Origin of the sequence: Nocardia salmonicida NBRC 13393 (assembly GCF_001613085.1) — a bacterium.
GTDB lineage: Bacteria > Actinomycetota > Actinomycetes > Mycobacteriales > Mycobacteriaceae > Nocardia > Nocardia salmonicida.
This window is the reverse complement of record NZ_BDBR01000016.1, coordinates 54,340-110,897: the sequence shown is the minus strand read 5'-3', so window position 1 is coordinate 110,897 and position 56,558 is coordinate 54,340. Positions and strand designations below refer to the sequence as shown.

The 56,558-nt window shown below is 67.6% G+C and carries 57 protein-coding genes (2 of these 57 only partly in view); 33 read left to right on the top strand and 24 right to left on the bottom strand.

Going from position 1 to position 56,558, the window contains the following annotated elements:
• Together NS1_RS18435 and NS1_RS18430 are read left to right on the top strand one after the other, a co-directional pair.
• On the top strand, window positions 1-265 hold the 3' end of the coding sequence (locus tag NS1_RS18435) for a carboxymuconolactone decarboxylase family protein (RefSeq protein ID WP_056814711.1). The gene continues 281 nt to the left of window position 1, outside the view; 265 of the gene's 546 nt are visible here — the last part of the coding sequence; its start codon lies beyond the left edge, outside the window; it ends in the stop codon at window positions 263-265.
• Window positions 266-357: 92 nt separating this feature from the next.
• On the top strand, window positions 358-735 hold the full coding sequence (locus NS1_RS18430; RefSeq protein ID WP_062986273.1) for a VOC family protein: 378 nt from the start codon (window positions 358-360) through the stop codon (window positions 733-735).
• Here NS1_RS18430 and NS1_RS18425 read toward each other — a convergent pair whose 3' ends face one another.
• The gene (locus NS1_RS18425) at window positions 736-1,119 is read right to left on the bottom strand and encodes a DoxX-related protein (protein ID WP_062986271.1); all 384 of its coding nucleotides are present in this window, start codon (window positions 1,117-1,119) and stop codon (window positions 736-738) included.
• A 139-nt stretch (window positions 1,120-1,258) separates the two neighbouring features.
• Window positions 1,259-2,098 (bottom strand): NmrA family NAD(P)-binding protein, encoded by an 840-nt coding sequence (locus NS1_RS18420; protein ID WP_062986270.1) that lies wholly within the window; start codon window positions 2,096-2,098, stop codon window positions 1,259-1,261.
• An 85-nt stretch (window positions 2,099-2,183) separates the two neighbouring features.
• On the opposite strand from NS1_RS18420, the gene NS1_RS18415 reads away from it, so the two are divergent.
• Window positions 2,184-2,600, top strand: coding sequence for a winged helix-turn-helix transcriptional regulator (locus NS1_RS18415; RefSeq protein WP_062986268.1), 417 nt, complete (start codon window positions 2,184-2,186; stop codon window positions 2,598-2,600).
• Here the strand turns inward: NS1_RS18415 and NS1_RS18410 are convergent.
• The 3 genes from NS1_RS18410 to lpdA all read right to left on the bottom strand — a co-directional run bounded on the left by NS1_RS18410 (window position 2,590) and on the right by lpdA (window position 5,529).
• Window positions 2,590-3,285: a polysaccharide deacetylase family protein gene (locus NS1_RS18410; RefSeq protein WP_062986266.1), complete on the bottom strand. Its 696-nt coding sequence runs from the start codon at window positions 3,283-3,285 to the stop codon at window positions 2,590-2,592. The genes NS1_RS18415 and NS1_RS18410 overlap by 11 nt on opposite strands.
• 52 nt (window positions 3,286-3,337) lie before the next feature.
• Complete coding sequence (locus NS1_RS18405) at window positions 3,338-3,838, bottom strand: L,D-transpeptidase (RefSeq protein ID WP_062986264.1); 501 nt, start codon at window positions 3,836-3,838, stop codon at window positions 3,338-3,340.
• 287 nt (window positions 3,839-4,125) lie between these two features.
• A complete protein-coding gene (gene lpdA / locus NS1_RS18400; protein WP_062986262.1) occupies window positions 4,126-5,529 on the bottom strand; it encodes a dihydrolipoyl dehydrogenase in 1,404 nt (467 codons plus the stop codon).
• Window positions 5,530-5,638: 109 nt separating this feature from the next.
• Between lpdA and NS1_RS18395 the strand changes: the two genes are divergently transcribed.
• Together NS1_RS18395 and NS1_RS18390 are read left to right on the top strand one after the other, a co-directional pair.
• Window positions 5,639-6,676, top strand: coding sequence for an AraC family transcriptional regulator (locus NS1_RS18395; RefSeq protein ID WP_062986260.1), 1,038 nt, complete (start codon window positions 5,639-5,641; stop codon window positions 6,674-6,676).
• 126 nt (window positions 6,677-6,802) lie between these two features.
• Window positions 6,803-7,831 carry an NADP-dependent oxidoreductase gene (locus tag NS1_RS18390; RefSeq protein WP_062986258.1) on the top strand — a complete coding sequence of 343 codons (1,029 nt, stop codon included), beginning with the start codon at window positions 6,803-6,805 and terminating at the stop codon, window positions 7,829-7,831.
• Between the two features lie 50 nt (window positions 7,832-7,881).
• Here NS1_RS18390 and NS1_RS18385 read toward each other — a convergent pair whose 3' ends face one another.
• Window positions 7,882-8,856: a dipeptidase gene (locus NS1_RS18385; protein ID WP_062986256.1), complete on the bottom strand. Its 975-nt coding sequence runs from the start codon at window positions 8,854-8,856 to the stop codon at window positions 7,882-7,884.
• 141 nt (window positions 8,857-8,997) lie between these two features.
• Here NS1_RS18385 and NS1_RS18380 point away from each other — a divergent pair, with 141 nt between their 5' ends.
• Complete coding sequence (locus NS1_RS18380; protein ID WP_062986254.1) at window positions 8,998-9,528, top strand: AMIN-like domain-containing (lipo)protein; 531 nt, start codon at window positions 8,998-9,000, stop codon at window positions 9,526-9,528.
• A gap of 45 nt (window positions 9,529-9,573) precedes the next feature.
• Window positions 9,574-11,634 carry a prolyl oligopeptidase family serine peptidase gene (locus NS1_RS18375; protein ID WP_062986252.1) on the top strand — a complete coding sequence of 687 codons (2,061 nt, stop codon included), beginning with the start codon at window positions 9,574-9,576 and terminating at the stop codon, window positions 11,632-11,634.
• A gap of 3 nt (window positions 11,635-11,637) precedes the next feature.
• Here the strand turns inward: NS1_RS18375 and NS1_RS18370 are convergent, their stop codons facing one another.
• Window positions 11,638-12,507 (bottom strand): alpha/beta hydrolase family protein, encoded by an 870-nt coding sequence (locus NS1_RS18370; protein WP_056814750.1) that lies wholly within the window; start codon window positions 12,505-12,507, stop codon window positions 11,638-11,640.
• The gene (locus NS1_RS18365) at window positions 12,507-13,139 is read right to left on the bottom strand and encodes a TetR/AcrR family transcriptional regulator (RefSeq protein ID WP_255284587.1); all 633 of its coding nucleotides are present in this window, start codon (window positions 13,137-13,139) and stop codon (window positions 12,507-12,509) included. The genes NS1_RS18370 and NS1_RS18365 overlap by 1 nt, the downstream gene beginning before the upstream one ends.
• A gap of 656 nt (window positions 13,140-13,795) precedes the next feature.
• On the opposite strand from NS1_RS18365, the gene NS1_RS40105 reads away from it, so the two are divergent.
• Window positions 13,796-13,963, top strand: a complete 168-nt coding sequence (locus NS1_RS40105) for an NADPH-dependent FMN reductase family protein (RefSeq protein ID WP_157125293.1) — start codon at window positions 13,796-13,798, stop codon at window positions 13,961-13,963.
• A gap of 175 nt (window positions 13,964-14,138) precedes the next feature.
• Here the strand turns inward: NS1_RS40105 and NS1_RS18360 are convergent, their stop codons facing one another.
• Window positions 14,139-14,489 carry a hypothetical protein gene (locus tag NS1_RS18360; RefSeq protein WP_062986248.1) on the bottom strand — a complete coding sequence of 117 codons (351 nt, stop codon included), beginning with the start codon at window positions 14,487-14,489 and terminating at the stop codon, window positions 14,139-14,141.
• Between the two features lie 252 nt (window positions 14,490-14,741).
• Between NS1_RS18360 and NS1_RS18355 the strand changes: the two genes are divergently transcribed.
• A complete protein-coding gene (locus NS1_RS18355) occupies window positions 14,742-15,194 on the top strand; it encodes an SRPBCC family protein (RefSeq protein ID WP_062986246.1) in 453 nt (150 codons plus the stop codon).
• A 47-nt stretch (window positions 15,195-15,241) separates the two neighbouring features.
• On the opposite strand, the gene NS1_RS18350 is transcribed toward NS1_RS18355, so the two are convergent.
• Window positions 15,242-15,691, bottom strand: a complete 450-nt coding sequence (locus NS1_RS18350; RefSeq protein WP_255284586.1) for a MarR family winged helix-turn-helix transcriptional regulator — start codon at window positions 15,689-15,691, stop codon at window positions 15,242-15,244.
• Between the two features lie 115 nt (window positions 15,692-15,806).
• Here NS1_RS18350 and NS1_RS18345 point away from each other — a divergent pair, with 115 nt between their 5' ends.
• Complete coding sequence (locus NS1_RS18345) at window positions 15,807-16,751, top strand: SMP-30/gluconolactonase/LRE family protein (protein WP_062986244.1); 945 nt, start codon at window positions 15,807-15,809, stop codon at window positions 16,749-16,751.
• On the opposite strand, the gene NS1_RS18340 is transcribed toward NS1_RS18345, so the two are convergent.
• A complete protein-coding gene (locus NS1_RS18340; RefSeq protein ID WP_169812796.1) occupies window positions 16,738-17,652 on the bottom strand; it encodes an alpha/beta fold hydrolase in 915 nt (304 codons plus the stop codon). The two genes, NS1_RS18345 and NS1_RS18340, sit on opposite strands and share 14 nt — an antisense overlap.
• Before the next feature lie 113 nt (window positions 17,653-17,765).
• On the opposite strand from NS1_RS18340, the gene NS1_RS18335 reads away from it, so the two are divergent.
• Window positions 17,766-18,566 carry a DUF6585 family protein gene (locus NS1_RS18335; protein WP_255284585.1) on the top strand — a complete coding sequence of 267 codons (801 nt, stop codon included), beginning with the start codon at window positions 17,766-17,768 and terminating at the stop codon, window positions 18,564-18,566.
• 305 nt (window positions 18,567-18,871) lie between these two features.
• Here the strand turns inward: NS1_RS18335 and groL are convergent, their stop codons facing one another.
• Both groL and NS1_RS18325 read right to left on the bottom strand, forming a co-directional pair.
• Complete coding sequence (groL, locus tag NS1_RS18330; protein ID WP_056816261.1) at window positions 18,872-20,500, bottom strand: chaperonin GroEL; 1,629 nt, start codon at window positions 20,498-20,500, stop codon at window positions 18,872-18,874.
• Between the two features lie 239 nt (window positions 20,501-20,739).
• Window positions 20,740-21,471, bottom strand: a complete 732-nt coding sequence (locus tag NS1_RS18325) for a Clp protease N-terminal domain-containing protein (RefSeq protein WP_062986241.1) — start codon at window positions 21,469-21,471, stop codon at window positions 20,740-20,742.
• Between the two features lie 72 nt (window positions 21,472-21,543).
• Between NS1_RS18325 and NS1_RS18320 the strand changes: the two genes are divergently transcribed.
• Window positions 21,544-22,803 (top strand): hypothetical protein, encoded by a 1,260-nt coding sequence (locus tag NS1_RS18320; protein ID WP_063816186.1) that lies wholly within the window; start codon window positions 21,544-21,546, stop codon window positions 22,801-22,803.
• Here the strand turns inward: NS1_RS18320 and NS1_RS18315 are convergent.
• The 5 genes from NS1_RS18315 to NS1_RS18295 all read right to left on the bottom strand — a co-directional run bounded on the left by NS1_RS18315 (window position 22,784) and on the right by NS1_RS18295 (window position 26,774).
• Window positions 22,784-23,866: an NAD(P)/FAD-dependent oxidoreductase gene (locus tag NS1_RS18315; RefSeq protein WP_062986237.1), complete on the bottom strand. Its 1,083-nt coding sequence runs from the start codon at window positions 23,864-23,866 to the stop codon at window positions 22,784-22,786. The genes NS1_RS18320 and NS1_RS18315 overlap by 20 nt on opposite strands.
• Before the next feature lie 84 nt (window positions 23,867-23,950).
• Window positions 23,951-24,826 (bottom strand): RNA polymerase sigma-70 factor, encoded by an 876-nt coding sequence (locus NS1_RS18310; RefSeq protein ID WP_062986235.1) that lies wholly within the window; start codon window positions 24,824-24,826, stop codon window positions 23,951-23,953.
• A 25-nt stretch (window positions 24,827-24,851) separates the two neighbouring features.
• Window positions 24,852-25,721: a CDP-alcohol phosphatidyltransferase family protein gene (locus NS1_RS18305; protein ID WP_056814803.1), complete on the bottom strand. Its 870-nt coding sequence runs from the start codon at window positions 25,719-25,721 to the stop codon at window positions 24,852-24,854.
• The gene (locus NS1_RS18300) at window positions 25,718-26,431 is read right to left on the bottom strand and encodes a phosphatidylserine decarboxylase (protein WP_062986233.1); all 714 of its coding nucleotides are present in this window, start codon (window positions 26,429-26,431) and stop codon (window positions 25,718-25,720) included. Before NS1_RS18300 ends, NS1_RS18305 begins: the two co-directional genes overlap by 4 nt.
• 70 nt (window positions 26,432-26,501) lie before the next feature.
• Window positions 26,502-26,774 (bottom strand): GlsB/YeaQ/YmgE family stress response membrane protein, encoded by a 273-nt coding sequence (locus tag NS1_RS18295; RefSeq protein ID WP_056814809.1) that lies wholly within the window; start codon window positions 26,772-26,774, stop codon window positions 26,502-26,504.
• Between the two features lie 237 nt (window positions 26,775-27,011).
• Here NS1_RS18295 and NS1_RS18290 point away from each other — a divergent pair, with 237 nt between their 5' ends.
• The 5 genes from NS1_RS18290 (at window position 27,012) to NS1_RS18270 (ending at window position 32,059) form a co-directional block, all read left to right on the top strand.
• Window positions 27,012-28,037, top strand: coding sequence for a beta-ketoacyl-ACP synthase III (locus tag NS1_RS18290; RefSeq protein ID WP_056814812.1), 1,026 nt, complete (start codon window positions 27,012-27,014; stop codon window positions 28,035-28,037).
• 191 nt (window positions 28,038-28,228) lie between these two features.
• The gene (locus tag NS1_RS18285) at window positions 28,229-28,420 is read left to right on the top strand and encodes a hypothetical protein (protein WP_062986232.1); all 192 of its coding nucleotides are present in this window, start codon (window positions 28,229-28,231) and stop codon (window positions 28,418-28,420) included.
• Between the two features lie 161 nt (window positions 28,421-28,581).
• The gene (locus tag NS1_RS18280; RefSeq protein WP_062986231.1) at window positions 28,582-30,249 is read left to right on the top strand and encodes an NAD(P)/FAD-dependent oxidoreductase; all 1,668 of its coding nucleotides are present in this window, start codon (window positions 28,582-28,584) and stop codon (window positions 30,247-30,249) included.
• 3 nt (window positions 30,250-30,252) lie between these two features.
• The gene (locus NS1_RS18275; protein WP_062986230.1) at window positions 30,253-31,719 is read left to right on the top strand and encodes an ATP-binding protein; all 1,467 of its coding nucleotides are present in this window, start codon (window positions 30,253-30,255) and stop codon (window positions 31,717-31,719) included.
• Window positions 31,712-32,059: a UBP-type zinc finger domain-containing protein gene (locus tag NS1_RS18270; protein WP_062986229.1), complete on the top strand. Its 348-nt coding sequence runs from the start codon at window positions 31,712-31,714 to the stop codon at window positions 32,057-32,059. The genes NS1_RS18275 and NS1_RS18270 overlap by 8 nt, the downstream gene beginning before the upstream one ends.
• A gap of 16 nt (window positions 32,060-32,075) precedes the next feature.
• On the opposite strand, the gene NS1_RS18265 is transcribed toward NS1_RS18270, so the two are convergent.
• Entirely contained in the window at window positions 32,076-32,537 is a 462-nt protein-coding gene (locus tag NS1_RS18265; protein ID WP_255284584.1) for a hypothetical protein, read from the bottom strand.
• Between the two features lie 77 nt (window positions 32,538-32,614).
• On the opposite strand from NS1_RS18265, the gene NS1_RS18260 reads away from it, so the two are divergent.
• The 8 genes from NS1_RS18260 to mnhG all read left to right on the top strand — a co-directional run bounded on the left by NS1_RS18260 (window position 32,615) and on the right by mnhG (window position 42,207).
• Window positions 32,615-34,870: an AAA family ATPase gene (locus NS1_RS18260; protein WP_062986228.1), complete on the top strand. Its 2,256-nt coding sequence runs from the start codon at window positions 32,615-32,617 to the stop codon at window positions 34,868-34,870.
• A 76-nt stretch (window positions 34,871-34,946) separates the two neighbouring features.
• Window positions 34,947-36,224 (top strand): hypothetical protein, encoded by a 1,278-nt coding sequence (locus NS1_RS18255; RefSeq protein ID WP_157125292.1) that lies wholly within the window; start codon window positions 34,947-34,949, stop codon window positions 36,222-36,224.
• Window positions 36,225-36,338: 114 nt separating this feature from the next.
• Entirely contained in the window at window positions 36,339-39,128 is a 2,790-nt protein-coding gene (locus NS1_RS18250) for a Na+/H+ antiporter subunit A (RefSeq protein ID WP_062986224.1), read from the top strand.
• Window positions 39,125-39,508 carry a Na(+)/H(+) antiporter subunit C gene (locus NS1_RS18245; protein ID WP_056814834.1) on the top strand — a complete coding sequence of 128 codons (384 nt, stop codon included), beginning with the start codon at window positions 39,125-39,127 and terminating at the stop codon, window positions 39,506-39,508. Before NS1_RS18250 ends, NS1_RS18245 begins: the two co-directional genes overlap by 4 nt.
• Window positions 39,505-41,100 (top strand): Na+/H+ antiporter subunit D, encoded by a 1,596-nt coding sequence (locus tag NS1_RS18240; protein ID WP_062986222.1) that lies wholly within the window; start codon window positions 39,505-39,507, stop codon window positions 41,098-41,100. The genes NS1_RS18245 and NS1_RS18240 overlap by 4 nt, the downstream gene beginning before the upstream one ends.
• The gene (locus NS1_RS18235) at window positions 41,097-41,645 is read left to right on the top strand and encodes a Na+/H+ antiporter subunit E (protein WP_255284583.1); all 549 of its coding nucleotides are present in this window, start codon (window positions 41,097-41,099) and stop codon (window positions 41,643-41,645) included. Before NS1_RS18240 ends, NS1_RS18235 begins: the two co-directional genes overlap by 4 nt.
• 2 nt (window positions 41,646-41,647) lie before the next feature.
• On the top strand, window positions 41,648-41,908 hold the full coding sequence (locus NS1_RS18230; protein WP_062986213.1) for a monovalent cation/H+ antiporter complex subunit F: 261 nt from the start codon (window positions 41,648-41,650) through the stop codon (window positions 41,906-41,908).
• Window positions 41,905-42,207, top strand: coding sequence for a monovalent cation/H(+) antiporter subunit G (gene mnhG / locus NS1_RS18225; protein WP_056814841.1), 303 nt, complete (start codon window positions 41,905-41,907; stop codon window positions 42,205-42,207). Before NS1_RS18230 ends, mnhG begins: the two co-directional genes overlap by 4 nt.
• On the opposite strand, the gene NS1_RS18220 is transcribed toward mnhG, so the two are convergent.
• The 5 genes from NS1_RS18220 to napA all read right to left on the bottom strand — a co-directional run bounded on the left by NS1_RS18220 (window position 42,204) and on the right by napA (window position 46,482).
• On the bottom strand, window positions 42,204-43,556 hold the full coding sequence (locus NS1_RS18220) for a phosphatase PAP2 family protein (RefSeq protein WP_084503813.1): 1,353 nt from the start codon (window positions 43,554-43,556) through the stop codon (window positions 42,204-42,206). The two genes, mnhG and NS1_RS18220, sit on opposite strands and share 4 nt — an antisense overlap.
• 50 nt (window positions 43,557-43,606) lie before the next feature.
• Entirely contained in the window at window positions 43,607-44,749 is a 1,143-nt protein-coding gene (locus NS1_RS18215; protein ID WP_062986211.1) for a glutamate--cysteine ligase, read from the bottom strand.
• Between the two features lie 12 nt (window positions 44,750-44,761).
• Window positions 44,762-45,457: a superoxide dismutase[Cu-Zn] gene (sodC, locus tag NS1_RS18210; RefSeq protein WP_062986209.1), complete on the bottom strand. Its 696-nt coding sequence runs from the start codon at window positions 45,455-45,457 to the stop codon at window positions 44,762-44,764.
• Between the two features lie 89 nt (window positions 45,458-45,546).
• On the bottom strand, window positions 45,547-46,104 hold the full coding sequence (locus NS1_RS18205; protein WP_062986207.1) for a LytR C-terminal domain-containing protein: 558 nt from the start codon (window positions 46,102-46,104) through the stop codon (window positions 45,547-45,549).
• A 42-nt stretch (window positions 46,105-46,146) separates the two neighbouring features.
• Window positions 46,147-46,482, bottom strand: coding sequence for a nucleoid-associated protein NapA (gene napA / locus NS1_RS18200; protein ID WP_062986205.1), 336 nt, complete (start codon window positions 46,480-46,482; stop codon window positions 46,147-46,149).
• A 172-nt stretch (window positions 46,483-46,654) separates the two neighbouring features.
• On the opposite strand from napA, the gene NS1_RS18195 reads away from it, so the two are divergent.
• From NS1_RS18195 to NS1_RS18160, 8 genes are all read left to right on the top strand, one after another.
• Window positions 46,655-47,245: a peptide deformylase gene (locus NS1_RS18195; protein WP_062986427.1), complete on the top strand. Its 591-nt coding sequence runs from the start codon at window positions 46,655-46,657 to the stop codon at window positions 47,243-47,245.
• Window positions 47,235-48,194, top strand: a complete 960-nt coding sequence (locus NS1_RS18190; protein WP_056814854.1) for an N-acetylglutamate synthase, CG3035 family — start codon at window positions 47,235-47,237, stop codon at window positions 48,192-48,194. Before NS1_RS18195 ends, NS1_RS18190 begins: the two co-directional genes overlap by 11 nt.
• Window positions 48,195-48,216: 22 nt before the next feature.
• A complete protein-coding gene (locus NS1_RS18185) occupies window positions 48,217-49,026 on the top strand; it encodes an exodeoxyribonuclease III (protein ID WP_062986203.1) in 810 nt (269 codons plus the stop codon).
• Window positions 49,027-49,099: 73 nt separating this feature from the next.
• Window positions 49,100-50,302 (top strand): homogentisate 1,2-dioxygenase, encoded by a 1,203-nt coding sequence (locus tag NS1_RS18180; RefSeq protein ID WP_062986201.1) that lies wholly within the window; start codon window positions 49,100-49,102, stop codon window positions 50,300-50,302.
• A complete protein-coding gene (gene fahA, locus NS1_RS18175; protein ID WP_062986425.1) occupies window positions 50,299-51,477 on the top strand; it encodes a fumarylacetoacetase in 1,179 nt (392 codons plus the stop codon). Before NS1_RS18180 ends, fahA begins: the two co-directional genes overlap by 4 nt.
• A 136-nt stretch (window positions 51,478-51,613) precedes the next feature.
• Complete coding sequence (locus tag NS1_RS18170; RefSeq protein ID WP_062986199.1) at window positions 51,614-53,869, top strand: MMPL family transporter; 2,256 nt, start codon at window positions 51,614-51,616, stop codon at window positions 53,867-53,869.
• Between the two features lie 192 nt (window positions 53,870-54,061).
• Window positions 54,062-55,711, top strand: a complete 1,650-nt coding sequence (thiC, locus tag NS1_RS18165) for a phosphomethylpyrimidine synthase ThiC (RefSeq protein WP_056814870.1) — start codon at window positions 54,062-54,064, stop codon at window positions 55,709-55,711.
• Between the two features lie 111 nt (window positions 55,712-55,822).
• Window positions 55,823-56,558, top strand: the 5' portion of a protein-coding gene (locus NS1_RS18160; RefSeq protein WP_062986195.1) for a thioesterase family protein. The gene runs 56 nt beyond the window's last position; 736 of the gene's 792 nt are visible here — the first part of the coding sequence; the start codon lies at window positions 55,823-55,825; its stop codon lies off the right edge, out of view.

The window sequence follows — 56,558 nt, the reverse complement described above, 5'->3', positions numbered from 1 at the left end:
GGGGCGAAAGGCAGGGCTGTCCGCCGTCGAGATCGAGCGCGTTGCCGCAGGCCCGGAAGCCGAGGGCTGGACACCTCGGCAGCGGGCATTGCTGACTGCCGTCGATCAGCTGGTGTCCACCCGGAATGTGGACGACGCGGCGTGGGCCGCGCTGGCCGAGCACTACGACGAGCGGGTACTGATCGAGATCGTGCTACTGATCAATCAGTACGAAGGTCTGGCGTCGACGATCACGACCCTGCGGATCGAGCGCGACACGTTCTGACACTGTGACCCAGGTCATATAGCGAGCTCGCGCGGGGTCTCCCACAGTAAAGACGTACAACGTACGGAGTTCATCGTCATCGAGGAGAACCCATGCAGATCACCGCTTCCGCCCTCTCGCTCAACGTCGCCGACCCGCAGTCCTCTGCCCAGTTCCTGATCGACCACCTCGGCTTCACCGAGAAGATGGCCGCCGACGGATTCGTCAACGTGGAGCGGGCCGACGCGGGCCTGGACGTGATCTACCTGCGTACCGGCCTCGGCTCGTTCAAGCCCGCCCGCATCGCGGGCAACGCGGGCGAGGGGCTGCTGGTGGTGTTCGTCGTCGACGATATCGACCGCGAATACGACCGTGTGCGGGCCGAGGGCGTCCCGATCGAGACGCCCATCGAAACCGAGGAGTGGGGCGAGCGCTACTTCCAGATGACCGACCCCAACGGCATCGTCATCCAGCTCGTGCAGTGGGTCTGATCAGCGGCGCGCGACCCGCAGCGCCGCGACGATCATCGGGATCTGCAACGGCAACCGCGCCAGCACGCCTGCCTTGAAGACCTTGGGCGCTTTCGGGTTACCGAGTACATCCGCGGTCATCTGGATATTGGCGGGGAACACGCCGACGAACAGCGCCGCGGCGAGCCACCCACCGAGCCGCCGCGTGCGCGGCACCGCCAGCGCGGTCGCCACGCCCAGCTCGGCAACCCCGGACCCATACGTGTAGGTCCGCGGGTTGCCGGGCAGCTGCGGCGGCACGATCTTGTCGAACGGCTTCGGTGCGACGAAGTGCAGGATGCCCATGAAGAACAGCAGTCCACTCAACCAGGAGTGCGCTCGTCGACGGGGAGTTTGATCAGCCACACCGCCGACGGTACCGCCTCCCCGCGACTTCGAGCCAGATCCAGGCGCGCAGGACGATCCATCGGCGGCCGACGGTAAGCAAGGACCGCTGGCCCGTGCCCGGCGAGTTACCCATGTGCTGTCGCCACGAGGGCGCCGACTACCGCGCGAAGACCGTGGACGCGGAGGTCGCCGGGCGGCCGAGAAGTTTGGTCAGGTCGCCGGTGTTCACCTCGAGCATGCCCTCGCCGATACGGGCGTCGGCGTCGGCGAGGGCGGCGGCGATCTGGCCGTCGAGGCCGGCCGCGCGCAGCGCCGCCACATAGTCGGCCTCGGCGAGGTCTGCGTAGCGGACCGTGGAGCCCTTTGCCTCGGCGACCGCAGCCGCCAGGTCAGCACCGGTCAGCGCCTCGTCACCGCCGAGTTCGTAGACGCGGCCCTCGTGCCCGGCGCCGGTGAGCACGCGCGCGGCGGCCTCGGCGTAATCGGCCCGTGCGGCGCCGGAGACGCGACCGGTGGCCATCGCGCCGTGCAGGACGCCCGACTCCGCCGCGTTCGCGACGGCGCCCTCGTAGTTCTCCCAGTACCAGCTGTTGCGCAGCAGCACCGTCGGCACGGTGGCGGTGGCCAGCACCTCTTCGGTGCCTCGGTGCTCGGCCGCCAGCAGCATCGGATTGCTGTCGGCGCGGGGGATGCTGGTGTAGGCCAGCAGTTCGACGCCGGCGCGCTCGGCGGCGCGAATGACATTGGTGTGCTGGGCAATTCGGGAGCCGAATTCGTTGCCCGAGATCAGCAGCACCCGATTTACACCCACCAGGGCGGCATCGAGGGCCGCCGGGTCGTCGTAGGACGCCTGCCGCACGTCGGCGCCTCGCTCGGCCAGGTCGGCCACCTTCTGCGGATCGCGCACGATCGCGACGGGCCGCTCCCCTGCGGCGAGCAGGGCCTCCACGACCAACCGGCCGAGCTTTCCGCCTGCTGCTGTCACTGCCACGGTCATTGCTACCTCCAGCGCTACAAGTACTAACTATTAGTAAGCACTATGCCTTTAGCGGGCACTTGCGTCAAGTGGGTAGAATGAAGTCATGTCAGAGACGCCCGCAGACCACGACCCCACGCTGGAAGCCGACGTCTTCGCGCGTAACTGCACCTCTCGTCCCGTCCTGCAGAACATCGCCGGACGGTGGGGTGTGCTGGCCCTGGTCGCGCTGCGCGACGGTCCCGTCCGCTTCAGCGCCCTGCGCCGCCGCGTAGACGGCGTGAGCGAACGCATGCTCTCGCAGACCCTGCAGGCGCTGGAACGCGACGGCATGGTTCATCGCGAAGTGCTGGAAGCGATCCCGCCCCGCGTCGAATACACCCTCACAGAGCTGGGCGCGCAGGTCGCCGACCATCTGCGGTCGCTGATCGTCGTGCTGGAATCCAATATGGACACCGTCCGCGCGGCACAGGACAGCTACCACCGTGCCGGGGCCATCGGCCAAGACCAGCTCAACGCGTGAGCAACTCCGAGACAGTGACGAATCGGTAGCCCTGCGCACGCAATCCGTCGACGATCTCGGGGACCGAGGCAAGGGATTCTGCGCCGTGCATGACATGGAGCAAGATGATCGAGCCCGGCCTGGTCTCGGCGAGGGTATCGGCGACGATGGCCGCGCGTGACGCGCCACCCGCGGAATCGGGCTCGACGTCCCAGGTCACGGTGGTGCGATCGTGGTCGGCGAGGTAGCGCGGCAGCGTCCACAGCTTCTTGCCGTAGGGCGGGCGGAAAGTGATCGGTCCGGGATACCCGGCGCGGCGGATCTCGTCGTCGGTGCGTTCGATCTCGTCACGCACGGTGTCACCGGAGACCAGCACCATGCGCCGGTGCGAATAGGAGTGGTTTCCGATCTCGTGGCCCGCTGCCACGATCGCCGCACCGTATTCGGGATGAGCGGCCAGGTTGTCGCCGACCAGATAGAAGGTCGCGCGAACCTGCGATTCCCCCAGTATTCGCAGCACTTCCGGGGTTCGCGCGGTCGGGCCGTCATCGAAGGTCAACGCGACAACCTTCTCGTCGGTCTCGACCCGATCGACCAGCCGCCCCGCCACCTGATAGGTCCGCGAATTCATCACCACGTACAGGCCGACCGCCACCACCGAAACCACCACGAGGCCGAGGACCCCACCCACCAGCCAACGACGCATGGACAGACGGTAACTCACCGGGTCTGCTCGGCCCGGTGAGTTACCGGCGCAGCTACGCGATAACTTGGGTGATGTCGCCCGGCTTCAGGTAGTCGAAGAAACGGTGGGCGCCGTCTTCGGTCATCCGGACACAGCCGTGCGATTTCGAATCGACCGGTCCCACGTGGAATGCCATGTCGCCGTTGAAGAAGGTTGCCCATCGCATCGGCGCATTGTGCATCGTGCTCCAGTGGAATTCCCGCTTGAAGGAAATCTTGGTCACCGCGGGCGGCGTTTCGTATCCGGCCATACCGTGCGAAATCGGCGTCGGTCCGAAGATCACCCGGCCGTTGTCGACCAGCCACGCCTCGTTCGTCGACAGCCGCAGGCATGCCCTTGCTTCGACGACCGGGCACGGCGATGCGGTGGGAACAATGGCGGGAACACCGGGAACGTCCGGTCCACCGGGGAAAAGAGGTTCCGCGACGGCCGGTGTCACCATGCCGAATCCGGCCACAGCGACGGCGGCTGTTGCCGCGATCCGTGCTGTCCAACCGAGAATGCTCTTGCTCATCAGTCGTAGCCTCTCTGTCCGCCTCTCCGCGCCTTTTGCCGGTCGTTAGGTACGACGGCAGCGCGGTGCCGGGCTGGCGGTCGCGATGGAGTCAGCTTGTGGGCGTGCCCGGCGAGTTACCCATGTACTCACAAGATCAGGTGTTGCGACTAACAAGCGAACGAAAGAACTAAAGAGATCATCGGTTACAGGCTTCGATTCACCAAATCAACACCCGGAAAAAGACCGAATAGAAACCAAAGGGCCGGATACGCGATTCGCGCACCCGGCCCCGGTCGGCTGATACCTCAGAAGTTGATCATGTGCCCCGCGAGGCCGTGGATCGCTTCCTGCACCGCTTCGCTCAGCGTCGGGTGGGTGTGCACATTGCGGGCCACCTCGTTGACCGTGAGGTCCCACTTCTGGGCGAGGGTGAGTTCCGGCAGCAGCTCGGAGACGTCGGGGCCGATCAGGTGCCCGCCGAGGAGTTCGCCGTGCGTGCCGTCGGCGATCAGCTTCACGAAGCCGGTCGGATCGCCGAGTCCGTGCGCCTTGCCGTTGGCCTGGAACGGGAAGTTCGCGACCTTCACGTCGTAGCCCTCGTCGCGGGCCTGCTGCTCGGTGAGACCGAAGCTGGCGACCTGCGGCTGACAGAAGGTGGCGCGCGGCATCATCCGGTAGTCACCCAGGGACATCGTCTCGGCGCCGCCGATGGTCTCGGCCGCGACCACGCCCTGCGCCTCCGCCACGTGGGCGAGCTGCAGCTTGGCGGTGACGTCACCGATCGCGTAGATGTGCGCCACGTTGGTGCGCATGTAGTCGTCGATCTCGATGGCGCCACGGTCGGTGAGCGCGACACCGGTGGTCTCCAGGCCGTAGCCCTCCACCCGCGGTGCGAAGCCGACGGCCTGCAGCACCTTGTCGACGGTGACGGTCTCGATCGCGCCGGACTTGTTGTCCTTGATCTGGACGGTGACCTTGGAGCCCTCGTCGTCGATCGACTGCACGGCCGCACCGGTGGAGATGGTGATGCCGAGCTTCTTGTACTGCTTGGTGATCTCCTTGGAGACGTCGGCGTCCTCATTGGGCAGCGCGCGGTCGAGGAACTCCACAATCCGCACGTCGACGCCGTAGTTCTTGAGGACGTAGGCGAACTCCATGCCGATGGCGCCGGCGCCGACGATCAGGATCGAGCCCGGTAGGTCACGGGTGAGGATCTGCTCCTCGTAGGTGACCACGTTCTCGGAGAGCTGGGTGCCCGGCAGCAGCTTGGTGGTGGTGCCGGTGGCGATGATGGCATTGTCGAACGTGATCGTCTCGGCGCCGCCCTTGGTGAGCGCGACGTCGATCGAGTTCGGGCCGGTGAAGGTACCGAGACCGTCGAACTCGTCGATCTTGTTCTTCTTCATCAGGAAGTGCACGCCCTTGACCCGACCGTCGGCCACCTTGCGGCTGCGATCGAAGGCGGCGCCGAAGTCGAAGCTGACCTCACCGGAGATGCCGAAGGTCTTGGCCTCCTTGTGGAAGATATGGGCCAGCTCGGCGTTGCGCAGCAGTGCCTTGGACGGGATGCAGCCCACGTTCAGGCACACGCCACCCCAGTATTTCTGCTCGACAATCGCTGTTCGCAGGCCGAGTTGAGCGGCACGGATCGCGGCGACATATCCGCCGGGACCAGCGCCGAGAACGACGACATCGTAGTGGGAAGTCACGTCACCGAGCCTAACTCTGTTTCGGGGAGTTCACCCACCCGTCCCCCCTATAGGTGAGATGTGCCCTCGACCGACCGCTGGTCGCTGTGGCGCCAGTAATGTCGAGAGGGTGAGCGGTGCTGGATCGGCGGGCGGAATCGGCAGCCGACTCGACGGCACGGCATCGACCCATCTCGTCCGGTTGCTCGTGCAAGCGGCCAGGCAGGCGGGTGCGGCCGAGGACCAGCTGGCCCGGGTGGCCGGAACCGACGAGGTGGTTCTGCGTGGTGAGCTCAACCGGATCCCGATGAGTTCGCTGCTCCGGTTGTGGGAGTTGATCGCGCAGGCGCGACCCGGTGCGGGGTCGGGGGCCGCGATCGCCGCGGCGGCTCCGCTCGGCTCTCTCAACACCTGGGACTATCTGGTGACAACCGGCGAGACACTGGCGGATTCGCTGCGCGCGGCCCAGCCGTATCACCGCTTGGTGACCGCGGCGACCGAGGGTTTCGACCTGTCCGGCGACGGGGATCTCACCATCGGCTACCGGACCTCGGCCGATGATCCGGCAGTGGCCTCGGTGGTCAACGAGTACGTGCTCGCCTACTACCTGCGCCGTGCGCGCGAAGCGATCGGTCGCCCGCTCGTGCCCACCCGGGTGAGCTTCGGCCACGCCGCCCCGGCCGACCACGCCGGACTGGTCGCCGTATTCGGTACCGCCGACATCGAATTCGAGGCCGAGGCGGATTCGATCACCTTCCATGCCGACGACGCCAACGCACCACTGACCCGCGCCGATCCGATGCTGGCCGACTTGATGCGCAGCCACGCCGACCTGGTCCTCGCCTCCGCCCGCCCGATCGCCGACCCCCTCGATGCCTTTCGCATCGCCCTCGGCGCGGCACTGGACGCGGGCGACCCAGCCCTACCCCGCGTCGCGAGAAGTCTTGCCATGAGCCAGCGCACCCTGCAACGTCATCTCGCCGAACACGGCACGTCCTGGCGCGACGAGCTCGACCTGCTCCGCCACGAACGCGCGAGAATCCTGCTCGACCGAGGCCACAGCACCGCCACCATCGCCCAGCGCCTCGCCTTCACCGACGACCGCGCCCTGCGCAAGGCCTTCCACCGATGGACCGGCACCACACCGACCGCCTCGCGCGCGGGGTGAGCGCGCCCACCATGGCGTGAACGGACCGGGTGGTGGCGTCCGCGGACCTGGGAGCGGGGTCCCGGCCGCCATAACGTAGTCATCACCGGCGAGAAACACCGGCTGACCTCGAAAGAAGGCTCGATCATGTCGAACACGGCCACCCGCGCACTGCCCACCTCCACCCGCGAGATCCACCTCGCCGCCCGCCCGAACGGCGCACCGGTCGCCGGCGATTTCGCCCTGGTGGAGCGGGAGCTGCCGGAACTCGCCGAGGGGCAGATCCTGGTCCGCAACACCTGGATGTCAGTCGATCCGTATATGCGCGGCCGGATGGACGACAAGGCGTCCTACATCCCGCCCTTCGAACTCGGTGCGGCCCTGGACGGTTCGGCGATCGGCGAGGTGATCGCTTCCCGCTCAGCCGATATCGCGGTCGGCGCCACGGTCACGCACTTCGCCGGATGGCGCGAACACGCCATCGTCGACGCCGCGCCGGCCACCCCCGTCGACCCCGAACTCGCCGCACCGCAGCACTTCCTGAGCGTGCTCGGCACCACGGGACTCACCGCCTACGCCGCGCTCACCGACATCGCCCGGGTAGAGCCCGGCGACACCGTGTTCATCTCGGCGGCAGCGGGAGCGGTCGGCAGCGTGGCGGGCCAGCTCGCCAAGGCGCTCGGCGCGAAGCGGGTGATCGGCTCGGCCGGTGGTCCCGTCAAGACCCGAAAGCTGCTCGAGGAGTTCGGTTTCGACGCGGCGATCGACTACCGGGCCGGCGATCTCGATGGTCAGCTCGCGGCGGCCGCACCCGATGGCATCGATGTCTACCTCGACAGTGTCGGCGGCGAACACTTGAAGGTCGCCATCGAGGCGCTCAACCAGCACGGCCGGATCGCCCTGGTCGGCGCGATCAGCGGCTACAACGGCGCCACCACCGGGCAGACACCTGATCTCTACCTCGCGGCGACGAAGGAGATCACCCTGCGCGGCATGCTGGTCACCAGCTACTTCCCGATCTTCGGCGAGTACATCGCCAAGGCCGCGGGCTGGCTCGCCGACGGCGCCCTGCACACCGCCGAAACCGTCTACGACGGACTCGACCAGGCGCCCGCCGCGTTCCTCGGTGTTCTCACCGGCGCCAACACCGGAAAGATGCTCGTTCACCTCGCCTGAACCCGAACGCCCCGCCGCGCACCGAGTTTTTCGGTCCGGCGGGGCGAAGGTCACTCACGCCAGACGTGGCTCGCGGCCCTGGCGAAGTTGCCGCCGAAGATCGCCTCTCGCTCGGCAGGGGTGAAACCACGGGCCGCGAGGAGCTCGTCCAGCCCGGGCACATCGGATTCGCCGAGCAGGTCCTCGGGCGGAGTCCATTGCAGCGGGCCCCATTTCGTGTACGAGTCGGAGAACGCACCCGGGTTGTCGCGGATCTCGTCGTTGAACTCTTGACCGTCGAACGAATAGTCCGACCCGATCCCGATGTGGTCGATCCCGACCAGGTCGACGCCGTATCGAATGTGGTCGGCTGTCGCCGCGACCCGCTCGGCGCGCGCGGCGGGCTCGTTGCGGCCGAGGAAGATTCCGACGCCGTTGATGCCGATCACCCCACCGGTGGCGGCGCACGCGCGTGCCTGCTCGTCGGTGATATTGCGCGGGTGGTCCCACAGCGCGGCGAAATTGGAGTGGCTGTAGATCATCGGAACCGAGGTGTGGGTGGCGATGTCGAGGCCGGTGCGGCGCGAGCAGTGCGAGCCGTCGGCGAACATGCCGACCTCGTTGAGCTTGCGCACCAAGTCCTTTCCGTATCCGGTCAGCCCGGTGTCGTCGCTGTCGAGGCAACCGCAGCCCGCCGCGTTCGCGTGGTTGTAGGTGGGCAGCAGCGAGCGAACGCCGAGCTCGTAGAACAGTTCCACATTGTCGAGATCACCGTCGATTGGCCCGGAATCCTCGAGGTCGAAGGCCAACGAGATCACCCCGGGCGCACCGATATCGCCCACTCGGTCGACCAACCGGAACCGCGAATCCGCCGCTGCCTCGTCCCGGAACTGCCGCAGCAAGGCCAGCGAATCACCCTTGGTCTGCGCCGAGTACCCGACGTTGACCGACAGATACGACCCCGCCGGGTACCGAGCCAGCTCCGCGACCCTGGCCGTGGGCCGCAACGGCAGACAACAGTGCTGCTCCCACAGGAACACATCCACCTCCGGTTGATTCGTGACCTGTGATCGTACGTTTCGCGGCGCATCCGACGCCGAACCGACGTTAACGCGATGTCTGATTCGTCGATAAGTCAGTACTGCGTCCCCGACCCATTGCCCCCGTGATCCAAAAGGCGGTGCGACATGCGTCGCGTCCTCGTCCTCCTCGCCTCCCTCGCGACCTGCCTCGGGCTGTCGACTCTGCCCGCGTCCGCCACCCCCTCCTACTGCGGTCTCGCCTGGAGCTCACAGGACCAATCGACATCGAACTACTCGGGCGCCACCGTCGCCGACGTCCGCGCGGGCCGCCACGAGTGCTTCGACCGCCTGGTCATCGATCTGTCCGGGCCCACCGCCGGTTACCGCGTCGGTTACGTCGGCACGGTCACCCAGGACGGCTCCGGCGCCGCTGTCCCCCTCCGCGGTGGCGCGTTCTTGCAGATCGCCGTCCTGGCCCCCGCCTACGACAACGCGGGCAACAGCACCTACAACCCGCCGAGCCGCACCGAGCTCGTCGGCGTGAACGGCTACCCGACCTTCCGCCAAGCCGCGTTCGCCGGCTCCTTCGAAGGCCAGACCACCTTCGGCCTGGGTGTCCGCGCCCGCCTGCCCTTCCGCGTGAGCACCCTCGACGGCCCGGCCCGCGTAGTCGTGGACGTCGCCCACCACTGGTGACGGCTCGCGCGACATGCGAATCCTCACATCGGCAACAATGTGGGGATGAGCGGCGTTGAGCAGAACGTGACCGATCCCTATCTTTGGCTCGAGGACGTGACCGACGAGGGCGCGCTGGACTGGGCGCGCGCCCGCAACGAGGTGGTGGGGCGGCGGTTCGCGGCCACCGACCGATTCGCCGATATGGAGCGTCGCGTTCTGGCGATGCTCGACGACGACACCAAGATCGCCTACCCCGGCCGACGGGGGCCGTGGCTGTACAACTTCTGGCGTGACGCGCAGCATCAGCGCGGGCTGTGGCGGCGCACGACATTCGAGTCCTACGCCACCGACGAGCCCGAGTGGGACGTGCTGATCGACGTCGACGCGCTGGCCGAGGCGGACGGCGAGAACTGGGTGTGGGCGGGCGCGGCCGTGCTGCGTCCGTCGCAGGAACGCGCCATCATCCATCTGTCCCGCGGCGGCGCCGACGCCACCGTCGAACGCGAATTCGACCTGACCACCAGGCAATTCATCGCCCCCGAGGACGGCGGGTTCTACCTACCGGAGGCCAAGTCGCGAATCGGCTGGATCGACGCCGACACCGTCTACCTCGGCACCGATTTCGGACCCGGATCGCTCACCGACTCCGGCTACCCGCGCATCGCCAAGCGCTGGCGACGCGGCACCGCGTTGTCCACCGCCGAAACGGTGTACGAGGGCAAGCCGAGCGATGTCTCGATCGGCGCGGGCTACGACCGCCACCCCGGCTACGAGCGGCACTACCTGCATCGGTCGACGGACTTCTTCAACAGTGAGGTGTCGCTGCTGGAGGACGGCGCGTGGCGTCTGATCGAAACCCCCACCGACGCCGATGTCGATTGGTACCGCGACTGGCTGCTGGTGCGCTTGAAGACCGAGTGGACTCCGGCCCAGACCACCTATGCGCCCGGCAGTCTGCTGGTCACCGACCTGAACGACTTCCTCGCCGGTGGCAGAGAATTCGACGTCCTCTTCACACCGGATCCGCACACCTCACTGGAATCGTGGGGATGGACCGAGAACCACCTGATCCTGACCACCTTGCAGGACGTGCAGACCGGATTCCGCGTGCTCACCCCCGGCCCGGACGGCTGGGCCGCCAGTGCGCTCACCGATTCCCCCGCCATGTCGTCCACCTCGGTGGCCAACCTGGACCCGCTGGAGGGTGGCGACGAATTCATGCTCACCACCACCGGTTTCACCACCCCGACCACCCTGCTCAGCAGCGCGATCGGTGAAACCGCGGTGACCTTGAAGCAGGCGCCCGGCTACTTCGATGCCACCGGCATCGAGACCGAACAGTTCTTCGCCACCTCCGACGACGGAACCGCGGTGCCCTACTTCGTGATCCGCCATCGCGACCGGCGCGGGACACCGGGACCGACGATCATGAACGGGTACGGCGGCTTCGAAATCTCCAAGACCCCCGCCTATCTCGGCTCGGCGGGCATGAACTGGCTCGAACGTGGCGGCACCTACGTGATGACCAACATTCGCGGTGGCGGCGAGTACGGCCCCGAATGGCACACTGCGGCACTGAAAGAGCACCGCCACCGCGCGTTCGAGGACTTCGCCTCGGTCGCCCGCGACCTCGTGGCCCGCGGCATCACCACCCCCGACCGGCTCGGCGCGATCGGCGGCAGCAACGGCGGGTTGCTGATGGGCGTGATGCTCGCCCGCTACCCGGAACTGTTCGGCGCCATCGTCTGCCAGGTCCCGCTGCTGGACATGAAGCGCTATCACCTGCTGCTGGCCGGTGCGTCGTGGGTCGCCGAATACGGTGACCCGGACAAGCCGGAGGAATGGGCCTACCTCAGCGAGTACTCGCCGTATCAGAACACCGACCCCGGCAAGCAGTACCCACCGATCCTGCTCGCCACCTCCACTCGCGACGACCGGGTCCATCCCGGTCATGCGCGAAAGATGGCCGCGCTCCTGGAGTCGCAGGATCGCACCGTCTGGTACTACGAGAACATCGAGGGCGGTCACGGCGGCGCCGCCGACAACAAGCAGTCGGCCTACCTGTCCGCGCTGGTCTACGAGTTCTTCATCCAGATGCTGATCGAGGGCCGCCGCTCGGCCTGAGGGTCAGCGGTCGCGCAGCCACTTCTCCACCGTGTCGACGGTGGAGTCCGGATTGGTGATCCAGCCGTTGTGCCCCAGGGCCTCCGGCTGGAACCACCGGGTCACCTGCGTGCCGGGCAGCTTGCCGAGCAGGTGGTCGGCGGAGGTCTGCGGGGCCAGATCGTCACCGGCGATGGTGATCGACAGGACCGGAAACTTCAGCCGCGACATCCGCTCGTCGTAGTCGATATCGGCGCCGACGGGCACGAAGCGCCCGGTGCGGGCCAGCCTGGCCCAATCCGACATGAGAACTTTGGACTGTCTGCCGTACGCGCGCTTGCCGAGCAGGTCCCCCGGCCAGAACCCTGCCAGGTTCGACGCGACCGCCACCGCCGCGGTGCCCACCAGCACGCCCGGCCCGAAGACACCGCGATACCCACGGAAATACGGCGTCCCGGAAGCGACCAGGATCAAGCCGCCCAGCCTGCCGCGCACCCTGGCCGCGTACATCGACGCGAGCTGGCCGCCCATGCTGTGGCCGAGCAGGTACGGCGTGCTGGCCGGGAACCGGTTGCGCACCGCGGCCAGCATCGCCGGAAAGTCCACCGAGACCAGTTCGTGGTAGCCGTAGGTGCTTTCGGCGTCGGGACGACGCGTGCTCTCACTCTGACCACGCAGTTCGCCGATGGCGACATCGAATCCGCGGGCGGCCAGCCGGTGTCCGAAGTACTCGTAGAACTCCCCCGGCACCGCTAGGCCGGGCACGATCACCACGACCGCGCGTGGTGCGTCCGGGGTGACCGGATGCCGGTGGGCGCCGGTGGCCGGAATGAGCCGCACCGGCAGGGTGCTGCCGTCGGGTACCTGGATCTCGACGATCTCGACCCGGGCCATCAAGCCCCGACCGCGCCAAGGATCACCCGGCTCAGCACCTTGATCACCTCGTCGAGTGGAGGCCGCGGGTCGCTGCCGCTCCAGCCGTCGACGACATAGTTCACCGCGCCGATGACCGCGAGAACCCGCAGTTCGTAGTCGCCGGGCGGGATTTCGCCGTGCATGGCCGCGTCTTCGGCGGCACTGGCCAGCAGTGACCCCCACACGCGACGCAGTTCGAGACGGAACTTCTCGACCTTGGGGCCTGCCCCGACCACTTCGACCAGCGCCACCCGCGCCTTGCGGGGATCGGTGCCGATCGACTCGACGTAGGCCCGCACGGCCGCGTCGATCTGCTCGAGCACGGTCGCCTCGGCCTTGTCCTCGAGGGCGGAAGCCACCGCCTCGCGCGAATGTCGGTCGATCTGCTCGTACAGCTCCAGCAGCAGAGATTCGCGGCCGGTGAACTCCTCGTAGAACTGCCGAGACGATAGTCCCGCGTCCTTACAGATGGCGCCGACCGAACTGTTTGCGTACCCGTCGCGCGCGAAGACCGTAAGGCCTGACTCCAGAAAACGCGCACGCCGCTGGCGTTGCCGGTCCTCTACGGGTTGCCCGGCATACATTCGTCCCGTATTCGCATCCTGTGACATTGTCGCTGACAATACCGAAGGGCCTGATCCCCTCGTCATGGATCAGGCCCTTCGGCTGCCCAATCGGCCAACCGCGCGTTAGCCGAAAGTTGGCTACAGACGGCTCAGTTGCCCGAGCCCTGCACCGAACCGGTGCTCAGCGAGCTGGTGAGCAGGCCGAGCAGCAGGGTCAGGATGTTGCCGTCGCTGCTGTCATCCGTGATGTTGTAAAGCATGTGTCACTCCAAGTCGATGTTTTGTGACTTCGTTGTCACTGGCCATTTGCCATCTCGGACGATACCCAGACACAATGTGAAGCGAGGGTGTTTTAAAGGAATTTTCTAGAATTTTTTGTCACGGGGCACAAGACCAAGGAACTCGGGGCGCGCCCGGACCGGGCATGAGCCGATTCGCGAACGAGGCGTCGGCAGCACGAGACCGTGAATATCGGCATCGCCGAATCCGAGTGCGCGCAACCGTTCCCGTTCCGCGCGCGTCGATCCGTACCGTCGTTCCCTCGTCCAGCAGCCGCTGCTCGTCGTCGACGCGCCAGGGCAACCGCGATGTGAAACGTGAGTGTACCGATGCGTCGTTCTCGCATCCGTCGAACCGGGAAGTAACCGTCAGGGTGCGACAAATCATTGTCGGCAGCCGCTGGGCTCGGTACTCCTGTCCCCATGACGACTCTGCTACACCTCGATGCTTGCTCACGGGGCGAACTCAGCCGATCCCGCTCTACCGCAAACACTTTCATCGAAACCCTCGCGACGGAGGACACCGGATCGCGGGTCGACACGTTCGATCTGTTCGAGCCGGGCTTGCCCGACTTCGGCGCCGACTACTGAAGTGATGGAAACGGAGGTGGGCGCCGACGGGAAGAACAGTCGCAACAATCTGTGCCGGAGGGATTCTCGTCGCCAGGAAGCCCTACGTGACGCTGCCGATACTCGGCGACCCGGCCGCGGCGTGGGGTACCTGCCGGGACGCGGCGATCTGGACAACAACTGCTTTCGAGCTCGCCTACGGCGCAGGGTTTCTGATCACCGGCCCACTGTCGCACCGCAGGGGACGACGCCCGGTGACCGTCGGGGGCCTGGCAGTGACGGCCTTGTCCGCCCCTGTGGTGATATCGGCGCCGAGTCCGGGCGCGAGGATCGGCATACGGGCGACCTGGCGGTCGACGGCTTCGATATCGGACCTGGCGTTCCTCGGCGTGGGGGTGATCGCGCAGCTTGTCGAGGGCGCTTCCGGCCGGCAGGCCGTGTTCGTGGTGGACGCGGCGGGCTCGGCCTTCACCGCGTTCGTCGCGCTGCCGCGCGGCCCACGGTTGACGCCGCTCCACGTCAGCGGTCTTCCCGCGCTCGGGTCCATCGTCGGGATCTACACCGGCGTACTGCTCGCGCCGCCCGGCGGCGTCGTCGGCCGGAGCGCCCCGCGGTCGACGGGCGGGTTGCTGCCCGGTAAGCCGGGCCACGTGACTTCTGTCGAAACATATTCGGGCGCAATCATTTTGACCAGCGTTCGGCGCAGCCTGCAAGAAATCCGACCATGGGCGGAGGTCGACCGAGGTCACGGTGCCTATGCTGAGCGTGACAGCCCGTCACGCATACCCCGGAGGCACCGTTGCCGAACACTCTCGAAGCCAGCATCGACATCGCCGCATCGCCGGAAAAGGTCTGGTCGGTGCTCGCGGACCTGCGCCGCATGCCCGAACTCAGCCCCACGACGCTGAAGATGGTCGCGGTCGGTGGCGTTCGCGACGGCGCGTTCACCGTCAACATCAACAAGGTCGGCTGGAAGGTCTACCCGACCACCTCGCGCATCGTGCGCTTCGAACCCAACAAGGCGCTGGCGTTCCGGATGAACGAGAACCGCACGGTCTGGGCCTACGAGCTCGAGCCGACCGCCACCGGCACCCGCGTCGTCGAGACGCGCACCGTCGACGCCAAGGGTCTGCCCGGCTGGTTGCGGGGAACGATCAAGGTCGCCATGGGCGGCGAGGAGAAGTTCGAGGCCGATCTGGTCTCGGGTATGCGGGAGACGCTGAGCAAGGTGAAGGTCGCCGCCGAGCGCTGACCTCGAATATCGCGTGAGCCCGCCGGAATCATCCGGCGGGCTCTTTTTTATGCCAGGTTGTCGCGGATCTCGTCGAGCGCCTGCGCGCCGCGGGTGAGCAGCTCCTGCACCGCGGCCAGTTCGGTCGCGGTGAATCGCTCGGCCAAGGCGCGCTCCACCGCGATCGCGCGGACGTCGGCGTCGTTCATCACCGCCCGCCCCTCCTCGGTGAGGCGGGTTTCCAGCACGTTCTTGTGCCACTCGTGCGGGGTCCGGTCCACCAGGCCGCGCTCCTGGAGGTTGGTCAGGACAGTGTTCATGGTCGGTGGGGTGACGCCGGCCAGCCGGGCAAGGGCCGCGGCCGAGATACCAGGGTTCTCCGCGAGGTGCAGTAGCGCGCTGTACTGCGCGACGGTCAGCCCGGCGGGTTTGAGCGCGGCCGTCTTCGTCGCGATCAGGGCTTGCTCGGCGCGCTTGATATACGTGCCGAGCCTCTCGGCGGCGGACATGGACGTCATGCGTTGCATGGTATCCGCCCATCACTTCGTAAATCTCTTGACGATCATAACGACCTTAATCTAAGTTACTGCCTATCGCTTGATGCTTGGCGTTACATCACTGAGAGGCTTCATCATGTTGAGAACTGTCGCCGCCGCCGCCGCTTGCCTGACTCTGGCCGCCTGCGGGACCTCGCCCGACACACCCACGCTGAGCACCGCTTACGAACTGCCCGGCAATGCCGTGTACCCGGAGGGCATCGGCGTGGACGCGCGCAACGGTGACACCTACGTCGGGTCGTTCGCCGACGGCGCGGTGTATCGGGCTGCCGCCGACGCTGCGCGCGCCGAGGTGTTCCTGCCCGCGGGCGCCGACGGCAGGAAGACGGCGAACGGCGTGAAGGTCGATCGAAGCGGTCGACTGTGGGTGATCGATTCGGGTGTGGGCGTGAGTGTGTACGACACCGGATCACGAGCGCTGCTCGCGCGCTTCGCAGTGCCCGGTGACGCACCGCGTTTCGTCAACGACCTGGATTTCGGCGCGGACGGGTCGGCCTATCTGACCGACAGCATGCGAAATGTGGTCTACAAGGCGGTAATCGGCGGCGGGGGTGAACTGACAGTCGCCTACGACCTGACCACCGCGCTCGGGCCGCGCGACCCGAAGGTGTTCGAGCTCAACGGCATTGTCGCCGACCCGGCCGGCAAGTTTCTGATCGTCGTCGCCATGTCAGCGGCCGAGCTGTACCGCATCGACCTCACCGGCGGCGCGGATCCGATCCGAAAGGTAGCGCTGACCGGTGGCGACGCACGCCACGGCGACGGGCTGGACCTGCGCGACAACACGCTGTGGATAGTCCACAATCTCGACAACACCATCAGCCGCTGGGCCCTCGCCGACAACGGCGCCACCGCTACCCGCACCGGCGAATTCCACGATCCCGCGCTGAATGTTCCTACGACGATGGTGCATTCGGGCGAGCGGGCACTGATCGTGTCGTCGCAGTTCGACAAGGGCGGGCCGCTGGGTCAGACGGGCACGCCGGGGACATTCGTGGTTTCGGCGGTCAACGGGTTCTAGCGATGAATTCACCGAGGACGGAGACGAATTCGTCCGGTTGCTCGACTTGCGGGGAGTGGCCCGCGTGTTCGACGAGGTGGGTGTCGGCGCCCGCGGCGGCGAAGCGGGCGAGGGTTTCGGCGCTGTCGTAGAGGTGGTCGTGGCGGCCGTGGATGGCGAGGACGGGCTGGTCGAGCGCCCGCACGCGGGTATCGAGGGGTTTCTCGGCGAAGTCGTCGGCTCGGGCACCCACCGCGTAGGCGAGGCCAGTGGGGAGGGTGGCGCGGAAGTCGCGCACCAGCGCCTCGGCCAGCCCGGGCGCCGAGTCGTAGCGGAAGCGGGGAGCGAAGGCCGACCGGCTCGCCAGGCGGATCACCGGCCCCGGTGTCCACCGCTGCGCCAGGCGCACAGCCCACGGGCGGACAACCCATTTCGCGGCCGTCGGGATCCTGGCGGCCTGGTAGTCAGGGGCCTGGCCGACGACCACCACGCGGGCAACGCGGTGGGAGACGGCGGCGAGTTCCAAGGCGATCTCGGCGCCGAACGAATGGCCGACCGCTGTCACGTCGGTGAGGCCCAGATCGTCCATGAGGGTGATGAGTGGAGCCACGCGGGCCGCGGCGCTGAAGTCGCCGTCGGCGCCGAGCTCGTGCATATCGACTCGGATCACGCGAAAGGCGGCGGTCATCCGCTCGGCGGCGGCAGCGAACCAGTCGACCGAGCCCGGGATGCCGTGGATGAACACGATCGCCGGCGCGGTGGGTTCGCCCTCGTCCAGAAACAACACGTCAACCACCCTAATCGGCACAGTCACGGAGCGTTCCCAGCATTTCGGGCGCGTGGCGGTGACGTTGCCGGGCAACGGTTTCGCGGATTCGGTATCGAGGACAACCGCGGCGGGGTTCTTCGTCGCTTTCGCCATCGGGTGAGCCATTCCGCCCGGTCGTGGCCAGAATTTCCGATCCATACCGGTGGCAATATTCCGCCCGGTCGCATACGCTTCGCCGCGGATGAAAACGCCTCTTGGAGGGACGAGTGATCACTCCGAACAGGCCGGAGGACGTAGCCGATACTCGGCATGCGGTGCCGTTGACCCAACTGATACACCTGATGGCGGAGTATCAGCACCTGGGCGCGCACCGTGACACCTTTCTCGCCACCCCCGCCGACGACACCTTCGTGCGCGGCTGCGGCATCGTGGCGGGCTGCATCGCCACCATCGGCGTCATCGTCGCGGCCGTCGGCGGATGGCAAGGTGGTGTCTCCCTGCTCGTGATCGCCGCCGCGCCCGTGCTGCTCGCGCTGCGCCGCGGCGTGATCAACCGGCAGAACCGCGCCGCCCGCATCGATCTGTTCGACCACGGCGTCACCGTCTACCGCTCTGGTCAACGCGTGGCCGGATTCCGGTGGGACAGCACCGAAGTGCGTCAGCAGGCCATCCCCTTCCACGACACCACCCCCGTCACCTACCTGCTGGAACTGTCGGGCCCCGGCGGCGTCGAAGCCACCATCGACGAAGAGGGTTTCGCCCGCGCCCGCGAATGGGCCCGCGCCATCCAATCCGCCGTCACCGCAACCCAACTCCCCGCCGCGGTAGCCGCCATCGACAACGGCGAAACCGTCCCCTTCGGCGAACTCTCCCTCTCCCTGGATGCCCTCACCTTCCGCGAAGAAGCCCTGTCCTGGGAAGACATCCAACTCATCGACGCCCGCAGCGGCCACATCCGCATCAAACTCTCCGGCATATGGATGTCCCTGGCCCCCGTCAGCACCATCCCCAACTTCTACATCTTCAACGAGCTGGCCGAGCGCCTGCGCCTCACACCAGTCGGCTGACCCGGTAGCTCACCGCAACACCACCCAGGGCCTCGATATAGCGGCGAGAGTTCGCAATTCACTGACGGTGATCGCCGCACGGTCGTACAGCGCGACTCACTGCCACGAGATGTTCAGCGCCTGCTTCGACTTCGGCCCTATCCTGCGCATCGGAAAGAACTCCGTGAGGAAGCTGTCGCGGTCGTAGGAATGAGTGTTGCTCACTGCGCTTGCGGACTCATCACCGAGCAACGAAATGACGAAGGCCGGTCCACCGAATGGTGGACCGGCCTTCGTGGCTTGCGGGGAACTTACTGATCAGGAGATCAGAAGTCCATGCCGCCCATGCCGCCGGTGGGGTCGCCGCCTGCGGGGGCGGACTTCTCCGGCTTGTCGGCGACTACTGCCTCGGTGGTGAGGAAGAGCGCGGCGATGGAGGCCGCGTTCTGCAGGGCCGAGCGGGTGACCTTGACCGGGTCGGCAACGCCGGCGGCCAGCAGGTTCTCGTAGACACCGGTGTCGGCGTTCAGGCCTTCGCCCTCGGGGAGGTTGGAGACCTTCTCGGCCACGACGCCGGGCTCGAGGCCCGCGTTGAAGGCGATCTGCTTGAGCGGGGCCGACAGCGCGACGCGCACGATGTTGACACCGGTCGCCTCGTCAGCGGTCAGACCGCTGAAGCCGTCGAGCGCGGGGGCGGCCTGCAGCAGCGCGACGCCACCACCGGCAACGATGCCCTCTTCGACGGCAGCCTTGGCGTTGCGCACGGCATCTTCGATGCGGTGCTTGCGCTCCTTGAGCTCGACCTCGGTAGCGGCACCGGCCTTGATCACCGCAACGCCGCCGGCCAGCTTGGCCAGACGTTCCTGCAGCTTCTCACGGTCGTAGTCCGAATCCGAGGACTCGATCTCGGCGCGGATCTGCGCCACGCGGCCCTTGATGGCCTCCGCGTCGCCCGCACCCTCGACGATGGTGGTCTCGTCCTTGGTGATGACGACCTTGCGCGCGGTGCCGAGCAGCTCGATGCCGGCGGTCTCCAGGGAGAGGCCGACCTCTTCGCTGATGACCTCGCCACCGGTGAGGATGGCGATATCGGCCAGCTGGGCCTTGCGACGGTCACCGAAGCCCGGCGCCTTGACGGCGACAGACTTGAAGGTGCCACGGATCTTGTTCACGACCAGGGTCGACAGGGCTTCACCCTCGACGTCCTCGGCGATGATCAGCAGCGGCTTGCCGGCCTGGATGACCTTCTCCAGCAGCGGCAGCAGGTCCTTCACGGTCGAGATCTTCGACGACACGAGCAGGATGTACGGATCCTCGAGGACCGCTTCCTGACGCTCGGGGTCGGTCACGAAGTAACCGGAGATGTAGCCCTTGTCGAAGCGCATGCCCTCGGTGAGCTCCAGCTGGAGCCCGAAGGTGTTGCTCTCCTCGACGGTGATGACACCTTCCTTGCCGACCTTGTCCATCGCCTCGGCGATGAGCTGGCCGATGGCAGGGTCGCCCGCGGAGATACCAGCGGTAGCAGCGATCTGCTCCTTGGTGTCGATCTCCTTGGCGGTGTCGAGCAGCTTGGCGGTGACGGCCTCGACGGCCTTCTCGATGCCACGCTTCAGGCCGAGCGGGTTCGCGCCGGCCGCGACGTTGCGCAGACCTTCACGTACGAGCGCCTGGGCGAGCACGGTGGCGGTGGTCGTACCGTCGCCCGCGACGTCGTCCGTCTTCTTGGCGACTTCCTTGACCAGCTCGGCGCCGATCTTCTCGTACGGGTCCTCGAGGTCGATCTCCTTGGCGATGGAAACACCATCGTTGGTGATCGTGGGGGCGCCCCACTTCTTCTCGAGCACGACGTTGCGACCCTTCGGGCCCAGCGTCACCTTGACAGCGTCGGCGAGGGCGTTCAGACCCCGCTCGAGACCGCGACGGGCCTCTTCGTCGTACGCAATTGTCTTGGCCATTGCGTTGAGATCCTCCACATGTCTATGGCTGACACACGAGACGACCACAGGTTGGATCGCCCCAAAGTACGCTGGCCAGGAGGTGCCCGCGACGGACGACCGAGGGTGTCGATGGAACCCGATCTCACCGTCCCGACCTGGCACTCAACAGTGACGAGTGCCAAGCCATTTTTAGCACTCAGGTGGTGAGAGTGCAAGGTCGCGCCCGACGCGCGGGACATACCGGGCGCGACCGCCTCTCAGGCCTCGTCCTGCATCGAAGCCAGGAACTGATTCAGCAGCTCGACGAGTTCGGCCTCGACGACGGCCTTGTCAAGGCCCAGACCGCTGAGTACGCCCGTGCCGTTCTCCTGTTCCAGCAGAGCCAGCAGGATGTGCTCGGTGCCGATGTAATTGTGGCCGAGCCGCAGCGCCTCGCGAAAGGTGAGCTCGAGTACCTTCTTCGTGTCGCCGTCGAACGGGATGAGAGCGGGCACGTCACCGTCGGCGGCGGGCAACGAGGCGGTCGCGGCATCGCGCACCGCGTCCAGCGTGACGCCCCTGGCGACGATCTCCTTGGCGGCCAGACCTTCCGACTGACCGATCAGTCCGAGAATCAGGTGCCCGAGGGCGATCTGACTACTCTCCGAGGCGCGGGCCGCCTCCTGGGAGCCGACGACCACCTGCCGGGCCCGGTCGGTGAACTTGGCGAAACCGGCCTGCGGATCCATCGCGGCCGTGTCGCTCGGCCCCTTCGGCACGAACCGTTTCTGGACGGCCTGCTTGCTGACGCCCATGCTGGCGCCGATATCGGTCCAGGAGGCGCCGGAGCGGCGCGCCTGGTCGACGAAGTGGCCGATCAGGTGATCAGCGGTCTCGCCGAGGTGATTGGCGGCGACCACGGCGTCGGAGAGTTGGTCGAGGACATTGTCGGGGCGGGCCTTTTTGATGCCGTCGATGAGGTCGTCGAGGCGGAAGTTCGGAGTGCTCATGCGTCAACTGTAGGTTGACGATGTGCAGGCGTCAACGTTTGGTTGACGGTAAATTCCTGGCAAAGTGGCGTCATGGGGAGAATCCGGCGCTGGGCGCCGCGTATGGCGGGGATAGTCGTGACGGTGGCGTGCCTGATCGGCGCTGGACAGCTGCTGTGGCCACAGCCGGGTTTGGACGAACAGCCGGGGTCGACGGCGCGGCAGTTGGCCTTCGTGCGTGGCGCGCTCGACGAAGGATCGGATACGGCTGCGCAAGAACTGTTTCCGGAGGGGTACGTCTTTTCGAACGTGCTCTACGGTCTGGCCTGGGTGCAGGCCGCGCACACCGATTCAGGGCTGCGAGACGACGCGCTACGCGAATCGCGATGGGCGCTGGCGCGATTGGAGTCCGATGAGGGTCGAGCGGTCTTCAGCCCTCGGTTGCAGCCCACGTACGGGGTATTCTGGGCGGGCTGGACCAACTGGTTGCGCGGGGCGATCTTGTCGCTGAATAGCTCCGATACCGCTGCGGTGCAGCAGTTTTCCACCCGAAGCGCCGAGATCGCACAGGCGTTCTCGGCGGCCGACACGCCGTTCCTCCAGGCCTATCAGGGCCAGGCATGGCCCGTCGACTCGACAGTCGCGATGGCGTCACTTCGCCTGCACGACAAACTGTTCGGCGCGCAATACACCCCGGTGATCGATCGCTGGCTCGAGCAGGCGAAGACCCGACTCGACCCCGCGACCGGTCTCCTACCGCATCAGGTCTCACCGACCGACGGATCGATGACGACCGGTGCGCGGGCGACCTCGCAGACAGTGATCCTCCGGTTCCTGCCCGAGATCGATCCAGCGTTCGCGAGGAACCAGTACACGCGGTATCGCGAGCAGTTCCTCGCTCACCCAGGAGGTTTCGGTCCCGCCGTTCGCGAGTACCCGAAGGGGGTCGACGGGAGCGGTGATGTCGACTCCGGCCCGTTGGTCGCCGGGATCAGCCTGTCCGCCACCGTCGTCGCCGTCGGAGCGGCGAGGGTGAACGGTGACCGGGCGTTGGCTGCCGCGATCGGATCAGAGGGCGAGCTGATCGGGTTGCCGATCGATCTGCCGTGGTCCAAGCGCTATGCGTTCGGGCTGTTGCCGATCGGCGACGCCTTCGTGGTGTGGTCCTCCACAGCACGGCTACTGACGGCGGCCCCGATAACGGTCGAGCACGATGTGCGCTGGTGGTGGCGGCTGCCGTGGCTGGGCGTGCTCGGCCTGATCACCATCGCGCCCTGGGCATGGACCTCGGCCCGCCTCGTCAGAGGTCGGGCCGAGCGCCACGCGACCGGACTCACCGCAACCCCACGGTGAAGGCGGTCCCCCGCACGATCAGCTCCTTCATCACCACACCGATCCGACCGGTGAACACCCTGTCCGTCGGGGTGTCATCGGCCTTCACGAGCTGCAGCACCGCGTCGTGACGGCCGAGGCTGATGCACTGCGCGACGTAGCGCCCCTCCATCGGCTGCGGTTCGCGACCGCGCGCCCGCGCCGTGATCGCCCCGACCACGTACTGACCGGCGGGAATCGCTGTCGCACAAGCCATCCGCAGCGGACGACCGTCCACCCCGGCCATCAGCGCGGAATCGCCGACGGCGTAGATGTCGGGGTGCGACACCGAGCGCAACGTCTCGTCGGTGCGGATGCGACCGTCGGCGGCGACCTCCAGGCCCGCACGACGAGCCAGGTCGGGAACGGTGAAACCGGTGGTCCACACGGTGGTGGCGGCGGGCACCAGGGTGTCGTCGGCGAGCCGGACCGCATCGGGCAGCACCTCGACAACCTTGACGCCGGAACGGATTTCGACGCCGAGACGGGTGAGCGCGGCACGGATCGCCTGGTGTGCGCGCGGCGAGAGCCAGGCGCCGGGGTCTTCGGAACCGAGCAGGCTGATCCGCGAATCCGGATGCGATTCAGCGAGTTCGGTGGCCAGTTCGATGCCGGTCGGGCCCGATCCGACGATGACGATCTGACCCGACAGCTCCGTCACGTCTTCGGCGGTGGCGACGAACTTCGCGTGCTCGGCGGCACCGGACACGGCGTTGCGGTCGGCCTGGCTGCCGAGCGCGTAGACGAGGGTGTCGTAGTGCAGCGTCCACTCACCGTCGACGGCGATGACTTTGCGCTCCGGGTCCAGGTCGGTGACCCGTGCCTGAAGGAACTCGATGCCCTTGCGTCCCAGCGACTTCCGCAGGTCGAGGCGCTTCACCGGCTGGCCCGCGGCGGCCTGGTGCAGACGCACCCGCTGCACGAATTCGGCGCGGGCGTCCACGACGGTGATCTGGGTGTCGCGAGTCTTCTTCGCGAGGGCGCGGGCCGCGGTGAGTCCCGCGTACCCGGCGCCGAGGACGACGATCCGATGCTGACCGGTCATGGTGTGGCTCCTTCTCTCGAAATGCCTACACACACCAGACTGATCAGCCGCCGAGTTCCTGACAGGTTCCCGAAGTGACCTGCATCACACGGTTACGGCGGCCAATTTGATCGGGTTCACGACCGTGCGAACGGCCGCGATCGAACCCGCTTCGTCGAAGTCGAAGACCAGCACACCCGCCGGGACCTCGTCCTGGAACAGGATCAGACCCACGTCGCCATTGATCTCGGCGAATTCGAACCGTGCCGTGGGACCGAGGAAGCGCCGCAGGTTGGACAGGTAGCGCGCGACCACATCGCCGCCGACCACCGGGATCTTGGCCGCGACCACCCGGCCGCCACCGTCGGCGACCGACACCACATCGTCGGCGAGCAGTGCGCGCAGACCGCCCACATCGCCGGTGGACGCCGCCTGCAGGAACTTCTCGATCATTGTGCGGGCGTGCTCGGCCGACACCACGTAGCGCTGTTTGCCGGTGCGCACGCGCTGACCGGCTCGATGGAATATCTGCTGGGTATTGGCCTCGGTGAGATCGAGCATCTGCGCGATCTCGGCATGCGGATAACCGAACGCCTCGCGCAGCACGAACACGGCGCGCTCGATCGGGCTGAGCCGTTCCATCGCGGTGAGCACGGCCAGCGAGACCGACTCGCGTTCCTCGACGGTCCCCAACGGACCGAGCGCACCGGCGCCGGTCGGCACCGGCTCCGGCAGCCACTGACCGACATAGGTCTCGCGGCGGGCACGGGCCGAAACGAGCTGGGTGCGACACAGATTCACGGTGACGGTGGTCAACCACGCTTCAGCATTGGCGATCTCGCCCCGGTCGGCCAGCGCCCACCGCAGATAGACCTCCTGCACCACGTCCTCGGCCTCGGTCGCCGCGCCGAACATCCGATATGCCAGCGAGAACAACCGCTGCCGATGCTCCATGAACTCGGCGACGCCGTCGGATTCCACCTGTGCCCCTTTGCCGGACTGCGTTCTAGTCGTCGTTGCGCGGCCGACGCAGCCGCAGGCGCGCGGATCCACGGATCGCCGGACGGCGGATCGCGGGCATCCGGCGCTGCGCACGCCGTTGCGCCCGCCGCTCAGCCGGCTTGTGCTGCCAGGTTTCCGGCCGTGCGGCCACCCAGCGGGCCGACCGCCAGGCGAACGGGATGTGCGCCAGGTACAGCGCCACCAAGATCAGCAGCAGCACGATCGGGAAGGTGACCAGCAGCGCCGCGGCCAGAGCGGTCAGCACGAGCAGGCCCGCCGCCGCCTGCGGGGCGACCGACACCGACTTCATCGCCAGGGTCGGGATGGTGCTCACGCACAGCAGTGCGGCGAAGACCGTCCACGCGGCGACGAAGGCGAAACTGTCCCACCAGCCGTCGCCGAACTGCACCTTCAACGCGATCGGCACCAGCGCGATCAACGCACCGGCCGGCGCGGGCACGCCGACGAAGTACTCACGCGCCCAGGTCGGGCGGGAATCGTCGTCGAGCAGCGTGTTGAAGCGCGCCAGACGCAGAACCAGACTCACCGCGAACAACAGCGCGACGATCCAGCCCGCGCTGTAGCTGTCGAGCAGGGTCACGTAGATGACCAGCGCGGGCGCGACGCCGAAGGAGATGGCGTCCGACAGCGAATCGAGTTCGGCGCCCATCTTGGAGGTGGCGTCGAGCATGCGCGCGAGGCGGCCGTCGAGGGTATCGAGCACGGCGGCCGCACCGACCATCGCCAACGAGATGCCGAGCTCACCGTCGAGACCGAACTTCACTGCCGACAGGCCCGCACACAGGGCGAGGATGGTGACGACGCTCGGGAGCAGCCGCACTGAGCGGGGACGCTTACGGGCCTGTTCGATCATCCCAGAACAGCCAGGACGGTTTCGGCCCCGATCGTGCGCTGCCCGGGGGCAACGAGCAGTTCGGTGCCGACCGGGAAGTACGTGTCGACGCGGGACCCGAACCGGATCAGGCCGTAGGTGTCACCGATGGTGAGCAGGTCGCCGACGCGGGCATCGCAGACGATGCGACGAGCCAGCAGACCGGCGATCTGCACCACGACGACCTGCTGGCCGTCGGCGGTGTCGATCACCATGCTGTTGCGTTCGTTGGCGTCGGAGGCCTCCGGCAGATCGGCCGAGAGGAATTTGCCCGGCTGATGCAGCACCTCGCGCACGGTTCCGGACACCGGAACGCGCTGCACGTGCACATCGAGCACCGACAGGAAGATGCTTACGCGCGGCAACGGCTTGTCGCCGAGTCCGAGCTCGACGGGCGGCACCGCGGTGTCGACCAGCGCCACTTCACCGTCGGCGGGCGCGACCACGATGCCCGGCCGGTTCGGCGGCACGCGATGGGGATGCCGGAAGAAGGCGGCGCAGGCGGCGGCAGCGGTCAGACCGGCCCGACGCACCCATTTATTACGTCCGCCGACGACCGCCACCGCCAACGGCACCGCGACGAACGGCAATCCGGCGGGGTGAAGCGGGGGTACAGCGGCCCGCACCAGGTCGACGACATGTCCGACTCCGGTGGTATCGGGCGTGCCGGGCGGGGTGGGGCGGCGTGCCACGGGCTCCCTCTTTCGTGTGATGACTACGAGCGATCACACCTTACGGGAAGCCCGGGGCAAGCACCTGTGGTCAGTGGACCGATTTACGCCCGGTGAACAGCTTCACCAGGTACAACAGCACGCAGGCGCCCGCCAGACAGGTGATGAAGCTGAAAATCCAGCCCGCGCCTTCTACATCGACGCCGAACAGGCTCAGCACGAACCCGCCGAGCAGACCGCCGATGACTCCGACGACGATGTTGAGCAGGATGCCCTGCTGCGCGTCGGTCTTCATGAACTTGCTCGCGATCCAACCGGCCAGACCGCCGATGATGATCCAACTGATGATGCCGAGTCCGAGCATGATGTCCTCGATCCCTCGATGGGCCGGCGAGCAAACGCCTTGTCACCAAGATACCCCCGCCTCCCTTGTGACAATCGACACTCAGATTACGATCCGAGGCGTAATATGAGGATGCCTCATGTCTGAGCGTTCACATGGCGTCCACGCACGGGCCACGGGCGATGAGGGACAGATTTCGATGCTTCGGGTACACCCAGCGGTGCTGCCGCAGGTTGACAGGTACATAGGAGACTCACAATGGCTCGAATCGCCCAGACGACGGGTGCAGAGCACACCGCGATCCTCGGATTGGGCGTCTACCGCCCGGCTCGAGTGGTCACCAACGACGAGCTAGCGGGGCCGATCGACTCGAGCGACGAGTGGATCCGCACCCGGTCCGGCATCAACACCAGGCGCTTCGCCTCCGACGAGGAAACCATCCAATCCATGAGCGTCGCCGCCGCGCGCGACGCGATCGCCGCCGCCGGGGTGCAGGCCGACCAGATCGACTGCGTCATCGTGGCGACGTCGACCCATCTGGTGCTCACCCCGGCAATCGGTCCACGCATCGCCACCGAGCTGGGCATGACCGGCTCGGCCGCCTTCGACATCTCGGCGGGCTGCGCCGGGTTCTGTCACGCACTGGGCATGGCATCGGACCTGGTCCGGGCGGGCACCTCGAATCACGTACTGGTGATCGGCGTCGAGAAACTCAGCGTCACCATCGACTTCACCGACCGCGCGACGGCCTTCCTGTTCGCCGACGGCGCGGGCGCGGTCGTCGTCGGCCCGTCCGCCGAACCGGGCATCGGCCCGACCGTGTGGGGTTCGGACGGCACCCAGCACCACGCCATCCGCCAGACCAAGGACTGGGTGGAGTTCTTCGACGAGATCGAGGAGAAGGGCACCGATGCGGTGCGCCCCTACCTCACGATGGAGGGCACCGCGGTGTTCCGCTGGGCCGCGCATTCGCTGGAGAAGGTCTGCCGCGACGCGATCGACCGCGCGGGCCTGACCGCCGGTGATCTCGACGCGATGATCCCGCACCAGGCCAACGGCCGGATCATCGAGATCATGGCCAGGGTGCTCGAGCTCCCGGAGCACTGCGCGCTGGCCAACGACATCGAGGACGCCGGCAACACCTCGGCGGCATCGGTCCCCCTCGCGATGGAGGCGCTGCTGCGCAAGGGCGAATCGAAGCCGGGCGACACCGCGCTGCTGATCGCCTTCGGCGCCGGACTGTCCTATGCGGCACAGGTTGTCACGCTGCCCGCCTGGAAATAGCTGATCAGCAAATCTCACACAACCGGGGTGGCCTGCGCCGACGCAGGCCACCGACCGGTTGGCTCGCCGTGTCCACCTTGTCCCACTTGCACCACCTCCGGCAGGCTGGCAAACTTTTCGCTACCGACGTTTTGCTGATCGACGAAGCTCAGCCTCCAGCGTTCGGAGTCGTCAACCCGAGGTGATCGGCCGTGAAACTGCGCTCACTCCTGCCACGCAGGCACATCAACGAGGTCCCGCTCCTGCCGAGCATCGGACCGGACGACGCTTTCGCGCTCCCCAGCGCGCTCGTGCCGCGGGGCACCCGTCTCAAACGCGAGGAACGCCTCGAACGTCTGCTCACCCCGAGCGAACTCGACCTGGTCCTGCACCACCAGCTGTAATTTTGGAGCGCTGGCGCGCTCGAGCGGGGCCCTTCGGGCCCCTGATCTTCCCTCCCTCCGGGCACTCCTTCGTCGCACCCTCCACTCAGTCCAGATCAGGGCGGGCCCCTCGGAAAGACACACGTCGGATGCCCGGCCCGAGACAGGGGGATACTCGAAACGTGAGCACTCCCTCGGTAACCAAACCGGCCATTCTGAGCGTTGACGACGACCCCGGCGTTTCCCGGGCGGTCGTGCGCGATCTGCGCCGCCGCTACGGCGCCGACTACCGGATTCTGCGGGCTGAATCAGGGCAGCAGGCGCTGGAGGCGCTGCGGGAGATGAAACTGCGCGGGCAGCCCGTGGCGGTGTTGATCGCGGACTACCGGATGCCCGGCATGGACGGGATCGAATTCCTCGAGCAGGCGATGGACCTGCACCCGTACGCGCGCCGGGTGCTGCTCACCGCCTACGCCGACACCGATGCCGCGATCGACGCGATCAATGTCATCGATCTCGACCACTATCTGCTCAAGCCGTGGGATCCGCCGGAGGAGAAGCTGTACCCGGTGATCGACGGCTTGCTCGATGTCTGGCGCAGCGCCGAGCAACGGCCCGTGTACGAGACCAAGGTCGTCGGCGATCGATGGTCGCCGCGGTCCTCGCAGGTGCGAGAGTTCTTGGCGCGCAATCAGTTGCCGTATCGGTGGTACCCGGTCGACGAACCGGAGGGCACCCGGCTGCTGGAGGCGGCGGGCGCCGATCCGCTGACCTGTCCGGTGGTGATCACGGCCGCGGGCCTCGCGCTGGTCCAGCCGACCGACAGCGAGCTCGCCGAAAACGTCGGGCTCACCGTCGAACCCAGTGGGGATTTCTACGATCTGATCGTGGTGGGCGGCGGGCCGGCCGGGCTGGGCGCGGCGGTGTACGGCGCCTCGGAGGGGTTGCGCACGGTGCTGGTGGAGCGCACGGCCACCGGTGGACAGGCGGGGCAGAGCTCGCGGATCGAGAACTACCTCGGATTTCCCGACGGGGTGTCGGGATCGCAGCTGGCGGATCGGGCCCGGCGGCAGGCGGCGAAGTTCGGCGCGGAGATCATCACCACGCGCGACGTGGTCGCGCTCGAGGTCAACGGTTCGGCGCGAACGGTGCGGTTCGCCGATGGCGGGAAGCTGTGCGCGCACACGGTTCTGATCGCGACGGGCGTGGACTATCGACGTCATCCGGCGGCGGGTGTGGACGAATTCACCGGGCGCGGTGTGTATTACGGATCGGCGATGACCGAGGCGGCCGAGTGCGCCGAGCAGGAGGTCTACATCGTCGGCGGAGCCAATTCGGCCGGGCAGGCCGCGGTGTTCCTGTCCCGCAATGCCCGTCGCGTGCACCTGGTTGTTCGAGGCGACTCGCTGGAGCGGTCGATGTCGCACTATCTCGTCCAGCAGATCGAACACATCGAGAACATCGTGGTGCACACCGAGACCGAGGTGGTCGGCGCCGACGGCGACACGCATCTGGAACGGATCATCCTGCGCGACAACAGCACCGGCACCGAAGACAAGGTCGACGCGCAGCGCCTGTTCCTGTTCATCGGCGCCGCTCCACAGACCGCCTGGCTCGACGGCGTCGTCACCCGGGACGCGGCCGGATACGTGCTGGCCGGACCGGACCTGATGGTCGACGGCGCGCGACCACCCGGCTGGGAACTGCCACGCCCGCCGCAGCACCTCGAGACCAGCGTCCCCGGCGTGTTCGTCGCGGGCGATGTGCACGCCGAATCCGCCAAGCGGGTCGCCTCGGCGGTCGGCGAGGGCGCGATGGCGGTCATGCTCGTCCACCGGTACCTGGCATAGGAGATGAGTTCGTTGATCTGCGATCCGGAAGAACTGCGCACGCTGTTCCTGTTCGAGAAACTCGACGAGACCCAGCTCGCCGAGCTGTGCGACATCGGGCGCATCGAGTACGTCGACCCGGGCCCGGTGTTCCGCGAGGGTGAACCGGCCACCTGCTTCTACGTGCTGATCGACGGCGAGGTGCGGCTGACCAAGCTGTCCGGCGGCGTGGAGATCGAGATCAACCGCACCGACCATCGCGGGGTGTACGCGGGTGCCTGGATGGCCTATCTGGGCGATCGGGCGAATCAGGACTACAACGGCTCGATGTACGTGCTGCGCCGCTCCCGGTTCCTGGTCATCGACGCGGCCGATTTCGCCAGGATCATGCACGAGTGGTTCCCGATGGCCGTGCACCTGCTCGAGGGCGCGTTCTTCGGCGGACAGAAGTCGAGCCAGCGGATCGCCGAGCGGGAACGGCTGCTCGCCCTCGGTTCGCTGTCGGCCGGGCTCACCCACGAGCTCAACAATCCCGCCGCCGCCGCGGTGCGCGCCACCTCCGGCCTGCGCGAACGCGTGGCCGGGATGCGGCACAAGCTCAAGATGATGGCCGAGGGCAAGTTCCCGGCCGACGCGCTGGTCAAGCTCGTCGAGATGCAGGAGCAGGCCGCCGACCAGGTCGCCAAGGCCCCGGATCTCAGCCCGTTGGAAGCCGCCGATCGCGAGGACGCGCTGGCGGACTGGTTCGAGCAGCGCGGCATCGCCGACGGCTGGAATCTGGCGCCGACCTTCGTGCAGGCGGGCCTGGACACCGACTGGCTGGAGGGCGTGCACGCAACGCTGGAAGCGTGCCAGGCGCCGGTGTTCGAGGGCGCCGTGCGCTGGCTGAACTACACCATCGAGACCGAGTTGCTGATGAACGAGATCTTCGACTCGACCACCCGCATCTCCACCCTCGTCGGTGCGGCCAAACAGTATTCGCAGATGGATCGCGCGCCGTATCAGGTCGTCGACCTGCACGAACTGCTCGATTCCACCCTGGTGATGCTCAACCGCAAACTCGGTGACGGCGTCCGCGTGGTGAAGGACTACGACCGTAGCCTGCCGCCGATCCCCTGCTTCGCCGCCGAACTCAATCAGGTGTGGACCAACCTGATCGACAACGCGGTCTACGCGATGGGCGGCGAGGGCACCCTGACGATCCGCACCTTCAAGGAGAACGACTGCGCCGCCGTCGAGATCGGCGACACCGGACCGGGCATTCCCCCCGAGGCGCGTGGTCGCATCTTCGAGCCGTTCTTCACCACCAAACCGGTCGGCGACGGCACCGGCCTCGGCCTCGACATCTCGTTCCGGATCGTGGCCAACAAGCACAACGGTGACATCCGGGTCGAGTCGGAACCCGGCAACACGCGGTTCATCGTCCGCCTGCCGTTGCGACCGACAGCGGAGGATGTCAGCACACCTATTACAGGAGGTCAGGATGTCTGAAGCGGGGATCAACCCGAGCGTGCCGCCCAGCGGCGCCGGTTGCGTCGAGTGCGACGAGGGCGGCGGCTGGTGGGTGCACCTGCGTCGCTGCGCCGAATGCGGGCACGTCGGCTGTTGCGACAGCTCCCCCAGCAAGCACGCGACGAAGCATTTCGAGGCCACCGCGCACCCGTTCATGCAGAGCTACGAACCGGGCGAGGACTGGTTCTACAACTTCTCCAGCGGAGAGATGTACAGCGACGGTCCCGAACTCGCCTCGCCGACCAGCCATCCGACTGATCAGTCCGTGCCCGGCCCCGCCTCGCGGGTACCCGCGAACTGGCAATCACTCATGAGCTGAGCCGAGAGCCGAGCGATTAAGGCTTCATCCCGGCGGCGTCGGCGACCGGCTTGTCGGCATTGGACGGAACGAGGCAGACCAGCTTCACGGTGCTGAGGGCCACGTTGGGGCTACCCTCGAACGGCCCACCGGGATTCTCCGCGAGGAGCTTGTCGATCGCCTTCTTCTCGCCGTCGGCGTCGAGCGACTTGAACTGCGTGCAGGTGATGTCGGCGCTCGCGGCCGAGGTCGGCGCCGCTTTCGAGGTGGGCGCTGTGGTGGTGGCGGGCGCGCTGGAGCTCGGCGTGCCCTTGCGCAGCCCGCTCGCGTCGGCGGAGTCGTCGCCGGAACCACACCCGACCAGTGTCAGGGTCAGTGCCCCGGCGGCCAGAACGGCGAGGGAGATTCGGTTCATCTGCTGCTTTCCCCGGTAGATCGCGGCGCCGGCACCTCCGGCGCGTCCGGTGCAGCGTACCGACTTGCGGCGATAGTTCGTCATGCCAGCCAGAATGGCCGTCTGACCTTGCGGTCGGCCTATCGATTCCTGATCGCGCCGCAACGCGGCAGAATGGGGCGGTGGCTGAACTTTCGCTCACCGCCCGGCTCAACCCCTCCGCAGCCGATGCCCGCCGCGGGGTGGTGCGCTTGCACCCCGAGACGCTCACCGCGCTCGGTCTGCGCGAATGGGACGGCATCGCCCTGATCGGTGCGCGCAGGACCGCGGCGGTGGTGGCGAAGGCGCCCGCGGACAGTCCGCCGGGAGTAGCCCTGCTCGATGACGTGACGCTGTCGAACGTGGGGTTACGGGAGAACGCGGCGGTGACGGTGGCCCCGGTGACGGTCTTCGGCGCCAGACAGATCTCGTTGAGCGGCTCGGCGCACGCGATGGCCAGCATCGCGGCGGCCACGCTGCGCCAGGCACTGCTCGGCAAGGTGGTGACCGTGGGTGACACGGTGTCACTGCTGCCGCGCGATCTCGGACCCGACATCAGTTCCTCGGCGGCCACGCAGGCGCTCTCGCGTGCCTTCGGCATCGCCTGGACCACCGAACTGCTCACCGTCACGGCGATCGAGCCGATGCCGGGACCGGTGAGCGTGCAAACGAATTCGGCCGTCGGCTGGGGTGCGGGCGCGGCCGCGATCCAGCACACCCTGGAACGCGACGGCGACCCTCGGCAGGGTTCGGGAAACAGGTCCGACGCGCCTGGGCAGCAATGGGTTCCGGAGTCTGATCAGCAAGAACCCGCCGCCGCGAAGGTGAGTTCGGGAAGCCCGCCGGTCCAGATCGAGGACCTCGCAGGGGTGCAGAGCCAGGCGGCCAAGCTGGCCGAATGGCTGAGCTTGGCGCTCGACGAGCCCGAGTTGCTCAAGACCCTCGGCGCACCGGCGCACCTCGGCGTGCTCATCACCGGTCCGGCCGGCGGCGGCAAGGCCACCTTCGCCAAAGCTGTTGCCGCACCACGTCGCATCGTCGAACTCGACGGTCCGAGCGTCGGCGCGACCGAGAGCGGCACCCGGCTGCGTGCGGTCGCCGAGGCGGTGGCCGATGTCGCCACCGGACAGGGCGGCGTGCTGCTGATCACCGATATCGACGCACTGCTGCCCGACGAGGCCGAGCCCGTCGCCACGCTCATTCTCGACCAGCTGCGCGCCGCGGTGCGCGCGCCGTGTGTAGCCCTGCTGGCCACCACCGCCCATCCGACACAGGTGGATTCGCGGCTACGGGCACCGGACCTGTGTGACCGCGAACTGGCACTTCCGCTGCCGACCGCGGCAATTCGGCGGGCACTGCTCGAACAGCTGCTACGCAAGATACCCGCGGGAGAACTCGATCTCGAGGCGATCGCTTCGCGCACACCGGGTTTCGTGGTGGCTGATCTGACCGCACTGTGCCGGGAAGCGGCGGTCCGCGCGGCGGGCCGGGCCAGCCGCGAACACACCGAACCGGCCCTCATCCAGGATGACCTGATCGGCGCGCTCGAGGTGATCCGCCCGCTGTCTCGTTCGGGGACAGAGGAATTGGCGATCGGATCGCTCGACCTCGACGACGTCGGCGACATGGTCGAAACCAAGCAGGCACTCACCGAAACGGTGCTGTGGCCACTGCGCCACCCCGACTCGTTCGCCCGCCTCGGCGTCGAACCGCCGCGCGGCGTCCTGCTCTACGGGCCACCCGGCTGCGGCAAGACCTTCCTCGTGCGGGCACTGGCAGGTACCGGTCAGCTCAGCGTGCACTCGGTGAAAGGCGCTGAGCTGATGGACAAGTGGGTCGGCTCCTCGGAACGAGCGGTGCGCGAACTGTTCCAGCGGGCCCGCGACTCGGCACCGTCGCTGATCTTCCTCGACGAGGTCGACGCACTCGCGCCGCGCCGCGGCCAGAGCAGCGACTCCGGGGTGTCGGACCGGGTGGTCGCCGCCCTGCTCACCGAACTCGACGGTGTCGAACCCCTGCGCGATGTGGTGGTGGTCGGCGCGACCAACCGCCCCGAGTTGATCGACCCCGCACTGCTGCGGCCGGGCCGACTCGACCGCCTCGTCTTCGTCCCACCGCCGGACGGCCCGGCCCGGCTCGAGATCCTGCGCACGGCGGGCCGCTCGGTTCCGCTCGCCGAGGATGTCGACCTGGCCGCCCTCGCGGAGGATCTCGACGGCTACTCGGCCGCCGACTGCGCCGCCCTGCTCCGCGAAGCCGCGCTCTCGGCACTGCGCCGCGATATGGCCGCCGCCGACGTCACCGCCGAGGACGTGGCCGCCGCCCGCGCCACCGTGCGCCCGTCCCTCGACCCCGCGCAGGTCGAATCGCTGCGCCGCTACGCCCAGAGCAGGGCTTGATCCCCGGAACTCGCCGCCCCGGTATCCGGACACGACATCCCAGGTGGGAGGGGTAGTCGCCGGTATCGTCGGCACGGTGCCCAAGATCGGTGATGGTCTGGACGCGGTCACGGCGTTCGCCGGGGCCGCGGCCGCGGGGATGTCACTGTTCCTCCCGTTCAGCTTCGGTGAGGATTCGGCGATCGATTCCCCCTACCGCGTCACCAGCCTGATCAACAGCGTTCCCCGCGCGGCCGCACTCGGTCTCATCGTGGCTGTCGTGGTCGCCGTGCTGTCCAGGCCGATCACCCGACCGGGGCTGATCTGGCTCACCGCGACGGGTGGGGCGGCGGCGCTGGCGATCAACTACTTCATCGGGCGGGCGATGACCTCCGCCGATGTACTCACCACCCAGAACTACATCGACTCGCTGTGCGGCGGGGTGCTGTTCGGCGCGCTGTGTATCTGCGCGTGGCGGATGCGCTGGTCCGCGGTCGGTTTCGGACTCGGGGTCCTGGTCGTGTTCGTCTACGGCCAGGTCGTCGCGGTGTTCACCTCGAACACCACGGCGACGGCGGACAAAGCCGTGCACACCCCGCACTGGCTGATCGGCGCCGCGGTCGTGCTGCTGGCGGTGAACACCGCGCGCCACCGGCACGGCATCATGTTGCCCGCGGTGCCGCGGATGGCGGCGGATCTGCCGATCACCCCGATCATCGCCACCACCGTGCTGTCGCTGTCGCTGCTGATCGCCACCGACTGGCTCGGTCGCGAGTTCGAAGAACGACAGGGCGACTCCTGGCGGATCGCGCTCGCCGTGATCGTCACGCTCGTGGCGGCGTTCGCCGCCGCCGCGCTGCTGCCCGGCCGCGACGGCACCGGCGTCCTCGTCGCCGTGAGCGTGGCCGCGGCCGCCGATTCGCTCGGTGACGCACCGAGTCTCGGTTGGCATCTGCTGCTCGTTCTCGTCGTCGGCATCGGCGCGATCCTGGCGGGCCTGCGCTGGCCGACACCGTGGGGCGCGCTGCTCGGCGCCGCCGCGATCTGCAGTTTCGCCGCACTGGCCGAATACCTCCCCTGGGCATTCGTGTGGCCGGCCGGGGTGATGCTGTTGACCTGTGTCGCCGGTTTCGCCATCGGCTCGCTGCGGGTCAGCTACCTGCCGAGCGCGATGCTCGGGCTCGGTGCGCTGTATCTGCCGTCGATCCTGTGGGCGATTCCCACCGGGCGGCGACACTGGCCGACGAGCGCAGTCGCGGTGTCGGAGCAGGTGCCCGGCCAGGTCGCGCTGGCCATCACCGTCGGCGCCGCGGTCGGACTCGCGGTGCTGTACCAGATCCGGCCCGCCACGCCGCCGCGGGTGAGTCAGCCATAGCCACACCGCACCCGACATGGCCGACGCGACAACCTCGGTGTCGCCGAACAGTCCGCTCGCGCCCGTAGGATCGGGGCGCGCTACTCGACCGCTACCTACCCGACGGAGGGGGAGTTGCTAGCCGTTCTGCTCGTTCACGCACTGGCCGCCCTGCTGGCCCCGCTGTGCGTACGAGTGCTGGGCCGCAACGCTTTCTATCTGCTGGCGCTGGTCCCACTGGGCAGCCTCGGCTGGGTGATTGCGCACTGGGGAGACACCGTGCGCACGCAGGTGCAGTGGGCGCCGCAGATCTCGATGAACATCGACCTACGTTTCGATTCCCTCGCCGCGGTGATGTGCACGCTGGTGCTCGGCATCGGCGCGTTGATCCTGGCCTACTGCGGTCGCTACTTCGAGCGTGACGAAGCCCGGCTCGGGGTGTTCGCGGCCGAGCTGACCGGATTCGCGGGCGCCATGTTCGGGCTGGTCACCAGCGACAACATGTTGCTGCTGTACGTGTTCTGGGAAATCACGACGGTGCTGTCGTTCCTGCTCGTCGGCCACTACGCCGAGCGTTCGGTCAGCCGAAGGGCCGCGATCCAGGCGCTGCTGGTGACGGGTGCGGGCGGGCTGGCGATGCTGGTCGGGATCGTGATTCTCGGGCTCCGCTACGACAGTTTCCTGCTCTCGGATGTGCTCGCGGCCGGTGCTGTTCCATCGGGGAGCGCGGTGTCGGTGGCGATCGGCCTGGTACTGCTCGGGGCGATCAGCAAATCGGCGATCGTGCCGCTGCACTTCTGGTTGCCCGGTGCGATGGCGGCGCCGACGCCGGTGAGCGCGTACCTGCACGCCGCCGCGATGGTGAAAGCCGGTATCTACCTGGTGGCCCGGCTGGCGCCCGCGCTCGCGCAGACACCGCCGTGGCATCTGATGCTCCTGCCGCTCGGCATCATCACGATGCTGCTCGCCGGGTGGCGGGCGATCCAGGTGCACGATCTGAAGCTGGTACTCGCGTTCGGCACCGTCAGCCAGCTGGGTCTGATGATCACGATGGTCGGTATCGGCACCCCCGACGCGGCGCTGGCGGGGCTCACGCTGCTGGTGGCGCACGCGCTGTTCAAGGCGTGCCTGTTCATGGTGGTCGGCATCATCGACCACGGCGCGGGCACCAGAGATCTGCGCCGACTGTCCGGGCTGGGGCAGCGTGCGCCGGTGCTGTGCGCGATCGCGGTGCTCGCCGCACTCAGCATGGCCGGACTGCCACCGCTGCTCGGATTCGTCGGCAAGGAGTCGGCGCTCGGCGCGCTGTGGTCGGCCGATGTGCTGAGCCCATCGGTGCGATTCGCCATGCTGGCGGGGGTCACGGTCGGTTCGGCGTTCACCGTGGCCTACAGCATCCGATTCGTCTGGGGCGCCTTCGGAATCACCGCCAATCCCGAGCGCGAGGTCACCTGGCACGCGCCCGGACCGCTGCTGCTCGGTCCGCCCGCGGTGCTCGCGGTGGCCGGGCTGGCGGGCGGCCTCGACGCCTCGGCCGTCGATCGATGGTTGAGCCCCTACGCCGAGTCGCTGCCCGGTGTTCTCGACGCCCATCTCGCCCTCTGGCACGGCTTCACCGGACCGCTCGCGCTGACGGTGGTCATCGTCGCGGCCGGTGTCGCCCTGTTCCTGATCCGCGGCCGGATCGGTGAACCGGCACACCCGCGCCTCGGCAATGCCGATCGCAACTACGACGCGGCCCTGCGCGCGATGGACCGGCTTTCGTCGCGCATCACCGGAACTGTGCAGTCCGGTTCGCTGCCTGCCAGTCAGGCCACCATCCTCGGCACGCTCATCGTGCTGCCGACGGTCATGCTCGCCGTCGGCACGCGCACGGGAGTGCAACTGCGACTGTGGGATTCACCGTTGCAGGCGGCGATCGGCGCGATCATGATCGCGATGGCGTCGGCCGCCACCGTTTTGCGCAACAGGTTGGCCAGCGTGCTCGTGGTCGGAGTGACAGGCTACGGCTGCGGCGTGATCTTCGCACTGCACGGCGCACCCGATCTCGCGCTGACCCAATTCCTGGTCGAGACACTGACTTTGGTCGTCTTCGTGCTCGTGCTGCGGGCGTTCCCCGCGGAGATCGCCGAAAGCCAGGGCACGGCGTTCAAATTCCGCCGGGCGCTGCTGGCTATCGGCGTCGGCATCACCGTCCCCGTGCTCGCCGCGTTCGCCATCGCCGCCAGGCACGGTAACCCGATCTGGCAGGCCATCCCCGACGCGGCCTACCGGATGGGCGGCGGCAAGAACGCGGTCAACGTCCTGCTGGTCGACATCCGGGCCTGGGACACCCTCGGCGAGATCTCGGTGCTCGTCGTCGCCGCGACCGGCGTGGCGTCGCTGGTCTTCCGCAGCCGCCGATTCGGCAGCGCGCCGCGCGCCGTCGACTCACCGAACTACGACCCCGACGCGGTGAGCTGGTTGCCCGCGGCGCGCCTGCTCGACCGGCGCGACCGTTCGATGGTCCTGCAGATCACCACTCGCCTGGTCTTCCCCACCATCATGGTGCTGTCGGTGTACTTCTTCTTCTCCGGCCACAACGCGCCCGGCGGCGGCTTCGCCGGTGGCCTGGTCGCCGGGTTGGCCCTGACCCTGCGCTACCTCGCGGGCGGCCGATACGAACTGGGCGAAGCGCTACCGGTCGACGCCGGACACCTGCTCGGCACGGGCCTCGCCCTCGCCGCGGGCACCGCCACCGCATCGCTGCTGCTCGGCGCACCCCCACTGTCCTCGGCGGTCATCGAGGTGACGCTGCCGCTGCTCGGCCACATCAAACTGGTCACCGCCCTGTTCTTCGACCTCGGCGTCTACCTGGTGGTCGTCGGGCTGGTGCTGGATGTGCTGCGCAGCCTCGGCGCCCGCCTGGACAAGGAGCTCGGATGACCGCGAACCTCGTTCTTCTCATCACGATCGGCGTGCTCACCGCGTGCGGCGTCTACCTGCTGCTCGAGCGGGTGGTGTCGAAGATGCTGCTCGGGATGATCCTGCTCGGCAACGCGGTGAACCTGCTGATCCTCACGATGGGCGGCCCGGACGGGGAACCACCGATCCTCGGCAGCCCCGACACCTCCCCCGACGGCATGGCCGATCCGCTCGCACAGGCGATGGTGCTCACCGCGATCGTGATCACCATGGGCCTGGCGGCTTTCGTCCTCGCGCTGGCCTATCGCGCCTACATGCTGACCACCACCGAAGACGTGACCAACGACCCCGAGGACGCCCAGGTCGCCGCCCGGCGCGAACGGGAGGATCCCGAACAGTGACCCTGTCCCAGGATCTGCTGCCCGCCATCGCCGCACTGCCCGTGCTGGTTCCGCTGCTCGCCGCCGCGGCCACCCTGGTGTTCGGCCGACGCCCGCGCCTGCAGGCGATGATCACGCTGACGGCGCTGTCGGTGGTGCTGGTGATCAGCGGGCTGCTGCTGTACCTCGCCGACCGCGACGGCACCACCGCCGTGCAGGTGGGCGGCTGGCCGACCCCGATCGGCATCACCCTCGTCGTCGACCGGCTCAGCGCCGCCATGCTGCTGGTCTCGGCCTTCGTGCTCCTCGTGGTGTCCATTTACGGTGCGGGACAAAATATCTCCGACGGTGACCAACACCAGCCGACCTCGATCTACCGTCCCACCTATCTGATTCTGACCGCGGGCGTGTCGACCGCGTTCCTGGCCGGTGACCTGTTCAACCTGTTCGTCGGCTTCGAGATCCTGCTCGTCGCCTCGTTCGTGCTGCTCACTGTCGGCGCCACCGAGGAACGCATCCGTACCGGCATCGCCTATGTGATGGTGTCGATGGTGTCGTCGCTGATCTTCCTGATCGGCATCGGCCTCACCTACGCGGCGACGGGCACCCTGAATCTCGCGCAACTGGCCCTGCGCCTGGAAGCGACACCCAGTGGCGTGCGCACCGCCTGCTACGCGGTGCTGCTGGTCGCGTTCGGGATCAAGGCGGCGGTGTTCCCGCTGTCGAGCTGGCTGCCCGACTCCTACCCCACCGCGCCGGCGCCGGTCACCGCGGTGTTCGCGGGCCTGCTCACCAAAGTCGGTGTGTACGCGATCATCCGCACCCACACGCTCTGGTTTCCTGACGGCGCGTTCGACGACATCCTGCTGGTGTGTGGGCTGGCGACGATGCTCATCGGCGTCCTGGGCGCCATCGCGCAGACCGATATCCGGCGGCTGCTCTCGTTCACGCTGATCAGCCACATCGGCTACATGGTTTTCGGCATCGGCCTCGCCACCACCGCCGGGCTCACCGGCGCGGTGTTCTACGTGGCCCACCACATTCTGGTGCAGACCGCGCTGTTCCTCGCGGTCGGACTGATCGAACGCCAAGCCGGGTCGGTGTCACTGCGACGGATCGGCGGCCTGGCGGCAGCGAGTCCGCTCCTCGGTGTGCTGTTCCTGCTCCCCGCTCTGAATCTGGGTGGTATCCCGCCGTTCTCGGGATTCATCGGCAAGGTCGCGCTCCTGGAAGCCGGCGCCGCCGACGGCAGCGTCCTGGCCTGGGTGCTGGTCGGAGGTTCGGTGGTCACGAGCCTGCTCACGCTCTACGCGGTGGCGCGGGTCTGGAGCAAAGCGTTCTGGCGACCACGCGAAGAGGCGCCGGAAGGCCATCTCACCGCGGCGAATCTGCCGACCCTGGTGGAGGATTCGACCGATGTGCACTACGAGGACCGCACCGATCCCGGCCGGATGCCGGTGCTGATGGTGCTGGCCACCGTCGGGCTCGTCAGCGCCGGGCTCGCGCTCACCGTGTTCGCCGGGCCGATCCTCGGCATCGCCGAACGTGCGGCCGTCGACCTGGACAACCCGTCGGTCTACATCGACTCGGTGCTCGGACCGGAGCAACGATGAGCCGACTCATCAACCGCGACAATGCCCTTCGCCTCGGCGTACTGCTCTGGCTCACCGCCGTCTGGGTCGCGCTCTGGGGGGATCTGAGCCTGGCCAACACCATCGCCGGTGTGGTGGTCGCGCTGATCGTGGTCTTCGCGCTACCGCTGCCGTTGGTCCCGGTGGCCGGGCGCTTCCATCCGCTCTCGTTCCTCGAATTGATCGCTGTCAGCGTCTATTACTCGCTCGAATCGAGTCTGCAGGTGGCCTGGTTCGCGCTGCGGCCCAGCGGGCCGCCGGTTTCGGGCGTGCTGCGCGTGCATCTGGGCATCCAGTCCGATCTGGTGCTGGTGATGTGCACCGACCTGCTCAACCTGATCCCCGGCACCATGGTCCTCGAACTCGATCGTCACCGCTGCGTGGTCTACGTCCATGTGCTCGATGTGGGCAGCGACGAAGCGGTCGCGAAGTTCTACCGCACCACCCGACGTCTGGAACATCTGATGATCAAGGCCTTCGAACGACCGAGCGAACGCCGCCGCGTCGACCCCCCACCGGAGGCGTAACCATGACCGTCGTCGCGATTGTCGCCGCCATCCTGCTCACCGCCGCCGCGGTGATCACCAGCTACCGCGTACTCGCGGGCCCGAGCACCCTCGACCGGGTGGTCGGCATCGATTCGCTGATGGCCATCGCCGCCTCCGGGCTCGCGGTCTGGGCCGCCTACAGCGACGACACCACGGTGATCCCGGCGATCGTGGCACTCGCGCTCGTCGGTTTCCTCGGCTCGTCCGCGGTCACCCGATTCCGGGTCAGGGACGACCGATGAGCGGGTGGGAATGGGTATCGGCGGTCCTGATCCTGACCGGCTGCGCGCTCGCGTTCACCGCGTCGATCGGCATCGTCCGTTTCCCCGACACCCTCACCCGCATGCACGCGGCCACCAAACCGCAGGTGGTCGGCCTCCTGCTGGTGCTCGTCGGCACAGGCATCGACATCCGCGACGACATCAATGTCTGGATGCTCGTCCTCACGGGCTTGTTCACGATCATCACGGCCCCGGTCGTCGCCCATCTCATCGGCCGCACCGCCTACCGAGAACAGCGTCACCGCGACGGGTTGTTCTAAACGGCGGGCGTGGCGATGCGTTCGATGGCGGGTTCGGGGGCGGTGGCGAACCAGGTGTTGTGGAAGGCGATGGCCACCGCAGCCAACAGCCCGATGACGATCGCGCCCGCGGCCACCGGATACTCCGCCATCGGCACCGCCAGATAGCGGTAGGACAGCAGCAGCGCCGCGAACGCCGCCGTGCCGAAGCCGACCAGCCGGATGCGGAACGCGCCCCAGCCCCGCTCGGGCGCGCGCAACGCCGACTCGACGGTCAGGCACAGCACCGCGCCCGCCACCAGGTCGACGCCGTAGTGATAGCCGAACCCCAGCGTCGCGGTCACCGTGGCGGCCAGCCAGAATGCCCCGCCCCAGCGCATCCAGATCGGCGCGCGCGATCCGTCGACATCGCGGCGGGTGTGGATGAACAGCGACAGTGCCCACGCGGTGTGCATCGAGGGCATGCAGTTGCGCGGGGTGAATTCGTCGAACGGCAGCGCGGCCGGATTCGAGTCGAGCGGGGGCAGTGCGGTGGGCCAGAAGTTACCCACCTGGAAACCGTGCCCGTCGGCCCCGAACGCGAACATCGGCCCGACTATCGGGAACAGCACATAGAACAGCGGTCCGACCAGACCGAGCACCAGGAAGGTACGCACCAGATAGTGGCTGGGCCACTGTCCGGTCGTGACCACCTTGCGCAGCTGCCACACCGCCACCGCGATCGCGGCCACCGGCAGTTCGATGTAGACCCAGTGCAGCACCGCGTACACCTCGGGCCCGAGCACATCCAGCACCCGCCCGACAACCCACGACGGATCACCGAGCGCGTGATCGGCGAGCAGCGCGTACTCGTCGAGCACGGTCGGCCGCAGCGCCGAAGTGAGGTGCAACCACACATCGCCGACCTTGGTGGCCAGCACCAGCAGCGCACCGAGCGCCACGGCCGTCAACGCGTCAACGCGCTCACGACCTCGCCAGCGCACCGCCGCGACGACCGCCAGCGCGGCCAGCACGATCGTCGGCCCGTTGCCGACGGTGAACGGCTTGCCGTCGATGAGTCGCAGCGCGACCCACACCGCATCGATCCCGATCGCGGCGGCCAGCGCCATCACCCGGCGGCGCGTGGAGATCCCGACAAGCGCGAGCACGAGCCCGGCCCACGGCACCGACATCGACTTGGGCGTCCCGACGAAGTCACGGGCCAGGCTGGCCAACGGACCGTCGAACCCGTTGACCGAGGCGACGATCTGCAGTCCGACCAGCAGCGCGAGCACCGCGACGACGGCGACAACGGCGAGTGTGCGTGGTTCACGCAGACGAGAACCGAGGGTGGCACCCCCCGAAACGGCGCGCGGATGTTCGACAAGCATCCAGACATCGTAAACGGCGGGTTAACGCCGACTCCCCGCGCAGCTGAACGCTACTGATCCAGCTCGCGCACCAGCGCGTCGACGACCGCGACCATATCGCCCTGTGTATGCGCGGCGACCCGGCGTTGCCGCTGGTAGGAGGCGCCGTGGCGGAGAATGTCGGCCACGGCGGCCAGCTCGTCGGCACAGCCCAGACGCTTCGCGGTCGGCTCGAGCCGGGTGAGCAGGTCCATCAGATCATCGGTGACCAAACGCTCATTGCTGGCGTCGTCGACGATCACGATCGCGTCGAGTCCGTAGCGCGCGGCCCGCCATTTGTTCTCCTGCACATGCCATGGCGGCAGCGTCGGCAGGTCCTCACCGTTTTCGAGGCGCTGGTCCAGGTCGACGATCAGGCAGTGGATCAGCGCGGCCACCGAAGCCAGTTCGGCCCGGCTGGACAGTCCGTCGCATACCCGCACCTCGATGGTGCCCCACTTGGGCGCGGGCCGGATATCCCAGTGCATGCCGCCGAGTTGTTCGAACACGCCGGTCTTCATCTGGTCGTGGACGAAACCTTCGAACTGACGCCAGTTCTCGAACTGGAACGGCAGTCCGGCGGTCGGCAACTGCTGGAACATCAGTGCCCGGTTGCTCGCGTACCCGGTGTCGTCCCCGGACCACATAGGCGAGGACGCCGACAGCGCCAGCAGATGCGGATACGACAGCAGCAGCGAGTTCAGGATCGGAAAGACCTTGTCCCGGTGCGAAACTCCCACATGCACGTGCACGCCCCAGATGAGCATCTGGCGGCCCCACCACTGGGTACGTTCGATCAGCTCGTCGTAATGCGGTGAGCGCGTGAGCTGTTGGGTCGACCACTGAGCGAAGGGGTGGGTGCCCGCGCAGAACAGGTCGACACCGAGTGGATCGGCCGCGCGCCGCACCGCGTTCATGGTGCCGTGCAGGTCTTCTACCGCGCCGCCGACCGTGTCGTGCACCCCGGTCACCAATTCGACTGTGTTGCGGAGCAATTCCTTGGTGACCTGCTGCGTGCCGTCGTGCGCACGCAGGTCACCGACCGCGTCGAACACCGTCGAGGCGGTGTTGGACAGATCACGCGTCACCTTGTCGACGAGCGCGATCTCCCACTCGATGCCGATGGTCGGCCGGGGCGAACCGCGAAACGAAACCGACTCGAATGCCCCGGCCATGGGTGCGCCTCGCTAACCGACGATGCCGCACGCCACCCGGGCGCCCGCATCACCGGTGTTCAGGGTGGTCTCGTCCGGGCCGGTGCCACCCTCGCGCGTGTAGCGCGGGGGGATGTTGCCGAAGTTGTCGGCACCGCCGTGGATGATCAGCGCCTTGCCCTTGACGTTGTCGAGGGTGACCGTGTCGGTCCGGGTGACCAGCTTCGCGGAGCCGTCGGCGCCGACCTGCAGCGAGGTGAGGTCACCGCTGGCCGGGTGCGCGGTAGCGCCGCCGACCTGCAGATGCCCGCCTGCCGAGGCGAAGTCGCCCTCGCAGGTGCCGTTCTGGTGGAAGTGCAGACCGTGGAAGCCGGGCGTCAGGCCGCGCGCCTCGACGGTCACGACCAGGTGGCCACCCTCCTGCACGATGGTCGCGGTGCCGACCTCGGCGCCCGCACCGTTCTTGAGCGGGGCCTTCAGGCCGCCTGGCGCGCTACCGTGATCGTCGCTGTGGCCGGGGGCCGCGGTCGCCGACGATGCGGCGTGACCGCCACCGTGGCCTTCGCTTTCACCCGCGGGCGCCGACGAGCTGGTCCACACCGGCGGCGTGGTGCCCTTGACGTCGCTCGACTCCTGGCTGTTGGTGCAGGCTGCGAGCCCGAGCGCGGCGACCGCGAGCACCGGGGTCACAATGCGCCAGGACGGGCGACGAGTTGTCGACGTGGCCATCAGGAGACTCCTTATCGGACTGGGGCTATACCGCTCAAGATGATGCCACAGCGGCGACACGGCCTACGGCACCGCGTGCCGCGCCTTGTTCAGCGACCGGTCAGCACGACGACGACACCCGGTGAGGTGTCCCCCGTTTTGGGTGCGACCGTTCCGCCGACCTGCTCGGCGATCGAGGTGGCCGCGGCCTTGTCGCCCGTGCCGCCGCCGTAGTACACGGTGGTGGTGGTGAGGTTCGCGCCGCTGTAGTTGCCGGTGCTCACATTGGTCCAGCCCGCGGTGGTCAGCTCGCTCGCGGTGCGCGCCGCCAGACCCGCGACGAGGCTGTTGTTCAGCACCCGCACCGGCACAGCCTGATCCGCCGTACCCGCCGCGGGAGTCGTGCTCGCGGTCGTGGTCGTCGGCGCGACGGTGGTCGTCGTGGTCGAGGCGGCCGCGCTGGTGGTGGTCGGCGCGGGCTTGGTGGTGGCCGGTGCCTGCGCGACCGCGCTGGAGGTGGTGGTCTCGGTCTCCGTATCCGAGGCAAGGGCATCGGAGTTCGACAGCGACATCGCACCCAGACCGGCGAAGACGATGGCCAGCGCGATCAACACCATCGCCAGCGCGCGCAACGGCGGGCCGCCGGGAGTGGGGTTCGGGTTGCTCACCCGCCCAACCCTAGCCGCAACGGCGGGTGTGTGGCCCTCATGTCAGACCTGGAAACCGAGTTTGCGAGCGGCACGCGACTTCTGCCTGCTCGCCCGCAGCCTGCGCAGCCGCTTGACCAGCATCGGATCGGCCGCCAGCGCTGCCTCGGAGTCGACGATCGCGTTGAGCACCTGGTAGTACCGGGTGGCCGACATGGCGAACAGTTCGCGGATCGCGTCTTCCTTGGCGCCCGCGTATTTCCACCATTTGCGCTCGAAGTCCAGGATGTCGAGTTCGCGGCGACTCAGACCGGTGCTCTCATCGGCCGCCGAATCCTGTTCGCCCGCAGTGGGGCCGTCGGAGATCCCGGAGACATCCCGAGCTGCTGCGCCGTCCATCGTGCTCCCTCGCCGAGTATCACGAGATGGGTGAATACCGTCGTCATTCAACCATGGGATCCCCCGATCCTTCGACCCATGTCACGGCGTGTTGACTGAAGGCCAGTAGGGGTGGCGCTGCCCACAGGGGTCCGCGGATCATCGGCCCAGCCGAGCGGCGATAATGGCGAGCATGGCAATTCTCCCGATCGTGATCGTCGGTGACCCCGTTCTCCACAACCCCACCGCGAAGGTGACGGAGACCCCCGCGGAGCTGGCCGAGCTCATCGCGGATATGTACGACACTCTCGAAGAGTCCAAGGGTGTCGGCCTCGCGGCCAATCAGGTCGGCGTCGGCAAGCGACTGTTCGTCTACGACTGCCCCGACTTCGACGCCACCGGCAACCCCCTTCGCCGCAGGGGCACGGTGGTGAACCCGGTGCTGGAGACCTCGGCGATCCCCGAGACCATGCCCGACCCCGATGACGACGAGGAAGGCTGCCTGTCGGTACCCGGCGAGCAGTTCCCGACCGGTCGCGCGGACTGGGCGAAGGTCACCGGAACCGATGAGAACGGCGAACCCGTCGAGCTGGAGGGCACCGGCTTCTTCGCGCGCATGCTGCAGCACGAGGTGGGTCACCTCGACGGTTTCCTCTACGTCGACGTGCTGATCGGCCGCAATGCCCGCGCCGCCAAGAAAGCGATCAAGCGAAACGGCTGGGGCACACCGGGTCTGAGCTGGATCCCGGGAACCGTTCCTGATCCGTTCGGTCATGACGACTGACATTCCCCTCGGGCGGCGGGTGGTGATGCGGTACCAGCTGCCCGCGGGTTATCCCCAACCGCTCACAGATGTGATCGGCGAACTGGTGTCGCTGGAGCCGCCGGCGGTGCGCACCGCCGACGGTGAGCTGGTGTCGGTGTCCGCCGATCGCGTAGTCGCGTTGAAGGCACTGGGGCCCCGGCCTATTCGCACCAAGGAGATCCGGTCGCTGGAGACCGCGGCGGCCATGGCCTGGCCGGGCAGCGCTCATCTGTGGATCGACGGCTGGCTGGTGCGGGCGGGTAACGGCTACACCGGACGTGCGAATTCGGCTGTCCCGCTGGGTGAGTCGGGTGTGCCCGCGGTGCTGTCGATCGACACCATGCACAAGATCGCGGACTGGTACACGAGTCAGGGATTGCCGCTGCTGCTGCAGCTGCCCGACCGGCTCGCCCCTGTCCCGCCGACCTGGAACACCTGGAGCGAGACCGTGGTACTCGGTCTCGACATCGCGAATTTCGTCCTGCCGCAAGGCCCGTCGATGGTCCGGATCACCGACGAGCCCGAGGACGGTTGGCTTCGGACACACCGCTACCGCGGCGAGATCCCCCTCGACCCCGCCGTGCGCGAACCGGACCGGGCCGTGCTCACCTCGGTCCTGGACGGCACCCTCGGCTTCGCCTCACTCGGCCTGCCCGAGCCCCTGGCCATCGGCCGCGGCGCGGTGACCACCGCCCCCGATGGCCGACGCTGGGTGGGCCTCACCTGCGTGGCCGTAGCGACCGCGCACCGCCGCAACGGACTCGGCGCGCTGCTGTGCGCCGAACTGATCCGGTGGGGTGCCGAGCAGGGCGCGAGCCACGCCTACGTCCAGGTAGAGGTGGGAAACTCCGGCGCGCTCGCGCTCTACCGCGAACTCGGCTTCATCGAACACCACGCCTATCGCTACGCCGCCCCCCAGAGTCATTAGTCTCGAAAGGACCGTCACTTCCGTGCGTCTCGCCACTTGGAACGTCAACTCGATCCGCTCCCGCGTCGATCGGGCGATCGCCTTCCTGGACCGCCACGACATCGACGTGCTGGCGTTGCAGGAGACCAAGTGCCGTGACGATCAGTTCCCCTTCGAGCAGTTCGAGGCCGCGGGGTACGAAGTGGCGCACGTGGGCCTCAATCAGTGGAACGGGGTCGCGATCGTGTCGCGGGTCGGGCTCACCGATGTCGAGCTCGCCTTCCCCGATCAGCCCGGCTTCGACAAGGACGCCGGCGATTCGCTGATCGAATCGCCGGTGGTCGAGGCGCGCGCGCTCGGTGCGACCTGCGGCGAGGTGCGGGTGTGGAGTCTCTACGTCCCCAACGGCCGCACGCTCGCCGACCCGCACTACACCTACAAGCTGAACTGGCTCTCGACCCTGCACGCCAAGGCGGCGGGTTGGCTGGCCGAGAACCCACAGGCCGAGATCGCGCTGGTCGGCGACTGGAATATCGCCCCCACCGACGACGATGTCTGGGCGCCGGAGCTGTTCGTGGGCAAGACCCATACCTCCGCCCCCGAGCGCGAGGCGTTCCAGTCCATGCTCGATCTCGGATTCCGCGATGTGATGCGCCCGTTCGCCCCCGGCCCCGGCGTCTACACCTATTGGGACTACACCCAGCTGCGTTTCCCCCGCAAGGAGGGCATGCGCATCGATTTCATCCTCGCCTCCCCCGCCCTCGCCGACCGGATCAAGGACGCGTCGGTGGACCGCGAGGAACGTAAGGGAAAGGGCGCCAGCGACCACGCACCCGTCATCGCCGAATTCTGACGGAACTGCCGCGCGTTCTCGGTTACGTTGGAGGTGGAAGTTTCAGCCTGCAACGTAGCGGGAGGTGCGCCTCATGTCGTTTTATCGTCGGGTCGGAACGGTGCCGCCGAAGCGGCATACGCAGCATCGGGATGAGCGCGGCAACCTCTACTACGAAGAGCTGATGGGCGAGGAGGGGTTCTCCGGGGACTCCTCGCTGCTGTATCACCGTGGTCTACCGCCCGCCATCGTCGACGCGACCGTCTGGGAACTGCCCGACCAGACTTTGACGCCGAATCATCCACTGCACCACCGACATCTGCGGCTACCACTGCTGTTTCCCGGCGACACGGCCACGATGGTCGACCCGGTGACCGGACGTAGGTTGCTGCTGGCCAATGCCGATGTACGGATCTCGTACGTGGTCGCCAAGGGCGCCTCACCGCTGTACCGCAATGCCATCGGCGACGAGCTGGTATACGTGGAATCCGGTGCGGCCGTGGTGGAGAGCGTGTTCGGAATCCTGCCGGTACACCAGGGCGATCAGGTACTCATGCCGCGGTCGACCACCCATCGCTGGCTGCCGATGGGCGAGGAACCGTTGCGCGCGTATGTGATCGAGGCGTCGAGCCACATCACCCCGCCCAAACGCTATCTCTCGAAATTCGGCCAGCTGCTGGAGAATGCGCCGTATTGCGAGCGGGACCTGCACGGACCACTCGAATTGCTGCTCGTCGGCGACACCGACGTGGAGGTGCTGGTCAAACATCGTGCGGGCAACGAGGTGATCGGCACCAGGATGACCTACGCGAGGCATCCGTTCGATGTCGTGGGCTGGGATGGCTGCCTGTATCCGTACACCTTCAATATCGCCGATTTCGAACCGCTGACCGGCCGCGTACATCAGCCGCCGCCGGTGCATCAGGCCTTCGAAGCCACCAATTTCGTCATCTGCAATTTCGTACCGCGCAAAGTCGACTATCACCCACTGTCGATTCCGGTGCCGTATTACCACTCGAATGTGGATTCCGACGAGATCATGTTCTACTGCGGCGGAAACTACGAGGCGCGCAAGGGTTCCGGCATCACCCAGGGTTCGGTGTCGGTGCATCCGGGCGGCTATGCGCACGGCCCACAACCCGGCGCCTATGAACGCAGCATCGGGGCGGAGTTCTTCGACGAACTGGCGGTGATGGTGGATACGTTCCGGCCGCTGCAACTCGGCGAGGGCGCACTGGCCTGCGAAGATCCGGCGTACGCGTGGACCTGGTCGGGTCGTGGGCCGGGGCTCGGATGAGCCTGCTGCGCGTGGAGGTCACCGACGATTCCCTGTTCGGGGCGGAGAACATGCCCTACGGCGTTTTCGCACCGCCTGGCGGCGAATTCCGGGTCGGGGCCCGATTGGGCGATGCTGTGCTCGATCTGGCCGCGCTGCTGGACGATTCGGTGTTCGCGCGTCCGGACATGAATGCCTTTCTCGCACAGGGTCATCACCGGTGGCGCGAAGTCCGCGACAGGCTGCGCGAACTCGCCGACACCGCGCTGCCGGTGGATGCGGTCCATGCTGTGTCCTCGGTACGGATGGCGTTGCCGGTGCGGATCGGCGATTACGTCGACTTCTACGCCAGCATCGACCACGCCACCAACCTCGGCAGGCTCTTCCGCCCGGACAGTGAACCGCTGCTGCCGAATTGGCGTCACCTACCGGTGGGCTACCACGGCAGGGCGGGCACCGTCGTCGTCTCGGATACACCCGTCATCAGGCCGCGCGGCCAGCGCCGCGCAGCTTCCGGCACACCTGATTTCGGACCGTCCGAGCGCCTGGATATCGAGGCCGAATTGGGCTTCGTCGTCGGTACCGGCTCCACGCTCGGCACACCGGTCACCGTCGACGAGTTCACCGAGCACGTCTTCGGCGTCGCCCTGGTCAACGACTGGTCGGCCCGCGATATCCAGGCCTGGGAGTACCAGCCGCTCGGCCCGTTCCTCGGCAAGTCGTTCAGCACCTCGATGTCGGCCTGGATCACCCCCCTTTCCGCGCTGACGCGGGCACGGGTGCCGCTCCCCGCACAGGATCCCGAGCCGCTGCCGTACCTGCGCGGCGCCGACGACCACGGCCTCGATATCGATCTCACGGTCGCCTGGAACGGCGAAGTCGTGGCGCGCCCGCCCTATTCGCGCATGTACTGGTCCCCCGCTCAGATGCTGGCCCATCTCACCGCCAACGGCGCCTCGATCCGCCCCGGTGACCTCTACGCCTCCGGCACGATTTCCGGACCGGAGCCGTCGCAACGCGGGTCCTTCATCGAATTGTCCTGGGGTGGAACCCAATCCATTACCGTGAACGATCAGACACGTACGTTCCTGGCCGACGGTGACCAGGTGACGATCACCGCCACCGCGCCGGGCACCGAGGGGCGGCGAATCGGCCTCGGCGAAGTCGGTGGCCGAATCCTGCGCACGTCCGGCTAGCCCCAGCGGATCTGTCGCGCGTCCACCCTGGGGCGGAGATGATACTTGACACACCTCCACCCCGAGGCGGTATCGGACGGAATCGATCGGGGATACGGTGACGGTTCGAACGTTTCCGAACAGAGGGCACCCGACGATGTTGACGAGAATCGCCCGCACCGCCGTTGCCCGACCACGGTTGGTGGTCGCGGTCGCAGTGTTACTGATGGTGTTGTGTGGCGCGATCGGCGCCACGGTGCACTCGCACATGAAATCGGGCGGGTTCGTCACCGCCGATCTCGATTCCGTGCAGGCCAGTCAATACCTGAGCGAGCACTTCCCCGGTAGCGAGCCCAACTACGTCCTCGACATCTCCACCGAGGACGTCGCGAACTCCGCCGCCGCGCGCGAGGCCGCCGACCATGTGATCGCCGTACTGCGCACCCACCCCGAGGTGAGCGGGGTGCAGTCGTATTGGACCGCGCGCCCCGATCTCAAACAGGCCATGCTCAGCAAAGATCACAACCACGCGCTGATCCTGGCGAGCATCGAGGGCGACGACGCCGAACTGCCCATTCGGGCCGCGAAGCTGACCGAAGAACTCCAGGTCGACAGCGGTCCGGTCACGATCAAGGCCGGTGGGCTCGCCGCCTCCTTCGCCGATATCAACACCCAGATCAGCAAGGATCTGATCATCGCCGAGGCGATCGCGATCCCGATCACCGGTCTGCTGCTGGCACTGGTGTTCGGCAGCCTCATGGCCGCCGCGCTGCCGGTGGCGATCGGGCTGTTCGCCATCGCGGCCTCGCTGGGCATTCTGCGCGTGCTGACCGCCCTCACCGACGTGTCGATCTTCGCGCTGAACATGACCACCGCACTCGGACTCGCGTTGGCGATCGACTACAGCCTGTTCATCGTCAGCCGGTATCGCGAGGAATTGACCGGGGGCGCTACTCCGACCGCGGCGGTGACCCGCGCGATCCAGACCGCCGGTCGCACGGTCGTGTACTCGGCGCTGGTCGTCGCACTGTCGCTGTCGGCGCTGCTGGTGTTCCCGCAGTACTTCTTCAAGTCCTTCGCCTACGCGGGCATCGCCGTGGTCGCGGCCGCGGCGGCGGCCGCGGTGATCGTGCTGCCCGCCCTGCTCATCCTGGTCGGCGATCGCATCGACGCGGGCGACCTGCGCGCACCGATGCGCCGACTGTTCCGGCTGGCTCCGGGCACGGAGAAGGCGCCGCGTCAGACGTTTTGGTATGGCCTGGTCGTCGGCGTGATGAAGCGGCCGATGTCGATCGCGCTGGCCACCACCGCGTTCCTGCTGCTGCTCGGCTCGCCGTTCCTCGGTGTCCAGTTCGGCTATCCCGACGACCGGTCGCTGCCCACCGAGGTCGCCAGTCGTGAGGTGGGCGACATCCTTCGCACCGAATTCGATGCCGATCTCGCGTCGAGCGCGACCATCGTGCTGCCCGAATTCCGTGGCAGCACAGCCGAACTCGAGACCTACGCCCGCGACCTGTCCAAGGTGCCCGACGTACCGGCCGTCCTCAGCAGCGCGGCGGTGTATCGCAACGGCCTGCGGGTGGCGGCGGGCGTGCCGGAGATGACCGACCCCCAGCACGGCGCCTACCTGTCGGTGGCCACCACGCTCGACCCCTACTCCGACGCGGGCGGCGCCCAGCTCGACACCCTGCGCACCGTGCCCGCCCCGTCGAAAGCCCTGATCACCGGCCCGGCCGCGCTGAACCAGGACTCGGTCAACGCGATCACCGGCAAACTGCCGCTGGCAGGCGCGCTGATCGCGCTCACCACGCTGGTGCTGCTGTTCCTGTTCACCGGCAGCGTGGTGCTGCCGGTGAAGGCGCTGATCCTCAACATCCTGTCGCTGGCGGCGACCTTCGGTGCGATGGTGTGGATCTTCCAGGAAGGCCACCTGTCGGGGCTGCTCGGCTTCACCGCCACCGGCACCCTCAACCTGGCCATGCCCATCCTCATGTTCAGCCTGGCCTTCGGCGCGTCCATGGACTACGAGGTCTTCCTGCTGTCGCGGATTCGCGAGGAATGGCTGGCCGGGCCGAAGACCACCGAGGGCAATACCGAGGCCGTCGCGATGGGCGTGGCCCGCACCGGGCGCATCTTCACCGCCGCCGCGGTACTGATGAGCATCGTGTTCCTCGGCGTCGCCAGCTCGGGTGTGTCGATGATGAAACTGTTCGGCCTCGGCTGCGCGCTCGCGGTGATCAGCGACGCGACGGTGATCCGCGGCCTGCTCGCCCCCGCGCTCATGCGGATGATGGGCACCTGGAACTGGTGGTCGCCGAAGCCGCTCGTGGTGCTGCACAACAAGTTCGGGCTCCATGAGGCCGAGGACAGCACGCACGACACGCCGAAGCAGCTCGACTCGGCGTCGGTGTAGCGAGCGCTCGCGCGCGACCCGTCCGGCTGTCCCCGGGCGGGTCGCGATCCCCGGCGGGTAACGTCGGCGGGGCAATTCACACCAACGGGGGCTCGCACCAGCGGGCTGAGAGGACGGCTAGCCTCATCGGGCGTTCAGGGCCGTCGACCGTATGAACCTGACCGGGTAATGCCGGCGTAGGGAGGAACAGTCATGGGCACAGCCACGTCTTCCACCGGGGGCACCCCCGTCGACACCGTCACCACGGGGCCGATCCAGGGCAGCGTCAAGCACTACCAAGAGGTCGACGGCCTGCGGATTCCGGTCCGCCGGATCAACCTCACGAACGGCGAACACTTCGACGTGTTCGATACCTCCGGCCCGTACACCGACGACAACGCGGTGATCGACCTCGATGCCGGCCTGCCGAAACTGCGCGACGAATGGGACACCCCCTCCGTCGACGGCCCGCCGACCCAGCTCGCCTGGGCTCGCCAGGGCATCATCACCCCCGAGATGCGGTTCATCGCCGCCCGCGAGGGTGTCTCGCCCGAGCTGGTGCGTGACGAGGTCGCCCTCGGTCGCGCGGTGATCCCGGCCAACCACAACCACCCTGAGCTCGAGCCGACCATCATCGGCAAGAAGTTCCTGGTCAAGATCAATGCCAATATCGGCAACTCGGCGGTGTCGTCGTCGATCGCCGAAGAGGTCGAGAAGATGGTGTGGGCCGCACGCTGGGGCGCCGACACCATCATGGACCTGTCCACCGGCAAGAACATCCACGAGACGCGCGAGTGGATCCTGCGCAATTCCCCGGTCCCGATCGGCACCGTTCCGATCTATCAGGCGCTGGAGAAGGTGAACGGCGATCCCACCAAGCTCACCTGGGAGATGTACCGCGACACCGTGATCGAGCAGTGCGAGCAGGGCGTCGACTACATGACCGTGCACGCGGGCGTGCTGCTGCGCTACATCCCGCTCACCGCCAAGCGCGTCACCGGCATCGTCTCGCGCGGTGGATCCATCATGGCCGCTTGGTGTTTGGCGCATCACCAGGAATCGTTCCTGTACACGCACTTCCGTGAGCTGTGCGAGATCCTGGCGAAGTACGACGTGACCTTCTCTCTCGGAGACGGCCTGCGTCCCGGCTCCATCGCCGACGCCAACGACGAGGCCCAGTTCGCCGAACTCCGGACCCTCGGCGAGCTCACCAAGATCGCGAAATCCTATGGCGTGCAGGTGATGATCGAAGGCCCCGGCCACGTGCCGATGCACAAGATCGTCGAGAACGTGAAGCTCGAGGAAGAGCTCTGCGAAGAGGCGCCGTTCTACACCCTCGGCCCGCTGGCCACCGATATCGCGCCCGCCTACGACCACATCACCTCGGCCATCGGCGCCGCGATCATCGCCCAGGCGGGCACCGCGATGCTCTGTTACGTCACGCCCAAGGAGCACCTCGGTCTGCCCAACCGCGACGACGTCAAGGTCGGCGTGATCACCTACAAGATCGCCGCCCACGCCGCCGACCTCGCCAAGGGACACCCGCACGCCCAGGACCGCGACAACGAATTGTCCAAGGCCCGTTTCGAATTCCGCTGGCACGACCAGTTCGCGCTCTCGCTCGATCCCGACACCGCCCGCGAGTACCACGACGAGACGATGCCCGCCGAGCCCGCCAAGACCGCCCACTTCTGCTCGATGTGCGGTCCGAAGTTCTGCTCGATGCGCATCTCCGCCGACGTGCGCGAGTACGCGGAGAAGCAGGGGCTCACCGATGTGGCCGCGATCGAGGCGGGCATGGCCGAGAAGTCCGCCGAGTTCGCCGACCAGGGCAGCAAGGTGTACCTCCCGGTCGTCTCCTGACCACTGCTCCACCACCGCCGACGCCCGTCCGATCGCCGCGATCGGGCGGGCGTCGCCCTCGCTGGAGCACCACGGCTGCCCGGGATCGTTGCGCGGGGTAACGTCGGCCGGGTGGCCGATGCCTTCTACCGCCGAGACCCCGCGGACCCGAACCGATACCTCTCGACCGAGCTGACCCGAGGCCCGTGGTCGCCGGACGCGCAGCATGCCGGACCGCCGTCGGCGCTGCTCGGGCATGTGATCGAGCGATGTGAGCCGCGACCGGGGTTCCAGGTCGGACGGGTCGCCGTCGAGATTCTCGGGCCGGTACCGCTGGCTCCGCTCACCGCGCAGGCGAGGGTGGTGCGGTCGGGGCGCAGTGTCGAACTGATCGAGGCGACCTTGTCGTCGGAGCGCGGGCCGGTGATGCAGGCCAACGCGTGGCGGCTCAAGATCGCCGAGACGCCTCTCGATCTGCCCACCGAGTTCCTGCCGACCGGCACCAGGCCGCCGCCCGCGGCGGCCGAGCCGGAGCAGTTTCCGACAGATCAGGAGATCGGTTTCCACACCGGCATCGAATATCGATTCAACGCGGGCTCTTTCGCCGCACCGGGCCCTGCGGTCTGCTGGATCCGGTTGAAGTACCCGATCGTCGCGGGCACGACCCCGAGTCCGCTGGAACGCGCACTGGCCGCCGCTGATTCGGGCAACGGGGTCAGCTCGGTCCTCGATTGGTCGAAATACCTGTTCATCAATACCGACCTCATCGTCACCCTGCATCGTCAGCCGGTGGGCGAGTGGGTGTGCCTCGACGCGGTCACCCATCCGCAGCCGCACGGCATCGGCCTCGCCGAATCCGCGCTGTTCG

Coding starts and splice junctions, on each gene's coding strand:
- NS1_RS18245 (WP_056814834.1), top strand. CDS start 39,125: ATGACCGCGAACCTCGTTCTTCTCATCACGATCGGCGTGCTCACCGCG.
- napA (WP_062986205.1), bottom strand. CDS start 46,482: ATGGACGGCGCAGCAGCTCGGGATGTCTCCGGGATCTCCGACGGCCCC.
- NS1_RS18365 (WP_255284587.1), bottom strand. CDS start 13,139: ATGTCACAGGATGCGAATACGGGACGAATGTATGCCGGGCAACCCGTA.
- NS1_RS18235 (WP_255284583.1), top strand. CDS start 41,097: ATGAGCCGACTCATCAACCGCGACAATGCCCTTCGCCTCGGCGTACTG.
- NS1_RS18275 (WP_062986230.1), top strand. CDS start 30,253: ATGAGTTCGTTGATCTGCGATCCGGAAGAACTGCGCACGCTGTTCCTG.
- NS1_RS18315 (WP_062986237.1), bottom strand. CDS start 23,866: ATGACCGGTCAGCATCGGATCGTCGTCCTCGGCGCCGGGTACGCGGGA.
- NS1_RS18350 (WP_255284586.1), bottom strand. CDS start 15,691: ATGACGTCCATGTCCGCCGCCGAGAGGCTCGGCACGTATATCAAGCGC.
- NS1_RS18420 (WP_062986270.1), bottom strand. CDS start 2,098: ATGACCGTGGCAGTGACAGCAGCAGGCGGAAAGCTCGGCCGGTTGGTC.
- fahA (WP_062986425.1), top strand. CDS start 50,299: ATGAGCCTGCTGCGCGTGGAGGTCACCGACGATTCCCTGTTCGGGGCG.
- NS1_RS18340 (WP_169812796.1), bottom strand. CDS start 17,652: ATGGCGAAAGCGACGAAGAACCCCGCCGCGGTTGTCCTCGATACCGAA.
- NS1_RS18390 (WP_062986258.1), top strand. CDS start 6,803: ATGTCGAACACGGCCACCCGCGCACTGCCCACCTCCACCCGCGAGATC.
- NS1_RS18415 (WP_062986268.1), top strand. CDS start 2,184: ATGTCAGAGACGCCCGCAGACCACGACCCCACGCTGGAAGCCGACGTC.
- NS1_RS18430 (WP_062986273.1), top strand. CDS start 358: ATGCAGATCACCGCTTCCGCCCTCTCGCTCAACGTCGCCGACCCGCAG.
- NS1_RS18220 (WP_084503813.1), bottom strand. CDS start 43,556: ATGCTTGTCGAACATCCGCGCGCCGTTTCGGGGGGTGCCACCCTCGGT.
- mnhG (WP_056814841.1), top strand. CDS start 41,905: ATGAGCGGGTGGGAATGGGTATCGGCGGTCCTGATCCTGACCGGCTGC.
- NS1_RS18345 (WP_062986244.1), top strand. CDS start 15,807: ATGTTGAGAACTGTCGCCGCCGCCGCCGCTTGCCTGACTCTGGCCGCC.
- NS1_RS18375 (WP_062986252.1), top strand. CDS start 9,574: ATGAGCGGCGTTGAGCAGAACGTGACCGATCCCTATCTTTGGCTCGAG.
- NS1_RS18290 (WP_056814812.1), top strand. CDS start 27,012: ATGGCTCGAATCGCCCAGACGACGGGTGCAGAGCACACCGCGATCCTC.
- NS1_RS18405 (WP_062986264.1), bottom strand. CDS start 3,838: ATGAGCAAGAGCATTCTCGGTTGGACAGCACGGATCGCGGCAACAGCC.
- NS1_RS18180 (WP_062986201.1), top strand. CDS start 49,100: ATGTCGTTTTATCGTCGGGTCGGAACGGTGCCGCCGAAGCGGCATACG.
- NS1_RS18325 (WP_062986241.1), bottom strand. CDS start 21,471: ATGAGCACTCCGAACTTCCGCCTCGACGACCTCATCGACGGCATCAAA.
- NS1_RS18320 (WP_063816186.1), top strand. CDS start 21,544: ATGGGGAGAATCCGGCGCTGGGCGCCGCGTATGGCGGGGATAGTCGTG.
- NS1_RS18190 (WP_056814854.1), top strand. CDS start 47,235: ATGACGACTGACATTCCCCTCGGGCGGCGGGTGGTGATGCGGTACCAG.
- NS1_RS18230 (WP_062986213.1), top strand. CDS start 41,648: ATGACCGTCGTCGCGATTGTCGCCGCCATCCTGCTCACCGCCGCCGCG.
- NS1_RS40105 (WP_157125293.1), top strand. CDS start 13,796: ATGACGACTCTGCTACACCTCGATGCTTGCTCACGGGGCGAACTCAGC.
- NS1_RS18265 (WP_255284584.1), bottom strand. CDS start 32,537: ATGACGAACTATCGCCGCAAGTCGGTACGCTGCACCGGACGCGCCGGA.
- NS1_RS18295 (WP_056814809.1), bottom strand. CDS start 26,774: ATGCTCGGACTCGGCATCATCAGTTGGATCATCATCGGCGGTCTGGCC.
- thiC (WP_056814870.1), top strand. CDS start 54,062: ATGGGCACAGCCACGTCTTCCACCGGGGGCACCCCCGTCGACACCGTC.
- NS1_RS18410 (WP_062986266.1), bottom strand. CDS start 3,285: ATGCGTCGTTGGCTGGTGGGTGGGGTCCTCGGCCTCGTGGTGGTTTCG.
- NS1_RS18215 (WP_062986211.1), bottom strand. CDS start 44,749: ATGGCCGGGGCATTCGAGTCGGTTTCGTTTCGCGGTTCGCCCCGGCCG.
- NS1_RS18170 (WP_062986199.1), top strand. CDS start 51,614: ATGTTGACGAGAATCGCCCGCACCGCCGTTGCCCGACCACGGTTGGTG.
- NS1_RS18360 (WP_062986248.1), bottom strand. CDS start 14,489: ATGGACCCGAGCGCGGGAAGACCGCTGACGTGGAGCGGCGTCAACCGT.
- NS1_RS18305 (WP_056814803.1), bottom strand. CDS start 25,721: ATGATCGAACAGGCCCGTAAGCGTCCCCGCTCAGTGCGGCTGCTCCCG.
- NS1_RS18380 (WP_062986254.1), top strand. CDS start 8,998: ATGCGTCGCGTCCTCGTCCTCCTCGCCTCCCTCGCGACCTGCCTCGGG.
- groL (WP_056816261.1), bottom strand. CDS start 20,500: ATGGCCAAGACAATTGCGTACGACGAAGAGGCCCGTCGCGGTCTCGAG.
- NS1_RS18370 (WP_056814750.1), bottom strand. CDS start 12,507: ATGGCCCGGGTCGAGATCGTCGAGATCCAGGTACCCGACGGCAGCACC.
- NS1_RS18270 (WP_062986229.1), top strand. CDS start 31,712: ATGTCTGAAGCGGGGATCAACCCGAGCGTGCCGCCCAGCGGCGCCGGT.
- sodC (WP_062986209.1), bottom strand. CDS start 45,457: ATGGCCACGTCGACAACTCGTCGCCCGTCCTGGCGCATTGTGACCCCG.
- NS1_RS18195 (WP_062986427.1), top strand. CDS start 46,655: ATGGCAATTCTCCCGATCGTGATCGTCGGTGACCCCGTTCTCCACAAC.